Origin of the sequence: Micromonospora sp. NPDC047527, from assembly GCF_040643015.1 — a bacterium.
GTDB lineage: Bacteria > Actinomycetota > Actinomycetes > Mycobacteriales > Micromonosporaceae > Micromonospora.
The window spans coordinates 56,374-113,558 of record NZ_JBEYTK010000004.1 but is presented as its reverse complement, the minus strand read 5'-3'; the positions used below and the strand labels follow the sequence as shown (position 1 = coordinate 113,558).

General features: G+C 72.4%; 51 protein-coding genes (1 of these 51 running past the window's edge). 21 read left to right on the top strand and 30 right to left on the bottom strand.

Annotated elements, in window-relative coordinates:
- A protein-coding gene (locus ABZ808_RS17250; RefSeq protein ID WP_357007072.1) for a M1 family metallopeptidase crosses the window boundary here: on the bottom strand, positions 1-777 show its 5' portion. Its footprint begins 684 nt before the window's first position; the window shows 777 of its 1,461 coding nt (coding positions 1-777); its start codon is at positions 775-777; its stop codon lies beyond the left edge, outside the window.
- 82 nt (positions 778-859) lie between these two features.
- Positions 860-2,281, bottom strand: coding sequence for a M1 family metallopeptidase (locus ABZ808_RS17245; protein WP_357007070.1), 1,422 nt, complete (start codon positions 2,279-2,281; stop codon positions 860-862).
- A gap of 395 nt (positions 2,282-2,676) precedes the next feature.
- Here ABZ808_RS17245 and ABZ808_RS17240 point away from each other — a divergent pair, with 395 nt between their 5' ends.
- Positions 2,677-3,816, top strand: coding sequence for a sugar phosphate isomerase/epimerase (locus tag ABZ808_RS17240; protein ID WP_357007068.1), 1,140 nt, complete (start codon positions 2,677-2,679; stop codon positions 3,814-3,816).
- 216 nt (positions 3,817-4,032) lie between these two features.
- On the top strand, positions 4,033-7,347 hold the full coding sequence (locus tag ABZ808_RS17235; RefSeq protein WP_357007066.1) for a ThuA domain-containing protein: 3,315 nt from the start codon (positions 4,033-4,035) through the stop codon (positions 7,345-7,347).
- A 69-nt stretch (positions 7,348-7,416) separates the two neighbouring features.
- On the opposite strand, the gene ABZ808_RS17230 is transcribed toward ABZ808_RS17235, so the two are convergent.
- The gene (locus ABZ808_RS17230) at positions 7,417-8,535 is read right to left on the bottom strand and encodes a GuaB3 family IMP dehydrogenase-related protein (protein ID WP_357007063.1); all 1,119 of its coding nucleotides are present in this window, start codon (positions 8,533-8,535) and stop codon (positions 7,417-7,419) included.
- A gap of 30 nt (positions 8,536-8,565) precedes the next feature.
- Positions 8,566-10,128, bottom strand: coding sequence for an IMP dehydrogenase (gene guaB, locus ABZ808_RS17225; RefSeq protein ID WP_357007061.1), 1,563 nt, complete (start codon positions 10,126-10,128; stop codon positions 8,566-8,568).
- A gap of 185 nt (positions 10,129-10,313) precedes the next feature.
- Here guaB and ABZ808_RS17220 point away from each other — a divergent pair, with 185 nt between their 5' ends.
- Positions 10,314-10,733, top strand: a complete 420-nt coding sequence (locus tag ABZ808_RS17220; RefSeq protein ID WP_357007059.1) for a DUF5319 domain-containing protein — start codon at positions 10,314-10,316, stop codon at positions 10,731-10,733.
- A gap of 60 nt (positions 10,734-10,793) precedes the next feature.
- Here the strand turns inward: ABZ808_RS17220 and ABZ808_RS17215 are convergent, their stop codons facing one another.
- The gene (locus tag ABZ808_RS17215) at positions 10,794-11,615 is read right to left on the bottom strand and encodes a response regulator transcription factor (RefSeq protein WP_357007056.1); all 822 of its coding nucleotides are present in this window, start codon (positions 11,613-11,615) and stop codon (positions 10,794-10,796) included.
- Positions 11,616-11,870: 255 nt separating this feature from the next.
- On the opposite strand from ABZ808_RS17215, the gene ABZ808_RS17210 reads away from it, so the two are divergent.
- The gene (locus ABZ808_RS17210; RefSeq protein WP_357007054.1) at positions 11,871-12,254 is read left to right on the top strand and encodes a WhiB family transcriptional regulator; all 384 of its coding nucleotides are present in this window, start codon (positions 11,871-11,873) and stop codon (positions 12,252-12,254) included.
- Between the two features lie 129 nt (positions 12,255-12,383).
- Here ABZ808_RS17210 and ABZ808_RS17205 read toward each other — a convergent pair whose 3' ends face one another.
- From ABZ808_RS17205 to groES, 3 genes are all read right to left on the bottom strand, one after another.
- Positions 12,384-13,967, bottom strand: coding sequence for a molybdopterin-dependent oxidoreductase (locus ABZ808_RS17205; RefSeq protein ID WP_357007052.1), 1,584 nt, complete (start codon positions 13,965-13,967; stop codon positions 12,384-12,386).
- Positions 13,968-14,090: 123 nt separating this feature from the next.
- The gene (gene groL / locus ABZ808_RS17200) at positions 14,091-15,731 is read right to left on the bottom strand and encodes a chaperonin GroEL (RefSeq protein WP_357007049.1); all 1,641 of its coding nucleotides are present in this window, start codon (positions 15,729-15,731) and stop codon (positions 14,091-14,093) included.
- Between the two features lie 70 nt (positions 15,732-15,801).
- The gene (groES, locus tag ABZ808_RS17195; RefSeq protein WP_030330046.1) at positions 15,802-16,116 is read right to left on the bottom strand and encodes a co-chaperone GroES; all 315 of its coding nucleotides are present in this window, start codon (positions 16,114-16,116) and stop codon (positions 15,802-15,804) included.
- 258 nt (positions 16,117-16,374) lie between these two features.
- On the opposite strand from groES, the gene ABZ808_RS17190 reads away from it, so the two are divergent.
- The 8 genes from ABZ808_RS17190 to ABZ808_RS17155 all read left to right on the top strand — a co-directional run bounded on the left by ABZ808_RS17190 (position 16,375) and on the right by ABZ808_RS17155 (position 23,926).
- Positions 16,375-17,571, top strand: coding sequence for a methyltransferase domain-containing protein (locus ABZ808_RS17190; protein WP_357007047.1), 1,197 nt, complete (start codon positions 16,375-16,377; stop codon positions 17,569-17,571).
- A gap of 10 nt (positions 17,572-17,581) precedes the next feature.
- Positions 17,582-18,061 (top strand): Cys-tRNA(Pro) deacylase, encoded by a 480-nt coding sequence (gene ybaK / locus ABZ808_RS17185; RefSeq protein ID WP_357007045.1) that lies wholly within the window; start codon positions 17,582-17,584, stop codon positions 18,059-18,061.
- Positions 18,062-18,240: 179 nt separating this feature from the next.
- The gene (locus tag ABZ808_RS17180) at positions 18,241-19,335 is read left to right on the top strand and encodes a substrate-binding domain-containing protein (protein WP_357007043.1); all 1,095 of its coding nucleotides are present in this window, start codon (positions 18,241-18,243) and stop codon (positions 19,333-19,335) included.
- Positions 19,336-19,445: 110 nt separating this feature from the next.
- Entirely contained in the window at positions 19,446-20,270 is an 825-nt protein-coding gene (locus ABZ808_RS17175; RefSeq protein WP_357007040.1) for an ATP-binding cassette domain-containing protein, read from the top strand.
- Positions 20,267-21,529: an ABC transporter permease gene (locus ABZ808_RS17170; RefSeq protein WP_357007037.1), complete on the top strand. Its 1,263-nt coding sequence runs from the start codon at positions 20,267-20,269 to the stop codon at positions 21,527-21,529. The genes ABZ808_RS17175 and ABZ808_RS17170 overlap by 4 nt, the downstream gene beginning before the upstream one ends.
- A gap of 23 nt (positions 21,530-21,552) precedes the next feature.
- On the top strand, positions 21,553-22,734 hold the full coding sequence (locus tag ABZ808_RS17165) for an ROK family protein (protein WP_357007034.1): 1,182 nt from the start codon (positions 21,553-21,555) through the stop codon (positions 22,732-22,734).
- Between the two features lie 19 nt (positions 22,735-22,753).
- Entirely contained in the window at positions 22,754-23,062 is a 309-nt protein-coding gene (locus tag ABZ808_RS17160; protein ID WP_357007031.1) for a DUF1707 domain-containing protein, read from the top strand.
- A 123-nt stretch (positions 23,063-23,185) separates the two neighbouring features.
- Complete coding sequence (locus tag ABZ808_RS17155) at positions 23,186-23,926, top strand: DUF4142 domain-containing protein (protein WP_357007028.1); 741 nt, start codon at positions 23,186-23,188, stop codon at positions 23,924-23,926.
- A gap of 28 nt (positions 23,927-23,954) precedes the next feature.
- Here the strand turns inward: ABZ808_RS17155 and ABZ808_RS17150 are convergent, their stop codons facing one another.
- Genes ABZ808_RS17150 through tsaB form a run of 4 tightly spaced genes read right to left on the bottom strand, consistent with a single transcriptional unit; the run spans position 23,955 to position 26,422 of the window.
- Positions 23,955-24,209 (bottom strand): hypothetical protein, encoded by a 255-nt coding sequence (locus tag ABZ808_RS17150; protein ID WP_053660576.1) that lies wholly within the window; start codon positions 24,207-24,209, stop codon positions 23,955-23,957.
- A gap of 14 nt (positions 24,210-24,223) precedes the next feature.
- Positions 24,224-25,270: a tRNA (adenosine(37)-N6)-threonylcarbamoyltransferase complex transferase subunit TsaD gene (gene tsaD, locus ABZ808_RS17145; RefSeq protein ID WP_357007025.1), complete on the bottom strand. Its 1,047-nt coding sequence runs from the start codon at positions 25,268-25,270 to the stop codon at positions 24,224-24,226.
- Positions 25,263-25,748, bottom strand: coding sequence for a ribosomal protein S18-alanine N-acetyltransferase (rimI, locus tag ABZ808_RS17140; RefSeq protein WP_357007022.1), 486 nt, complete (start codon positions 25,746-25,748; stop codon positions 25,263-25,265). Before rimI ends, tsaD begins: the two co-directional genes overlap by 8 nt.
- Entirely contained in the window at positions 25,745-26,422 is a 678-nt protein-coding gene (gene tsaB / locus ABZ808_RS17135) for a tRNA (adenosine(37)-N6)-threonylcarbamoyltransferase complex dimerization subunit type 1 TsaB (protein ID WP_357008174.1), read from the bottom strand. The genes rimI and tsaB overlap by 4 nt, the downstream gene beginning before the upstream one ends.
- Positions 26,423-26,812: 390 nt before the next feature.
- Here tsaB and ABZ808_RS17130 point away from each other — a divergent pair, with 390 nt between their 5' ends.
- Entirely contained in the window at positions 26,813-27,517 is a 705-nt protein-coding gene (locus ABZ808_RS17130) for a helix-turn-helix transcriptional regulator (protein ID WP_357007019.1), read from the top strand.
- Positions 27,518-27,637: 120 nt separating this feature from the next.
- Here ABZ808_RS17130 and ung read toward each other — a convergent pair whose 3' ends face one another.
- From ung to ABZ808_RS17100, 6 genes are all read right to left on the bottom strand, one after another.
- Positions 27,638-28,339 carry a uracil-DNA glycosylase gene (gene ung, locus ABZ808_RS17125; RefSeq protein ID WP_357007016.1) on the bottom strand — a complete coding sequence of 234 codons (702 nt, stop codon included), beginning with the start codon at positions 28,337-28,339 and terminating at the stop codon, positions 27,638-27,640.
- Between the two features lie 69 nt (positions 28,340-28,408).
- Entirely contained in the window at positions 28,409-28,891 is a 483-nt protein-coding gene (tsaE, locus tag ABZ808_RS17120; protein ID WP_357007013.1) for a tRNA (adenosine(37)-N6)-threonylcarbamoyltransferase complex ATPase subunit type 1 TsaE, read from the bottom strand.
- A complete protein-coding gene (locus tag ABZ808_RS17115; RefSeq protein WP_357007010.1) occupies positions 28,888-29,991 on the bottom strand; it encodes an alpha/beta hydrolase in 1,104 nt (367 codons plus the stop codon). The genes tsaE and ABZ808_RS17115 overlap by 4 nt, the downstream gene beginning before the upstream one ends.
- The gene (alr, locus tag ABZ808_RS17110; RefSeq protein ID WP_357007007.1) at positions 29,988-31,106 is read right to left on the bottom strand and encodes an alanine racemase; all 1,119 of its coding nucleotides are present in this window, start codon (positions 31,104-31,106) and stop codon (positions 29,988-29,990) included. The genes ABZ808_RS17115 and alr overlap by 4 nt, the downstream gene beginning before the upstream one ends.
- Before the next feature lie 84 nt (positions 31,107-31,190).
- Positions 31,191-32,666: an NAD(P)H-hydrate dehydratase gene (locus ABZ808_RS17105; RefSeq protein ID WP_357007002.1), complete on the bottom strand. Its 1,476-nt coding sequence runs from the start codon at positions 32,664-32,666 to the stop codon at positions 31,191-31,193.
- Between the two features lie 55 nt (positions 32,667-32,721).
- Positions 32,722-33,090 (bottom strand): holo-ACP synthase, encoded by a 369-nt coding sequence (locus tag ABZ808_RS17100; protein ID WP_357006999.1) that lies wholly within the window; start codon positions 33,088-33,090, stop codon positions 32,722-32,724.
- A gap of 174 nt (positions 33,091-33,264) precedes the next feature.
- Between ABZ808_RS17100 and ABZ808_RS17095 the strand changes: the two genes are divergently transcribed.
- Entirely contained in the window at positions 33,265-33,561 is a 297-nt protein-coding gene (locus tag ABZ808_RS17095) for a type VII secretion target (protein ID WP_357006996.1), read from the top strand.
- On the top strand, positions 33,558-35,150 hold the full coding sequence (locus ABZ808_RS17090) for an alpha/beta hydrolase (RefSeq protein ID WP_357006992.1): 1,593 nt from the start codon (positions 33,558-33,560) through the stop codon (positions 35,148-35,150). The genes ABZ808_RS17095 and ABZ808_RS17090 overlap by 4 nt, the downstream gene beginning before the upstream one ends.
- A gap of 3 nt (positions 35,151-35,153) precedes the next feature.
- Here the strand turns inward: ABZ808_RS17090 and glmS are convergent, their stop codons facing one another.
- On the bottom strand, positions 35,154-37,067 hold the full coding sequence (glmS, locus tag ABZ808_RS17085) for a glutamine--fructose-6-phosphate transaminase (isomerizing) (RefSeq protein WP_357006989.1): 1,914 nt from the start codon (positions 37,065-37,067) through the stop codon (positions 35,154-35,156).
- 738 nt (positions 37,068-37,805) lie between these two features.
- Here glmS and ABZ808_RS17080 point away from each other — a divergent pair.
- Positions 37,806-39,002: a pyridoxal phosphate-dependent aminotransferase gene (locus ABZ808_RS17080; protein WP_357006986.1), complete on the top strand. Its 1,197-nt coding sequence runs from the start codon at positions 37,806-37,808 to the stop codon at positions 39,000-39,002.
- 150 nt (positions 39,003-39,152) lie between these two features.
- Here ABZ808_RS17080 and glmM read toward each other — a convergent pair whose 3' ends face one another.
- From glmM to ABZ808_RS17045, 7 genes are all read right to left on the bottom strand, one after another.
- Positions 39,153-40,511, bottom strand: coding sequence for a phosphoglucosamine mutase (glmM, locus tag ABZ808_RS17075; RefSeq protein WP_357006983.1), 1,359 nt, complete (start codon positions 40,509-40,511; stop codon positions 39,153-39,155).
- Between the two features lie 116 nt (positions 40,512-40,627).
- Positions 40,628-41,101 (bottom strand): 30S ribosomal protein S9, encoded by a 474-nt coding sequence (gene rpsI, locus ABZ808_RS17070; RefSeq protein ID WP_357006981.1) that lies wholly within the window; start codon positions 41,099-41,101, stop codon positions 40,628-40,630.
- A 20-nt stretch (positions 41,102-41,121) separates the two neighbouring features.
- Complete coding sequence (rplM, locus tag ABZ808_RS17065; RefSeq protein ID WP_007465158.1) at positions 41,122-41,565, bottom strand: 50S ribosomal protein L13; 444 nt, start codon at positions 41,563-41,565, stop codon at positions 41,122-41,124.
- Between the two features lie 209 nt (positions 41,566-41,774).
- The gene (locus ABZ808_RS17060; RefSeq protein WP_357006978.1) at positions 41,775-43,157 is read right to left on the bottom strand and encodes a nitrate/nitrite transporter; all 1,383 of its coding nucleotides are present in this window, start codon (positions 43,155-43,157) and stop codon (positions 41,775-41,777) included.
- A gap of 126 nt (positions 43,158-43,283) precedes the next feature.
- Positions 43,284-43,577, bottom strand: a complete 294-nt coding sequence (locus ABZ808_RS17055) for a hypothetical protein (RefSeq protein WP_151488090.1) — start codon at positions 43,575-43,577, stop codon at positions 43,284-43,286.
- Positions 43,567-43,824, bottom strand: a complete 258-nt coding sequence (locus tag ABZ808_RS17050) for a DUF6364 family protein (protein WP_357006975.1) — start codon at positions 43,822-43,824, stop codon at positions 43,567-43,569. The genes ABZ808_RS17055 and ABZ808_RS17050 overlap by 11 nt, the downstream gene beginning before the upstream one ends.
- A gap of 80 nt (positions 43,825-43,904) precedes the next feature.
- Positions 43,905-44,612, bottom strand: coding sequence for a methyltransferase domain-containing protein (locus ABZ808_RS17045; protein ID WP_357006972.1), 708 nt, complete (start codon positions 44,610-44,612; stop codon positions 43,905-43,907).
- A 236-nt stretch (positions 44,613-44,848) separates the two neighbouring features.
- Between ABZ808_RS17045 and ABZ808_RS17040 the strand changes: the two genes are divergently transcribed.
- Genes ABZ808_RS17040 through ABZ808_RS17020 form a run of 5 tightly spaced genes read left to right on the top strand, consistent with a single transcriptional unit; the run spans position 44,849 to position 52,401 of the window.
- Entirely contained in the window at positions 44,849-47,032 is a 2,184-nt protein-coding gene (locus tag ABZ808_RS17040; protein ID WP_357006968.1) for a molybdopterin oxidoreductase family protein, read from the top strand.
- Positions 47,029-48,468, top strand: coding sequence for an FAD-dependent oxidoreductase (locus ABZ808_RS17035; RefSeq protein WP_357006965.1), 1,440 nt, complete (start codon positions 47,029-47,031; stop codon positions 48,466-48,468). The genes ABZ808_RS17040 and ABZ808_RS17035 overlap by 4 nt, the downstream gene beginning before the upstream one ends.
- Positions 48,465-50,969, top strand: a complete 2,505-nt coding sequence (gene nirB / locus ABZ808_RS17030) for a nitrite reductase large subunit NirB (protein ID WP_357006963.1) — start codon at positions 48,465-48,467, stop codon at positions 50,967-50,969. The genes ABZ808_RS17035 and nirB overlap by 4 nt, the downstream gene beginning before the upstream one ends.
- Entirely contained in the window at positions 50,966-51,313 is a 348-nt protein-coding gene (gene nirD, locus ABZ808_RS17025) for a nitrite reductase small subunit NirD (RefSeq protein ID WP_357006960.1), read from the top strand. The genes nirB and nirD overlap by 4 nt, the downstream gene beginning before the upstream one ends.
- Entirely contained in the window at positions 51,313-52,401 is a 1,089-nt protein-coding gene (locus ABZ808_RS17020; protein ID WP_357006957.1) for a uroporphyrinogen-III synthase, read from the top strand. The genes nirD and ABZ808_RS17020 overlap by 1 nt, the downstream gene beginning before the upstream one ends.
- 41 nt (positions 52,402-52,442) lie before the next feature.
- Here the strand turns inward: ABZ808_RS17020 and ABZ808_RS17015 are convergent, their stop codons facing one another.
- From ABZ808_RS17015 to ABZ808_RS17000, 4 genes are all read right to left on the bottom strand, one after another.
- A complete protein-coding gene (locus tag ABZ808_RS17015) occupies positions 52,443-53,066 on the bottom strand; it encodes an ATP/GTP-binding protein (protein ID WP_357006954.1) in 624 nt (207 codons plus the stop codon).
- Positions 53,047-53,412 (bottom strand): DUF742 domain-containing protein, encoded by a 366-nt coding sequence (locus ABZ808_RS17010; protein ID WP_007465174.1) that lies wholly within the window; start codon positions 53,410-53,412, stop codon positions 53,047-53,049. The genes ABZ808_RS17015 and ABZ808_RS17010 overlap by 20 nt, the downstream gene beginning before the upstream one ends.
- Positions 53,413-53,498: 86 nt before the next feature.
- Positions 53,499-53,906 (bottom strand): roadblock/LC7 domain-containing protein, encoded by a 408-nt coding sequence (locus ABZ808_RS17005; RefSeq protein WP_007465177.1) that lies wholly within the window; start codon positions 53,904-53,906, stop codon positions 53,499-53,501.
- Positions 53,903-57,070: a sensor histidine kinase gene (locus ABZ808_RS17000; protein WP_357006951.1), complete on the bottom strand. Its 3,168-nt coding sequence runs from the start codon at positions 57,068-57,070 to the stop codon at positions 53,903-53,905. Before ABZ808_RS17000 ends, ABZ808_RS17005 begins: the two co-directional genes overlap by 4 nt.
- Positions 57,071-57,185: the final 115 nt, after the last annotated feature.

The window sequence follows — 57,185 nt, the reverse complement described above, 5'->3', positions numbered from 1 at the left end:
CCGCCCCTTGTGGTCGCCGGTGGTGATCCGGAACTTGCCGATCACCACCATGCTCAGGTAGCTGGCCATCGGTGACTTCTCCGACCACTCCCAGGTGGTCCAGCCGTCCGTGGTGGTCGAGCCGCCCGGCACGCCGTTGCTGACCGCGGTGAGGCCCTTCGGGACGGTGATCTCGAAGTCGTAGGCCGCCTTGTCGGACGGGTGGTCGTTGACCGGGAACCAGGTGCTCGCGGATTCGGGCTGGCCCAGCGCGATGGCACCGTCGTCGGTGTGCAGGAACCCGCCGTCGCCGAGCACCTCGTTCTTCAGCGGCTTCGGCACGCCCTCGTACGCGATCTCGGCCACGAACCCGTTGCCCGCGATCAGGCCGGCGGCCGGCTTGATCACCAGTTCGTTCCGGTCCCGCTTGTGGGTGGCCGGGGCGCCGTCCACGGTGACCGTCGTGACGGTGAGACCCGCCAGGTCGAGATTGAAGCTCGACAGGTCGGACGTCGCGGTGGCCTGCACCGTGGCGGTGCCGGTCAGCCGGTCCTTCGCCGGGTCGTAGCGCACCTTGACGGTGTACCGCCCGACGTCGTAGCCACCGTTTCCGTAGCTGGGAAAGTAGGTATCGCCGACACCGGCCGCGCCGGCGGTGAACACCCGCGACGGTGTCGGGGACGCGCTCGGTGGCGGCGTCGCCCGGTCCTGCTCGGTCGAGCCGCAGCCAGACAGCGCGAGCGCCCCGGTCACCGACAACGCGGCAGCCACCCGAAGCCTGCCTGGCGTGTTCCGCATCGCGAACCCTCCCCCGTACGGCGGCGACCGGTGCCCGTACCGATCGCAGGCGGCAGCCTATCGGCCGGGTATCACGGGCCCGTCACGGCAGGGTGGGTGCCGCGCCGCCCACCAACCAGGCGTCCAGGAGCGGCCGTAGCTGCCGGTTCGACACCCGCTCGGCCAGCGCGACGAAGTCCGCGGTGGTGGCGTTTCCGCCCGCCCGCTCGGTGGTCCAGGTACGCAGGATGCGGAAGAACGTGTCGTCACCGACGGTGCGACGCAGCGCGTGCACGGCGAGCGCGCCGCGCTTGTAGACGGCGGTGCCGAACATCCGCTCCCGTCCGGGCTCGACCGACGGCTGTGACCAGTCGGTCATCGCGTACTGCGACTCGAAGTTGCGCTGCGCGGTCCGGCCGCCGTCGTGCTCCTCCCACAGCCACTCGGCGTAGCTGGCGAAGCCCTCGTTGAGCCAGATGTCGCCCCACTTGCTGAGCGAGACGCTGTCGCCGAACCACTGGTGGGCCAACTCGTGCGCCACCACGCCGGGGTTGGGCCGGTCGCCGGTGAAGAAGGCGGGGCCGTAGACCGGTCGGGACTGGGTCTCCAGCGCGTACCCGATCCGGTCGTCCGCGACCACGATGCCACCGTACGAGTCGAACGGGTACGGGCCGAAGCGGCTGGCCAGGAAGTCGGCGATCTCCCCGGTGCGGGCCAGCGAGCCGGCCGCCCCGCCGGTCGCCGGAAGGCTCGCCGAGACGGCGGTGACCATCGGTCGTCCGGCGTGGCTGCCGCTGACCACCCGGTAGTTTCCGATCACGAGGGTGCTCAGGTAGCTGGCCATCGGGGTGCGCTCCGACCAGCGCCAGGTGGTCCAGCCGCCGGCGCTGCTCTTCGGCCCGGGCACCCCGTTGCTCAGTGCGGACAGTCCGTCCGGGACGGTCACGGCGAGGTCGTAGGTGGCCTTGTCCGACGGATGGTCGTTGACCGGAAACCAGGTGGCCGCCGAGTCGGGTTGGCCGAGCGCGATCGCACCGTCGTCGGTGTGCAGGAAGCCGCCGCTGCCCAGCGCACCGTCGGCGACAGGGCTGGGCACACCGCCGTAGTCGATCACCACGGTGAACGGCCGGCCGTGCGGCAGCCGATCGTGCGGGGTCACCACCAGTTCGCCGTCGGCCCGACGGTGCTCGGCCCGCGTCTGGTCGACGGTGACCGCGCCGACGTCCAGGCCGGCGAGGTCCAGATTGAACCGGAACAGCGCCTGGGTGGCGGTGGCCGTGATGGTGGCCCGGCCGGTGAGCCGGTCGGTTGTCGGGTCATACCGGACGTCCAGGGCGTAGTGCGTGACGTCGTAACCGCCGTTGCCGCGTCCGGGCACGTACGGGTCACCGGCGTCGGCGGCGCCGGGCCGGAATCCGGCGCCCTCGTCGCCCGTGCAACCAACGGCGCCGAGCGCGATGGCGCAGGTCAACGCGGTGACGGCGGCCAGCCGGCGGCGGCGCGGCGTCCGTCCGGTCAGGACCATTGCCGTCTCCTTCCGCGCGGTCGCCGGGTCACGACGAGCCTAGCCAGCACCACCGGGTCCGAGGCCGGTATCGACGATCGTCAGTTACTTTCGTTCAAACAAGCAAAAGTTAGCTCGCATCGACACTTTCTTTTGGCTGTTACCGACGTTACTGTCTGACTCCAAGATGTAACACGCTCGGAACATCCGAGTCGGTCACGTCCAGGGACGGGACTCCGTCCCGCACCGACACGCCGTGGCGGCGGCGTGCAGTTGCCCCTTCGATTCACGACACCCGCACCCTCCGGCCCCGCCGGAGACGCGGATCGGGCGCTCGGCGGCGCCCCGCGACGGAACCCCGTCGCGCCTCTTGCTGATCGTTATCGACGGCATCCGCCGTCGCGAAAGGTGGGACCATGCCCGACCACTCCACCCCCGACACCACACCGGCCGGCCGGATCAACCGCCGGTCCCTGCTCGCCGCCTCGGCCGGCGTCGCCGCCGCCCTCGGCGCGGCCGGCCTGCCGGTCCTCGCCACCGGTACCCCCGCGCTCGCCCACCCCAAGGACAAGGGCAAGGACAAGGACAAGGGGAAGAGCAAGCTGCGGGTCGAACCGCTGATCCCGTCGAAGAACCGCGGCATCATCCTCTACAGCGTCCGGGACCGGATCACCGCCGCGCCCGACGACAGCGGTGTGCCGTACGGCTTCGAACGCGTCCTCGCCCGGCTGGCCGAGATCGGCTACAAGGAGATCGAGTTCGCCGGCTACACCCAGCACACCTCGATCCTCGGCCGGCAGATCACCCCGCGCGAGATCCGCAAGATCCTCGACGACAACGGTCTGGTCGCCAACGGCACCCACGCCTCGATCCAGGCGGCCACCTTCCAGCAGCAGCTGGACATCGCCGAAGAACTCGGCATGAAGAACATCGGCACCGGCAGCGACCCGACCAACAGCGCCTACAAGGCCGACTGGGACGCCGCCGCCGACACCTGGAACGAGCTAGGCCGGCAGGCCCGCGCCCGGGGCATGCGGCTCTACACGCACAACCACGACGTCGCGTACAGCTTCCTGCTCGACTCCGGGCCGCTCGACGCGCAGGGCCGCCCCACCCGCTCGTCGGGCATCCGGCGGCTGGAGTACTTCTTCGGCAAGACCGACCCCAAGTACGTCTTCTTCGAGTTCGACATCTACTGGGGCTACGTGGCCCGCTACAAGCACCAGAAGTACGTCGACCCGGCCGGCCGCGAGGTGACCGACCTGTTCGACCCGATCCTCAACGTGGCCGACCGGACCACCCGGTTCCCGCTCTTCCACGCCAAGGACGGCGACCGGGACACCAGCGTGCCCAACGGCCACCAGATGGCCCCCCTCGGCGAGGGCGACATCAACTTCCAGCAGTTCTTCCAGACGATCGGCGAGCGCGACTTCCACCACGCCAACTGGGAGATGGACACCGCCCCCGGCGGGACCGCCAACCGCGGGCAGTCGCTGGACTTCGCGGAGATCAGCTACCGCAACATGTCCGACCTGACGATCTACCTCAAGAAGTAACACCCCGCACGGCCGGCGTCCGCCCGACGCCGGCCGTGCCACACTCCGCCGGCCATCGAGCCGGCGGTCGGTGACGGGCACTGTCGCAGACCGCCCCGATCACCTTCGCGCTCCCGTACGGCGACGGGACGCGCACGGTCCATCCCCCACCGCAGTCGCGCGGCCGGCCCTCACCAGGCCGGGGATGCCGCGCGTTCGCCGAACACCGGAGGAACGATGATCCGACCGACCGGACGACGATGGTTCGCCATCGCCGCTGGGCTCTTCCTGACCATCCCCCTCATCTCCGCCGCTCCCGCCGCTGCGGCGCCGACCAACCCAGCCCCCACCGGGGTGGCCGCCGTGGAGAACGGCCCCGCCGCACTCCGCTCCGACAAGCGCGCCCCGAAGAGCTATCAGGTGCTTGTCTTCACCAAGACCGCAGGTGAGCGGCGCGCGTCCATCAACGACGGCGTCGACACGATCCAGAAGCTGGCCAAGACCAACAAGTTCACCGTGACGGTGAGCCAGGACGCCGCCGTGTTCACCCCCGACCAGCTGGCGAAGTACCGGGCCGTGGTCTTCCTCAACACCAGCGGCGACGTGCTCAACGCCGGCCAGGAAGCGGCCTTCGAGGCGTACGTGAAGGCCGGCGGCGGCTACGTCGGCGTGCACGCGGCGGCGGAGACCGAGCCGGACTGGGCCTTCTACCAGGAACTGGTGGGCGCGAAGGCGGCCAGCGCCTCGTCGGTCGGCACCGGCGTGGTGGACGTGGCCGACGGTGCCCACCCGGCGTCCGAGACGCTTCCCCGCACGCTCACCCTCACCGAGGAGTGGTACAACTTCGACCGCAACGTGCGCGGCACCGCGCACGTGCTGGCCACGGTGGACGAGAAGACCTACACCGGCGGCAGCATGGGGTACGACCACCCGATCACCTGGTGCAAGGACTACCAGGGCGGGCGCTCCTTCTACACCGGCCTCGGGCACAGCGCCGAGACGTACCGCTCGGCGAAGTTCCGCGAGCACCTGCTCGGCGGCATCCGCTGGTCGGCAGGCGTGGTCGAGGGCGACTGCGGCGCCACGGTGCTCGGCAACTACGAGAAGGTCACCCTCAACGGCCAGCCGGGCGAGCCGATGTCGCTGTCCGTGCTCCCCGACGGCCGGGTGCTGCACAACACCCGCAGCGGCGAGGTGCGGCTCTACGACCCCGCCACCGGCGCGAGCCCGGTGATCACCACCATCGACGTGTACCAGCACGACGAGGACGGCCTCCAGTCCGTGGCCATCGACCCCGACTTCGCGAAGAACAAGTGGGTCTACATCTACTACGCGCCGAAGCTGAACACCCCAGTCGACGACCCGGCCACCCCTGGCGTCAACGAGGGCGACGCTCCGGCCACCTCCACCGACCCGACCGTGTGGGACAAGTTCAAGGGCTACAACCAGCTCTCCCGGGTCAAGCTGGTGGAGACCCCCACCCCGCACCTGGACCTGAGCACCGAGCAGCAGATCCTCCGGGTCGACACCGACCGCGGCATCTGCTGCCACGTCGCCGGCGAGATCAAGTTCGACGCCAAGGGCCTGCTCTACCTGGTCACCGGGGACGACACGAACGCCGGCGGTTCCGACGGCTACACCCCGATCAACGAGTCGCCGACCCAGGGCCCCGGCTACGACGCGCAGCGCTCCTCGGGCAACACCAACGACCTGCGCGGCAAGCTGCTGCGGGTCAAGGTCAAGGCGGACGGGTCGTACAGCATCCCGAAGGGCAACCTCTTCGACGAGGCGAAGGACGAGGCCGGCAAGACCCGCCCGGAGATCTTCCTGATGGGTCTGCGCAACCCGTTCCGGTATGACGTGGGCGCCGACGGCACGGTGTACGTCGGTGACTACTCCCCGGACTCCCGCGTGCCAAGCGCCACCCGGGGCCCGGACGGCACCGGCCGCTGGTTCGCCACCAAGAAGGCCGGCAACTACGGCTGGCCGTACTGCTACTCGCCGAGCCTGCCGTACATCGACTACGACTTCGTCACCCGGACCTCCGGCGCGCCGTTCAACTGCGCCGCACCGGTAAACGACTCGCCGCGCAACACCGGCCTGTCGGTGCTGCCGAAGGTCGAGCAGCCGCAGTTCTGGTACACGTTCGACGCGCGTACCCCATGCGCCGGGGCGTACCTGCAGAACCCGGCGGGCACCTGCGACTTCAAGTGGCCGGTGATCGGCACCGGCGGCGTCGGCCCGATGGGCGGCCCGATCTACTCGTACGACCCGAAGTCAACCTCCGAGGTGAAGTTCCCCGAGTACTACCAGAACGCGGTGGTCTTCGGTGAGTTCACCCGGGACAAGATCTTCATGATGCGTACCGACGGCAAGGGCACCCTGACCGGCGTGGAGCAGTTCCTGCCGGGCTTCGTCTTCGACAACCCGATGGACATGGAGTTCGGCCCGGACGGCTCCCTCTACCTGCTGGAGTACGGCGACGGCTTCTTCCGGGCCAACCCGGACGCGCAGCTGTCGGTGATCCGGTACGTCAAGGGCCAGCGGTCGCCGGTGGCGAAGCTCGACGCCACCCCGACCAGCGGCACGGCACCGCTGACCGTCCAGTTCTCCTCGGCCGGCAGCTACGACCCGGACCCGGGCGAGTCCATCTCGTACGCCTGGGACTTCACCAACGACGGCACGGTCGACTCGGCCGACCCCAACCCGTCGTTCACCTACACCGCGAACGGAACGTACAGCGCCAAGCTGACGGTGACCGACTCCAACGGTAGGACCGCCGTACTCACCAAGGAGATCGTGGTCGGCAACACCGCGCCCACGGTGACCGTCAGCTCCCCGGTGGGTGGCAGCTTCTTCAACTGGGGCGACAGCGTGCCGTTCACCATCACGGTGACCGACCCAGAGGACGGGCCGGTGGACTGCTCGCGGGTGACCGTGACGTTCGTCCTCGGCCACGACAGCCACGGGCACCCGGACAGCTCCACCACCGGCTGCACGGGCGTGCTCGCCACCCCGGCCGACGGCGGTGACCACGCCGGCGGCTACCTGTACGGCGGGATCAGCGCCTCGTACACCGACCTCGGTGGCGGCGGTCAGGCCCCGATCACCACGGTCGGCCAGACGATCATCCAGACGCCGCGTCAGCAGGCCGAGAACGCCCAGGTGCAGCAGGGCGTGACAGTCGCCAACACCGGTGACACCGGCGGCGGGCAGCACGTCACCTCGATCGACCCGGGCGACCACATCGCCTTCGACCCGATCAACCTGGGTGGGGTGTCCAGCGTGACGCTGCGGCACTCCGGGGGCTCGGCCGCCACGGCCGGCACCCCCCGCGCGGCGGTGGAGCTTCGGCTCGACTCGCCGACCGGCCCACTCGTCGCCACGGCGACGCTGAACGCGACCACCGGCAACGCGGCCTTCACCAGCACCGCGGTGCCGGTGAACCAGCCGGCCGGGGCGCACCGGCTCTACCTGGTCTACACCGCCGTACCGGGCGGGCCGACCAGTGGCCTGGGCAACCTGAACTGGGTCGAGTTCACCGTGGGCTGACGCCCCCGGTAAGACGGAGGCCGGCCCCGCAGCGTGGCGGGGCCGGCCTTCCGGCGTGTGCGGGACGGGTCAGCGGTCGAGGACCAGGCCCACCTTCTGGAACTCCTTGAGGTCGCGGTAACCGCACTTGGCCATCGCCCGGCGCAACCCGCCGAACAGGTTGAGCTGGCCGTCGGCCTCGTCGGCCGGGCCGAAGAGCAACTGCTCCATCGACCCGATCGGGTCGCCGGAAACCTCGAACGCGCCCCGGGGCAGCGACGGGTGGCTCGCCGCCGAGTGCCACCAGGCACCACCGGCGGGCGCCTCCTCGCAGAGCGACAGCGGCTCGCCGAGCATCACCGCGTCCGCGCCGCAGCCGAGCGCCTTGGCGATGTCGCCCGAGGTCTGGATGTCGCCGTCGGCGATCAGGTGCACGTACCGGCCGCCGGTCTCGTCGAGGTAGTCCCGGCGGGCCGCCGCGGCGTCGGCGATCGCGGTGGCCATCGGCACCCGGATGCCCAGCACCGACTCGGTGGTCGACCACTCGTCGCCGCCGATGCCCACGATCACACCGGCCGCGCCGGTACGCATCAGGTGCAGCGCCGTCTTGTAGTCGGTGCAGCCGCCGACGATCACCGGCAGGTCGAGGTCGGCGATGAACTCCTTGAGGTTCAGCGGCTCGTCGGTCGTCGACACGTGCTCGGCCGAGACGATGGTGCCCTGGATGACCAGGATGTCCACCCCGGCGTCCAGGATCACCGGCGCCAGCGCCAGGGTGTGCTGCGGGGACACCCGCACCGCCACCGTGCCGCCACCGGCCCGCAGTTCACGGACCCGCTCGGCGATCAGGTCCGGGCGGATCGGCTCGGCGTACACCTCCTGGAGCCGCTTGGTGGCGCGGGCGTCCTCGTCGAGGCCGGCCAACTCCTCCAGCACCTTGGTCGGGTTCTCGTAGCGGGTCCACAGCCCCTCGACGTTGAGCACGCCGAGGCCGCCGAGCTGACCGAGCCGCACCGCCGACGACGGGCTCATCGTGGCGTCGGAGGGGTGCCCGACGCAGGGGATGCCGAACGGGTACGCGTCGAGCTGCCAGGCGGTGGAGACGTCGTCGACGTCCCGGGTCCGGCGGCTCGGCACGATGGCGATGTCGTCCAGGTGGTAGCCGCGCTGCGCGGTCTTGCCCAGCCCGATCTCGACCACGTCACGCATGGGGGACTCCAGGTGGTTGGGGGTGGTGGGTCAGCGAGTGTGGTAGTTGGGCGCCTCGACGGTCATCTGGATGTCGTGCGGGTGGCTCTCCTTGAGCCCGGCCGCGGTGATCCGGATGAGCTGGCCCCGGTGGTGCAGATCGGGGATGTTCTCCGCACCGGCGTACCCCATCGCCAGCCGCAGCCCGCCGACCAGCTGGTGGGCCACCCGGGAGAGCGGCCCCCGGTACGGCACCTGACCCTCGACGCCCTCGGGGACCAGCTTGTCGTCGCTGAGCACGTCCTGCTGGAAGTAGCGGTCCTTCGAGTACGACTTGGCCTGGCCACGGGACTGCATCGCGCCGAGCGAGCCCATCCCCCGGTACGTCTTGAACTGCTTGCCGTTGACGAAAATCAGCTCGCCGGGGCTCTCCTCGCAGCCGGCCAGCAGGCTGCCGAGCATCACCGTGTCGGCACCGGCGACCAGCGCCTTGGCGATGTCGCCCGAATACTGGATGCCGCCGTCACCGATCACCGGCACGCCGGCCGGGCGGGCGGCCCGGGCGGCCTCCATGATCGCGGTGATCTGCGGGACGCCGACCCCGGCGACGATCCGGGTGGTGCAGATCGCACCGGGGCCGACACCGACCTTGACGCCGTCGGCGCCGGCGTCGACCAGCGCCTTCGCGCCGGCGTACGTGGCCACGTTGCCGCCCACGACCTCGACGGCGACGTCCTTCTTGAGCCGGCGGACCATGTCCAGCACGGCCCGCTGGTGGCCGTGCGCGGTGTCCACGATCAGCACGTCCACGCCCGCGTCGACCAGGGTGCGCGCCCGCTTGTAGGAATCCTCGCCGACGCCGATCGCGGCGGCCACCCGGAGCCGGCCCGCGCCGTCCTTGGTGGCCTCCGGGTACTGCTCGCTCTTGGTGAAGTCCTTGACGGTGATCAGCCCGCGCAGCCGACCCGAGTCGTCCACGATCGGCAGCTTCTCGACCTTGTGCCGGCGCAGCAGATCCAGCGCGTCGTCCTTGCTCACCCCGACCTGGGCGGTGATCAGCGGGGTCCGGGTCATGATCTCGTGGACCGGGGTGTCCGGCTCAGAGACGAAGCGCATGTCACGGTTGGTGACGATGCCCACCAGTTGGCCGTCGCCGTCCACCACCGGCACGCCGGAGATCCGGTACCGGCCGCACAGCTCGTCGACCTCGCGCAGGGTGTCGTTGGGGCTGGCCGTCACCGGGTTGGTGATCATGCCGGACTCCGAGCGCTTGACCAGGTCGACCTGGAGCGCCTGGTCGTCCACGGAGAGGTTGCGGTGCAGCACGCCGATGCCGCCCTGGCGGGCCATCGCGATCGCCATCCGCGCCTCGGTGACGGTGTCCATGGCGCTGGACAGCAGCGGAATGGTCAGCTCGATGTTGCGGGTGAGCCTCGTACGGGTGTTGACCCGGCTGGGCACCACGTCCGACTCGCCCGGCTGCAACAGCACGTCGTCGAAGGTGAGCCCGAGCGGAACGACCCGCGCCGAGCCAGCCGGCAACTCGGGCAGGTGGCCGCCCAGGTCGGCGTGCTCGACGCCGGCCGGCAGATCGGTGCTGGGCGAATTTTCCACGATTGCTCCCCTGAGCTGCTCGGATGGGCTTCAGCGAGGTGGCGCGGACGGGCACATTGACACGCCACGGAGCCGGCACATCGTCTCATCGTACCCAGTGAGCTGGGCGACCTCCGGCGGTGGCGGTAGTCCCGGCGCGGTGCGGGGGGCGGACGTTCGACCCGCGTTGGGTCTACGGTGAGGGGGTGCACGACGAGCCCATCGACCCGTTCAACGGCGACCCGGCCGACCCGACCGCGGGGCTGGACGATCCGGCCGACGACGCGACGCCGGATCCGCTGACCGACGTCGAGCGACAGGATGTGCTCGAAGACCTCGCCGACCTGGAGATCTACCAGGCTCTGCTGGCACCGATCGGGGTGCGCGGGCTGGTGATCGAATGCGAGGACTGTCGCGAGCCTCACTACTTCGACTGGGACCTGCTGCGGGGCAACCTGCGGCACCTGCTCAACTCGGGGCGCCCCCGCGTCCACGAGCCGGCGTACGACCCCGACCCGGACCACTACGTGACCTGGGACTACGCCCGTGGGTACGCCGACGGGGTGCACGACACCCTGACCGAGGGCACCGAGGACGAGCCGGACGCCTCCACCACCGCGGATTAGCCCATTGCCGGCCTCCCGGTTCGGAGAGGCCGGCACATCCCGGGCCGAGCGTATGTGGGGTCAGGCGACGAGGCCGGCGCGGAAGCCGGCCGCCACGGCGTGCGCCCGGTCCCGGGCGCCGAGCTTGCGGAACAGCCGCCGGGCGTGCGTCTTGACGGTGTCCTCGGACACGAACAGCTCCCGGCCGATCTCCGCGTTGCTCTTGCCCTCGGCCATGCCCAGCAGGACCTGCAACTCCCGTTCGGTGAGCCCGATCGACGCCCGGGTGGGACGGGCGTTCGGGGCGGGCCGGGCCGGGTCGTTCTGGCTTGTCGACGGCTCGTCGGCGGCCGGTTCGGCCTCGTCCTCGCCCCGCTGCACCGGCACCGAGGGCACGCCAGCCGAACCCTCGCCCGCCACGTTGGCGGCCCAGCCCGGCTCGGCGGACCCGCGCAGGGAGGGCGCCGAGCGGCCCGGACCGCCGACCGCCGCGGTGTCCCGGGCCGGGTCGGTGACCCGCTGCCGGGACGCCCGACCGTTCGCGGTGAGCAGCAGCAGAGCCTTGGCCACCGCGCTGGTCAGGTCATGGTCGACGTTCTGGATCAGGCCCCGGGCACCGGCGCTGATGGTGGCCGCCGCCGCCTCGGACTCCTCGGTGCCGAGCAGCAGCACGGCGGCCTGCGGCGCGCGGGCCAGCACCCGGCGGACGAAACCCGCGCTGTCCGGCCGGGTGAGGGCCGTGTCGGCCAACACCACGTCGGCCGGCCGCTCGGCCAGCCGAAGCATCACCTCGGGATCGGAGACGGCGGTACGGACGATCGCGGACAACCCCAGCCGCGCGGCAGCGGACGTCAGGTGCTGGGCCGCGAGTGGTGTCCGAACGCACACAAGAACAGTACGCACTGTGGTGGTCTCCTCTCCGCACACGAGCAGACCATGACGACGTCGGCTGAGGAGGGGGTTCCGGGCAATCATTTGAACTTTTCCGACAACTAGGGCAAAAGGCGCAAGTTGCCGAGCGTTTTCGATCACAGGTGTGTGAGTCGGCGACGGCGTGGGTACCGGATGGTCCAGGCCGGGAACGGTGCGCCTGCGCGGCCCGCCGCCCGGAAGCCGGCCACAAGGATCTCGCGGTGCCGCGCGGGAGGAGGGGTGCTGATGTCGAACGTACGTAGACTGCCCGGACCCATCGTCGACCTTTGGGACTGGCAGCGGCTCGGTGCCTGCCGAGGCCGGGACAGCGCCCAGTTCTTCCACCCCGACGGCGAGCGGGGCTCCTCCCGGCTGCGTCGGGAGTCGTCCGCCAAGGCGGTCTGCCGCGCCTGCCCGGTCCGCGCCGAATGCGCCGCGCACGCGCTGTCGGTCCGTGAGCCGTACGGCGTGTGGGGTGGCTTCAGCGAGTCGGAGCGGCTGCGGCTGCTCGCCGTCGGCTGGGAGGACCTGGCCGACCGCCGGCACGCTCGGGTCGACGTCGCCCGCCTGGAGGCCCGCCTGGGCCGCGCGCACAAGTCGACCGTCCCGGCCCAACGCAACGTCGCCTGACCCGCCCCCGACATCCGCGCGAACCGCGCCCCCGCCACGGGGGGCGCGGTTCGCACGTAATCGCCCGCAGATCTTGGACAGTTTCCGTTCGCGGAACGGTAACTGTCCAAGATCTGTGTGGGTGGGTGCTCAGCGGACCAGGACGGGGACCGTGTGCCAGCCGGTCGCGCCGTCGGGGACGACGCCCTGCGTACGCTCGGTCTGGGTCTCGCCGGTCGCGTCGGTCGCCCGGACCTGGAGCTGGTGCTCGCCCGGGGTGGCGTCCCAGCGCCACGACCACTGCACCCAGGTGTCCACCGACACCGTGGGGGCCAACTCCGCCTCCTGCCAGGGGCCGCCGTCGACACGTACCTCGACCCGGCGGATGCCCCGCTGCTGCGCCCAGGCGACCCCGGCCACCGTCACCGGGCCGGTGGTCAGCCGGTTGCGCCGCCGGGGCGCGTCGATCCGCGACTGAGTCTTGATCGGGCCCTCGCGGGACCAGCCGCGCGGCACCCAGTACGCGTCGAAGTCGGAGAAGCGGGTCAACTCCAACTCGGTCACCCACTTGCAGGCCGACACGTAGCCGTAGAGGCCGGGCACCACCATCCGGGCCGGGAAGCCGTGCTCGACCGGCAAGGGTTCACCGTTCATGCCGATCGCCAGCAGCGCGTCCCGCCCGTCGCGCAGGGCCGCGGTGGGGGTGCCGCACGTCCAGCCGTCGACCGACCGACCGACGACCTGGTCGGCGTCGTCGTCCGGCTCGACCTCGTCGAGCAGCTCCCGCAGGGGTACGCCCAGCCAGCGGGCGTTGCCGATCAGGTCCCCGCCCACCTCGTTGGACACGCAGGCCAATGTGACGTACCGCTCGACCAGCGGCCGGGCCAGCAGGTCGGCGAGGCTGTAGGTGCGTTCGGTGCCGACCCGCCCGTGGATGCGCAGCCGCCACGTGTCCGGGTCCACCTGCGGCACGACCAATGCGGTGTCGATCCGGTAGAACCCGAAGTTCGGGGTGACGTACGACGCGAGCTGGGCCACCGGGAGATCCGCGCCCGCCGGCACCGCCGCCGCGGGTGCCACCGGCGCGGGCAGCCGGATCGCGTCCCGGGCGGCCGACACCCCGCGCCGCCCGGCCAGCCAGCGCCCGCCCAGACCGGCCACCGCAGCCGTACCGAGCAGCACCCCGGTACCGGTGAGGAACCGCCGGCGCGACTCCGGGTCGACCCCCTCAGGCCGGTCCGGTGCCGGGCCGCCCGTGGCCGGCGCGGGTGGGGTGGGTGGTGACCAGGGCCAGGGGTCCAGTTCGAGCGGGCCCGCGATGAACAGCCAGAGCACCAGGGCGCCCAGCCCGCCGCCGACCAGCGACGGTAGGGCGTCGGCGAGGTCCGCGCCGGGGCGGGTCAACGCGGCGGCCACCCCGACGGCGCCCAACGCCGCGATGCCGGCCAGGCCGAGGGCCAGGCGGCGGACCGCCAGCACTCCGATCAGCGCGGCGAACCCACCCAGCAGCAGGGCGGTGCCGACCAGCAGGGCGATCTTGTCGGCGGTGCCGAAGACGTCGATGGCGAACTGCTTCAGCGGCTCGGGGGCAGCGTCGACGACCGCCCCGCCGACCGCGACCAGCGGCGCCGACCGGGGGCCGGTCAGCACGGCCACCGGCTCGGCGATCCCGATCGTGGCGGCGGCGGCGGTGACTCCGGCCAGCGCGGCGTACCGGCGCGACGTGGTGGTCATCGGCCCAGTGTGCGCGGTCCTCTCGCCGGGTCGCCAACGGCGTCAACGCTCAGTGATCACCTTGAAGACGAACCGGGGCACACCGCCATGGACGGTGTGCCCCGGAAACGGTGGTGCTACGGGTCAGAAGCCCGGGCCGTGCTGGTGGCCGTGACCGTGGCCGTGGCCGCCCGAGCCGGCCGGCTCGGCCTGCGCCGGCTTCTCCACCACGAGGCTCTCCGTGGTGAGCAGCAGGCCGGCGATCGAGGCGGCGTTGGTGACCGCGTTGCGGGTCACCTTCACCGGGTCGATGATGCCGGCCTTGACCAGGTCGCCGTACTCGCCGGTGGCGGCGTCGAGGCCGTTGCCCCACGCCATGTCGGCGACCTTCTGGGTCACGACGTAGCCGTCGTGGCCGGCGTTCTGCGCGATCCAGCGCAGCGGCTCGACCAGCGACTTGCGCACGATCGAGACGCCGACCTTCTCGTCACCGGTGAAGCCCAGGTCGTCGTCGAGCACGGGAAGGATCTGCACCAGGGCGGCGCCGCCGCCGGGCACGGTGCCCTCCTCGACCGCAGCCTTGGTCGCCGCGATGGCGTCCTCGATGCGGTGCTTGCGCTCCTTCATCTCGACCTCGGTCGCCGCACCCACCTTGATCACGGCGATGCCACCGGAGAGCTTCGCCAGCCGCTCGGCCAGCTTCTCCTTGTCCCAGTCGGAGTCGGAGGCCTCGATCTCCTTGCGGATCTGGGAGACCCGGTCGTCGACGTCGGCCTTCTGGCCGCCGCCGTCGACGATCGTGGTGTTCTCCTTGTCGACCACGACGCGCCGGGCGGTGCCCAGCACCTCCAGGCCGACCTGGTCGATCTTGTAGCCCAGCTCCGGGGCGACCAGTTCGGCGCCGGTGGAGATGGCGATGTCCTGGAGCATCGCCTTGCGTCGGTCGCCGAAGCCCGGGGCCTTGACCGCGCAGACCTTGAGAGTCTTGCGCAGCGAGTTGACCACGAGGGTCGAGAGCGCCTGGCCCTCCACGTCCTCGGCGATGATCAGCAGCGGCTTGCTGTTCTGCAGGACCTTCTCCAGCAGCGGCAGCAGCTCCTCGATCGCGGAGATCTTCTGCGTGGTGACCAGGATGTACGCGTCCTCGAGGACGGACTCCTGGCCCTCCAGGTCGGTGACGAAGTTGGGCGAGATGAAGCCCTTGTCGAACTGGAGACCCTCGGTCACCTCCAGCTCGGTGGTGAGCATCGAGCCCTCCTCGACGGTGATGACACCGTCGCGGCCGACCCGCTCCATCGCCTCGGCGATCAGTTCGCCGATGGTGGCGTCCTGCGCGGAGATCGTCGCCACGTTCGCGATCGACTTCTTGTCGGCGACCTCGACGGCCCGACCGAGCAGCGCCTCGGAGATCTTGGCGGCCGCCGCGTCGATGCCCCGCTTGAGGCCGGCCGGGTTGGTCCCGGCGGTGACGTTGCGCAGGCCCTCACGGACCATCGCCTGCGCCAGCACGGTCGCGGTGGTGGTCCCGTCGCCGGCGACGTCGTTGGTCTTGGTCGCCACCTCCTTGACCAGCTGCGCGCCGAGGTTCTCGTAGGGGTTGGTGAGCTCGATCTCCTTGGCGATGGTCACACCATCGTTGGTGATCGTCGGCGCACCGAATTTCTTGTCCAGGACGACGTTGCGCCCGCGCGGGCCGAGGGTGACCTTGACCGCGTCAGCGAGGGCGTTGACACCGTGCTCCAGCAGGTGCCGGGCGTCGTCCGAGAAGCTGAGGATCTTCGCCATAAATGTCCCTTCGAAGCGACGTCGCCCCGGCCCGGCGAGCCGGACCGGGGCAACGACACTGATCGGTTGCTTACTTCTCGATGACCGCGAGGACGTCGCGGGCGGAGAGCACCAGGTACTCCTCGCCGGCGTACTTGACCTCGGTGCCGCCGTACTTCGAGTAGAGGACGGTGTCGCCGACCTGAACGTCAACCGGAACCCGGTTGCCGTTGTCGTCGACGCGCCCCGGGCCCACAGCGAGGACAGTGCCCTCCTGCGGCTTCTCCTTGGCGGTGTCGGGGATCACGATGCCCGACGCCGTGGTGGTCTCAGCCTCGTTCGCCTGGACCACGATGCGGTCCTCGAGCGGCTTGATCGCAACCTTGGTCGCGGTAGTCACGGGCATACCCTCCTGGGGTACTGGTTTCGTTACCGGCCGGCGCGGCCGGCCAGCGTCAATCTGCCTCATGCCACCGGGCGGGGCCGTCGTCGCGGGTGCCGGTCCGCCTGGCGTTGCGCACCCGGGCCGAGACCCGGGAGCTGGCACCCTCGGGGTGAGAGTGCTAATCGCAGGTTATTCCGTGGCTAGCACTCCGTCAAGGAGAGTGCCAGCGAGTCGCGCCCCGCCAGCCTGGATTTCCGGATCCACCCGGACAATGACCGGGTGGATCTCGACCAACTGGCCGCGCTGCGTACCCCCGAGGGGTCGGCCGCGCTCACGGCGGCGGCCAGGCTGGCCGGCGGCGACCCGCTGGCCGCGGCGTCGGCGCTGCGCGCGACCGGGGTGCCGCCCGCGCTGGCCGCGGCGGCGCTCACCCAGGCCGAACTGCGCCACCGGGCGGTCGGCAAGTTCGGCCCGGCCGCCGCTGGGATGTTCCTCACCCGCGCCGGACTGGAGCAGGCCACCCGCCGGGTCGTCGCGGACCGCCGCGCCGAACGGCTGCGGGCGGCCGGCGTGCACACCCTGGCCGACCTCGGTTGCGGCCTGGGCGCCGACGCGCTCGCCGCCGCCCGCGCCGGCATCCGGGTGTACGGGGTGGAGGCCGACCCCGTGACCGCCGCGATGGCCGCCGCCAACGCCGCCGCGGCAGGGCTGGCGGAGCGGTTCACGGTCGAGTGCGGCGACGCCACCTCCTTCGACGTGTCCCGGGTCGACGGCGTCTTCTGCGACCCGGCCCGACGCCGGGCCGGCACCGGCCGGCGGATCTTCGACCCGCGCTCCTACTCGCCGCCGTGGGACTTCGTGACCGGGCTGGCCGAGCGGGTGCCACGCACGGTGGTGAAGGTGGCGCCGGGGCTGGACCACGCGCTCATCCCACCCGGCGCGGAGGCGGAATGGGTAAGCGTCGACGGCGACCTCGTCGAGGCTGCGCTCTGGTGCGGCGAGCTGGCCCAGGCGACCCGCCGCGCCACCCTCTACCGGCAGGAGGGCGCCGAGATCCGCCGCCACCAGCTCACCGGCTCGGGTGCCGCCGAGGCCCCGGTCGGGCCACCGCGCCGCTACCTGTACGACCCGGACGCGGCGGTGGTCCGCGCACACCTCGTCGCCGAGCTGGCCGAGGAGTTGGACGCCACCCTCGGTGACCCGAGCATCGCCTACCTCTACGCCGACCAGCCGACCCGCACCCCGTACGCGCGCTGCCTGGAGATCACCGACGTGCTGCCGTTCTCGCTCAAGCGCCTGCGGGCACTGCTGCGGGACCGCCGGGTGGGGCGGGTCGAGATCCTCAAGCGAGGTTCGGCGCTCACCCCGGAGCAGTTGCGGCGGGACCTGCGGCTGGCTGGCGACCAGGCGGCGAGTCTGGTGCTCACCCGGGTCGCCGGGGCACCGACCGTGTTGGTCTGCCGGCCGGTCGACTAGGTTCTCAGCTGTGGCGGGACAGGGCACTCCGGCGACGGCACTGCTGGTCAGGCGCGGGGTCGCGCACCGCACGCACCCGTACCGGGTGTCGCCGGACGTGCCCAACTACGGCGCGCTGGTGGCGGAGGCGCTCGGCGTGGCACCGGAGCGGGTGTTCAAGTCACTTGTGACAGAGGTCGACGGCGCGCTCACCGTGGCCGTCGTCCCGGTCACCGGCGAGCTGGACCTCAAGGCGCTCGCTGCGGCGGTCGGTGGCAAGCGGGCGGCCCTTGCCGATCGGGCGGTCGCCGAGCGGGCCACCGGCTACGTGCGCGGCGGCATCAGCCCGCTCGGGCAGCGTCGGCGGCTGCCCACCGTGCTGGACGAATCCGCATTGGACCTGCCGACGATCTACGTCTCCGCTGGCCGGCGGGGTCTGCAACTCGAACTCGCGGCGGCCGATCTGGTGGCGCTGACCGAGGCCCGCACCGCGGTGTTGCAGAGCCACTGAGGACCGTCATGACGGTCGACGTCTGGCGGATGGCCGGGGCGTAACAGCCGCGTTGCTGAATTGTTATCGCTATCAACAAACTCGGCACCTACGCGGTCTTGTGGACTCGGCGCGTGGCGAAATACGTTGCCGGGCACAACAAAACTACACCTCCCCCACCTTCCGAAAGGACCCTGCACATGCGTAAGGGGATCCTCACCATCGCCGCCGTGGGCCTGCTCGCGACCGGCGGCATGACCGCCTGCGGCAACGACTCCGGCGACGACCAGGCCAGCACCGCCAAGACTCCCAAGATCGGCGTGATCCTCCCGGACAGCAAGTCGTCCGTCCGCTGGGAGACCGCGGACCGCAAGTTCCTCAAGGAAGCGTTCGAGGCCGCCGGCGTCCAGTACGACATCCAGAACGCGCAGAACGACAAGTCCGCCTTCCAGACCATCGCCGACCAGATGATCACCAGTGGCGTCACCGTCCTGATGATCGTCAACCTCGACTCCGGCACCGGTAAGGCAGTCCTCGACAAGGCCAAGTCGCAGGGCGTCGCCACCATCGACTACGACCGGCTCACCCTCGGCGGCTCGGCCCAGTACTACGTCAGCTTCGACAACGAGACCGTCGGCAAGCTCCAGGGCGAGGGCCTGGCGAAGTGCCTGACCGCCCAGGGCGTCAAGAACCCGGTCGTGTCGTACCTGAACGGCTCCCCCACCGACAACAACGCCACCCTCTTCAAGAACGGCTACGACTCGGTGCTCAAGCCGAAGTTCGACGCCAAGGAATACGTCAAGGGCCCCGAGGACGCCGTACCGGCCTGGGACAACGCGCAGGCCACGACGATCTTCGAGCAGCAGCTCACCAAGGCCAACGGCAAGATCGACGGCGTGCTCGCCGCCAACGACGGCCTCGGCAACGCGGCCATCTCCGTGCTGAAGAAGAACAAGCTCAACGGCAAGGTCCCGGTCACCGGGCAGGACGCCAGCACCGAGGGCCTGCAGAACATCCTCAACGGTGACCAGTGCATGACCGTCTACAAGGCCGTCCGGGAAGAGGCCAAGGCCGCCTCCGACCTGGCCATCGCGCTGGCCAAGGGCGAGAAGAAGGACACCGGCCAGACGGTGAAGGACCCCGAGGGCGGCCGCGACGTCCCCTCGGTGCTGCTCACCCCGAAGGCCATCTACAAGGAGAACGTCAAGGACGTCATCGCCGACGGGTACGTGACCAAGGAAGAGGTCTGCGCCGGGACGTACGCCAAGCTCTGCGCCGACGCCGGCATCAGCTGACCGACGACGCAGTACCCGCCGGGACGACACCCGCCGCCCGGCACGGGAGCACCCTCCCGTGCCGGGCGGCGTCCGCCGGGCGGGCCCCCACACTCCCCTAAGGAGACCTCGTGACCGCGACCCCCCTGCTGGAACTACGTGGGATCGACAAGAGCTTCGGTCCCGTCCAGGTGCTCCGTGACGTCGCCTTGACCGTCCACCCCGGCGAAGTCACCGCGCTGGTCGGCGACAACGGCGCCGGCAAGTCGACCCTGGTCAAGTGCATCAGCGGCATCCACCCCACCGATGCCGGTGAGGTCCTGTTCAACGGCGAACAGGTCCACATCAGCAGCCCCCGCGACGCCGCCGCGCTCGGCATCGAGGTCGTCTACCAGGACCTCGCGCTCTGCGACAACCTCGACATCGTGCAGAACATGTTCCTCGGCCGGGAGAAGCGCAGCGGCATCGTCCTCGACGAACCGACCATGGAGCAGCTCGCCGCCGAGACACTCGCCGGGCTCTCCGTGCGCACCGTCACCTCGCTGCGCCAGCACGTCTCCAGCCTCTCCGGCGGCCAGCGACAGACCGTGGCCATCGCCAAGGCGGTGCTGTGGAACAGCAAGCTGGTCATCCTGGACGAGCCGACCGCCGCCCTCGGCGTCGCGCAGACCGCCCAGGTGCTCGAACTGGTCCGCCGGCTCGCCGACAACGGCCTTGCCGTGGTGCTCATCTCGCACAACATGAACGACGTCTTCGCCGTCTCCGACCGCATCGCCGCGCTGTACCTCGGCCAGATGGTCGCCCAGGTGAAGACCACCGACATCACCCATTCCCAGGTGGTCGAGCTGATCACCGCAGGGCGCTCGGGCGGGCTCGGCCTCGCCACCGACCCGGGTACGGGCGGCAACGGCAACGGCAACCAGCTGGCCGACTCGACCTCAGGAGGCGACCGATGACCACCACCGCCGTGCGGAAGGACGGCCCAGCGGCCGTCACACCGCCGCCGACCGTCGGGAGCCATGCCCGCACCTACCTGAGTCGGGTACGCGGCGGCGACGTCGGTGCGCTGCCCGCGGTGCTGGGCCTGATCGTGCTCTGCACCGTCTTCGCGGTCATGCGGCCGTCGTCGTTCCTGTCGGCCGGCAACTTCGCCAACCTCTTCACCCAGGGCGCGGCGGTCACGCTCATCGCGATGGGCCTGGTCTTCGTGCTGCTGCTCGGCGAGATCGACCTGTCCGCCGGCTTCGCCAGCGGCGTCTGCGCCGCCGTACTCGCCAATGTGGTCACCGTGCTCGGCTACCCCTGGTGGGTGGCCGTGCTCGCCGCCGTCGCCACCGGCGTGGTCATCGGCACCACCCTCGGCCTGCTGGTCGCGAAGATCGGCATTCCGTCCTTCGTGGTCACCCTCGCCGGGTTCCTCGCCTTCCAGGGCATCGTGCTGATGCTCATGAAGGAGGGCACCAACATCTCCGTCCGCGACGACGTGCTTGTCGCCATCGCCAACCGCAACCTCGGCCCCATCCTGGGCTGGGTGCTCGCCATCGTGGCGGTCGCCGGTTACGCGGCCGTGCAACTGCTGAGGCACCGCAACCGGATCGCCCGGGGCCTGATCACCGATCCGCTGGCCGTCGTGGCCGCCCGGATCGTCGGGCTCGCCGTCCTGCTCGGCACGGCGGTCTTCATCCTCAACCTGGAGCGCAGCCGCAACGTGCTGGTCGTCTCCCTCAAGGGTGTGCCGATCGTGGTGCCGGTCATCGCGGTACTGCTGATCGTCTGGACCTTCGTGCTCCAGCGCACCAGCTACGGCCGACACATCTACGCCGTCGGCGGCAACCGGGAGGCGGCCCGTCGCGCCGGCATCGAGGTGGACCGGATCCGGATCTCCGTCTTCGTGATCTGCTCCTCGATGGCCGCCGTCGGGGGCATCGTGGCCGCGAGCCGGGCCAACTCTGTGGACCCCAACACCGGGGGCAGTAACGTACTGCTCTACGCCGTCGGCGCGGCGGTGATCGGCGGCACCAGCCTCTTCGGTGGCAAGGGCCGGGTCTTCGACGCCGTGCTCGGCGGAGCGGTGGTCGCGGTCATCGACAACGGAATGGGCCTGATGGGTTACAGCGCGGGAGTCAAGTACGTGGTCACCGGCGTGGTGCTCATGCTCGCCGCCAGCGTCGACGCCTTCTCCCGCCGCCGGGCAGCCGCCACCGGCACCCGCTGACCACGCGGGGGAGGTGACACCACATGCGCCCGGCACCAAGCCAGGACGAGGTCCGGCGGCAGAACCTCGGGGCTCTGCTGCGACACGTCCACGTCCACGGGGCGACCACGCGGGCCGAACTGACCACCACCCTGAGGCTGAACCGCAGCACCATCGGCGCGCTCACCGCCGACCTGACCGCGGTGGGGCTGGTCAGCGAGGGCACTCCGAAGGAGACCGGCCGGGCCGGACGTCCGTCGCTGGTCGTCCGGCCCGAATCGGACCGGGTGTACGCATACGCGTACTCCGTTGAGGTGGACCGACTGCGCGCCGCCCGCGTCGGTCTGGGCGGCGCGGTGCTGGACCGCCGGGACCTGGACCGACCGCGCGGCCTGCTGGCCGCAGAGGCCGCGCCGCTGCTGGCCGGCGCGGTCAAGGACATGCAGCAGGCGATACCCGCCGACGCGATCTGTGTCGGCGCCGGCGTGGCCGTCTGCGGCATGGTCCGCCGGGACGACGGCCTGGTCCGGCTCGGCCCCGCCACCGGCTGGGTGGACGAGCCGATCGGCGCGGCGCTCGGCGCCGAACTGGGCATCGACGTTCCAGTCACGGTCGGCAACGTGGCCGACGTGGCGGCGTTCGCCGAACACGCGCGGGGCGTCGCAGCCGGCTGCGACAACGTCATCTACCTGTACGGCGACGTCGGCGTGGGCGCCGGCATCATCGCCGGAGGACGCCGGCTGACCGGGCACGGCGGGTACGGCGGCGAGGTGGGCCACATGAAGGTGGTCCGCGACGGCAGGCCCTGCGAGTGCGGGTCCCGGGGCTGCTGGGAGACCGAGATCGGCGAGCACGGCCTGCTCCGCGCCGCCGGACGCTCCGACGCCCGCGGCCGTGAGGCGCTGCTGGCCGTCTTCGACGCCGCCGACCGCGGTGACGCCCGAGCCCAGTCGGCGGTACGCCAGGCCGGCGACTGGCTCGGCTTCGGAGTGGCCAACCTGGTGAACGTCTTCAACCCGGAGATGGTCATCTTCGGCGGCACCATGCGGGACCTCTACCTCGCCGCGGCGGCCCAGGTCCGCAGCCGGCTCAACTCCAACGCGCTCGGCGCGTGCCTGGAGCACGTCCGGCTGCGCACCCCGCAACTGGGCGAGGACGCACCGTTGATCGGCGCCGCCGAACTGGCCTTCGAACGGCTCCTCGCGGACCCCCTCGACGTGGGCTGATCCGCGTACCCTGTCCGGCGTGGATGTCGAGCTGCGTGCCTCCGACGACGACCGCCACCGGGTGGTCGCCGAGCTGCACCGGCACACCACGGCGGGCCGGCTGACGCTGGACGAGTTCTCCGACCGGGCCGCTGCGGTGTGGACAGCGCGCACCCTCGGTGACCTGGCGGTGCTGACCCGTGACCTGCCGGCCCTGCCCGGCTCCGGCGCCGAAACCTCCGGCAGCGGCGACCCCGTCGGGCATGGCCGCCGGGAGTTGCTGGTGCTCTTCGCCGTCGCCGCGCTCACCCTGCTGCTGCTCGGTGGTTTCCTCGCCATCACCCGCTGATCCGCGCCCCGACCGATGAACTGATCGAGCGGTCAGTCCGTACCAGTGGACGGACGGGCAGCCGGCAGACAGCGGCTGCCCGGTCCAGACGCGTTCGGTCCGGACCGAGGAGGCACCCCAGACATGGCACCGCTCAGATCCGCCCGTCGCCAGCCGGGCCACCGGACCCACCGGGCGGCGATGCTGCTCATCGCGATCGTCGCGGGGATCGGTGTGCTGCCCGGCGTGGCCGTCGCCGCTCCCGCCGGGGGCCAGCAGCTCAACGCCGCCGACATGACGCTGCTCAACGGGGTGCGGCTGGCCGGGCTGTGGGAGATGCCCGCCGGTCAGATGGCGGCCGAGAAGGGGCAGTCGGCCAAGGTCCGGGAGATCGGCGCGGGCATCGCCAACGAGCACCAGCAGCTCGACCAGCTCGTCGTGGACGCCGCCAACAAGCTCGGGGCGACGATTCCCAGCGAGCCGACCGCCGAGCAGAAGGGCTGGCTGGCGGAGATGCAGAAGGCCTCCGGCGCCCGGTTCGACCAGATCTTCGTCACCCGGCTCCGGGTGGCCCACGGCAAGATCTTCCCGGTGATCGGCGCGGTGCGGGCCAGCACCCGCGACGCGACCGTCCGCAAGCTCTGCGACGACGCCAACGGCTTCGTCATGCACCACATGCAGATGCTGGAGAGCACCGGGCTGGTCCGCTGGCCGGAGCTGCCGCCGGCCGCGCTGCCCGCTCCCGGCAGTGACGGGCTGCTGGCCGCCGCCGCGGCCAACACCGGTCCACAGGTCGGGGTCAGCAGCACCGTCGTCTGGCTGGTCTTCCTCGCCGCTCTGGGCACCGGCGGAATCGCCACCTACCGGATGCTGCGCCGCAACTGATCGGCGGCGGCGGCGCTGGTGGCCCCCGTCAGCGGTCGACCTGGGTGAAATCCCAGGAGTGCGGGGCGCGGGCCACCAACAGGGCGGGCGGATCGGGCAGCGGACGCGGGTTGCTGCGCCATTTGGAGATGACCACCACCCGGTGGTCGGTGGAGGAGAAGACCTCGCTGGACACGTGCAGCGGGTCGTGCTCCAACTCGGGCAGGGCGGTGTCGCACACCCACGTGATCAGGTCGGCGACACCGTACGCCTCGGCACGCGCCTCCCACATCCGCACGATCATCTCCGGTGCCCCCGTCACACGCTGACCGTGGTCAGCGGCAGCGCCGAGTCGGCCGGCAGGTCCAGCCGGCTCGGCGCGACCCCGGCGGCGACCAGGTGCGAACCGAGCGCGGCCACCATCGCCCCGTTGTCGGTGCACAGCTTCGGCCGGGGCACCCGGACCCGGATGCCGTACTTCTCGGCCCGCTGCTCGGCCAGCGCCCGCAGCCGCGAGTTCGCCGCAACTCCCCCGCCGATCACCAGCGTGTCGATCCCGTTCGCCCGGCAGGCGGCGAGCGCCTTGCTGGTCAGCACGTCACAGACCGCCTCCTGGAAGGACGCGGACACGTCCGCCACCGGCACCGGCTCGCCGGCGCGCTGCCGCGCCTCGACCCAACGGGCCACCGCCGTCTTCAGCCCCGAGAACGAGAAGTCGTACCGGTGGGCGGCGAGGTCCTTCGCGGCGGTCAGGCCGCGCGGGAAGGCGATCGAGGCGGCGTCGCCGGCCCGGGCCTCCCGGTCGATGGGCGGCCCGCCCGGGAACGGCAACCCGAGCAGTCGGGCGACCTTGTCGAACGCCTCACCGGCCGCGTCGTCGATGGTGGCCCCGAGCGGGGTGACTCCCCTCGCCAGGTCGTCGACGAGCAGCAGGGACGAGTGCCCGCCGGAGACGAGCAACGCGATGGCGGGTTCCGGCAGCGGCCCGTGCTCCAGGGTGTCCACCGCGACGTGGGCGGCGAGGTGGTTGACGCCGTACACCGGCTTCTCGGCGGCCAGCGCGTACCCCTTGGCGGCGGCCACGCCGACCAGCAGGGCGCCGGCGAGCCCCGGCCCGGAGGTGACCGCGATGGCGTCGATGTCGGCGAGGGTGACCCCGGCCTCCGTCAGGGCCCGCTGCATGGTCGGCACGATGGCCTCCAGGTGGGCCCGGCTGGCCACCTCGGGCACCACGCCACCGAAGCGGGCGTGCTCCTCGACGCTTGACGCGAGCGCGTCGGCCAGCAGGGTGTGCCCCCGCACGATGCCGACGCCGGTCTCGTCGCAGGAGGTCTCGATGCCCAGGATCAGCGGTTCGTCAGCCATCGTCGTGTGGTCCATCTCCGGTCGGCTCGGCGACGCGCTGCATGACCAGCGCGTCGGTGTTGCTCGGTTGGTAGTAGCCGCGCCGCACCCCGATCGGCTCGAACCCGTACATCGCGTAGAGCCGCTGCGCGGCGGCGTTGTCCACGGCGACCTCCAGCAGGGTGTTGCGGGCGCCTCGCCGGGCGGCCTCGGCGAGAAGGTCCTCCAGCAGGGCACGTCCCACGCCGCGCCTCTGGACGTCCCGTCGGACGGCGATGTTCTGCACCCACACCTCGTCCGGCGGGGCTCCGGCGAGCCCGGCGTAGCCGAGGACGGTCCCGTCGGTGTCGGCGGCGACCCGGTAGTAGTGCCCGTTGGCCAGCTCGTTCCAGAACATGGCGGGCGACCACTGTTCGGCGCCGAACAGGTCCGCCTCGATCGGCATCGCCTGCTCGACGTGCCACCAGCGGAACGGGTCCAGCCGGACGGTCGTGCTCACGGAAGGACCGGTTTGCGCCCGGTCGCTGCCACGGCGTCCGGACGGCGCAGATAGAGCGGGGTGAGTCGCTCACCGGGGGCGCCGGCCCGGATCCGCTCGGCGGCGAGCCGCGCCAGCACGGTGGCATCCGGGTAGCGGGGCTCGACCCGGACCGGCAGCTCCAGGACCTCGGCGTACCGGTGCGCACCGTCGCCCACCGCGACCGTCGCACCCAACTCCCGGGCGTGCGCGGCGGCCACCACCGGCGTGGACACCTCGGGGCCGAGGATGCGCTGGCCGGCGCCGTCGTAGACGGCCCAGTACAGTTCCCGGCGGCGCGCGTCGCTGGCAGCCAGCACCGGCTCGCCGGCGGCTGCCGGGTGGCCGATCCCGTCCAGGGAACAGACGCCGTACGTGGGGATGCCGAGCACCTGACCCATCGTGGCGGCGGTGACCAGGCCGACCCGCAGCCCGGTGAACGGCCCCGGGCCGAGCCCGGCGACGATGGCGGTCAGGTCACGCGGGCGCGCGTCGACGTCGGCGAGGACCGCGTCGATCTGGGGCGCGAGCAGTTCACCGTGCGCGCGGGCGTCGACCGTGCACCGGTACGCACGGGACGTCAGGCCGGCAGCCGAGATCTCCACCAACGCTGCGGTCACCGCGGGGGTTGAGCTGTCCACCACGAGTACGAGCACGGTAAGCCAGCCTAGCCGCCCCACCGCCACCACCCGGTCACGCCCCGCCCCGGTCAAGCTCCCGCCCACGCCCACAGCCTCGCCACCCGCCGCATAGGCGTCGCTCCGGCCCTACCGGTTGCCACCGCGAGCGGCCGCCGTTCCGGCCCACCCCTCGCGGCCACCGTCTGCGGCCTGGTCAGCCACTCGACGGTGACGGGAGGCGCATCCCTCAACGAGCGTGATGTCTGTGAGACATTTTGATGTCTCACAGACATCACGCTCATCGGGACAGGGCCCCCCGCCCGCCCACAGGTCATCGGCCGGAGCAGCCCTCGGCCGGAGCGACGCCGAGTCGTCAATACGCCGTACTGGTTTCGCGGGCATCTCGGCCTGGTCCACCATGCCGGGATGTCTTCCACTCGCCTTGTCTCCCTCCTCGGCGCCGCAGTGCGGCAACAACGACAACTGCGCGAGTTGAGCCAGCGTCAGTTGGCCGCGCTGGCTGGGGTCAGCCAGGGGGCGGTGGCCCACATCGAACGCGGCGAGCGCACGCCGAGCATCCCGCTGCTGGAGCGATTGCTCGCCGCGATGGACGTGCAGTTGGTCGTGGGGGTTGAGCCTCTCGACGCGCACCTCGACGCCCGGATCGACGACCTGGCCGCCCGACCGATCGCCGAGCGGATCGATGAGCTGGGTCTGGATCGGTTGCTCGACCGGCTCCCCGGTCTCCCGCAGGTGATCACCGGAAGCACCGCGGCGCTGTTGCAGGGCGCGCCGGTGCCGGTCGACGCGCTGGAGATCGCGCTGCGATGGCAGGACTCGAAACAGTTCACCCGCTGGCTGGAGGCGAACTACGGCCAGCGGTGGAACGCCCGCTGGGGCGAGTTCGGCGGGGTGTGGTTGGACCCCGAGGAGCAGGGCGAGCACCGCTGGTCGACCCGCTACGGCGAAATCAAGGCCACGATGTGCGATGAACTGCCCGAAACGATCGAGGTACGCCACGACGGGCGGGGTTACCAGGTGGTGCCACTGGTCGAGCTGGAATTGACCGAACTGCGGGCCGCCGAGCTGCTGCGCCGCTATCGGGCCCGGCAGCTGGCCAGCGAGGCTTGACCCACCGGCCGGCAGCGGAGGCCGCACCGGCACGACCGGCCAGACGAGCGGCGCGCCACGCCCAGCGTACCGGCGCGGTCAGCAGACAGCCGGCGCGCAGTCGGCAGACAGCCGGCGCGGTCAGCCGGTGGTGCGTTCCCAGTCGATGGTGGGCAGGCCAGCGTCGGCGAGGGCCTTGTTGGCCGCGCTGAACGGACGGCTCCCGAGAAAGCCGCGCGGGTTCATCGGGCTGGGGTGACCGGCCTCCAGCACCACGTGCTGCGGGTTGGTGACCAGGGCGGCCTTCTTACGGGCGTAGCCGCCCCAGAGCAGGAAGACCACCCGGTCCGGCGACGCGTCCAGCGCCCGGATGGTGGCGTCGGTGAACTCTTCCCAGCCGGCGTTGGCGTGCGAGCCCGGCGTGGCCTGGCGCACGGTCAGCACCGCGTTGAGCAGCAGCACGCCCTGGGCGGCCCAGCCGGCGAGGTTGCCGTTGGGCGGCTTGGGCACGCCCAGGTCCTCGCCCAACTCCTTGAAGACGTTGCGCAGCGACGGCGGCACCGCCACCCCGTCCCGGACGCTGAAGCTCAGCCCGTGGGCCTGCCCGGCCCGGTGGTAGGGATCCTGCCCGAGGATCAACACGCGGGTGCCCTGCGGCGGGCAGAGCTGATATGCCGAGAACAGGTCCGCCAGCGGCGGGAAGACGGTGTGTGTCGCGTACTCCCGGGCGACGAACTCGGCCAGCGCGGCCGTGCGGGCCGGGTCCAGGTGTGGGGTGAGCACGGCACGCCACTGCTCCGGCAACAGGGCCAACAGATCCAGGGCGGGGGCGTCGTCGGGCATCAGGAACCTCTCACAGCGCGGGTCGGTCCCCCGCACTCTAGGCATCGCGTACGACAGTGGCCCGCCGGCCTAACCCAGATCGGCCAGCCGCCGGGCCCAGTCACCACCCACCGGGTCCAGCTCGATGATCCGGGTGTCGTCGTCGCGGCGGTCGATGCGGACGCGAAGGTGCGCGTCGACCAACTGCTCCACCAGGCCCTCGCCCCACTCCACCACGGTCACCGACTCGTCCACCGAGGCGTCCAGGTCCAGGTCGTCGATCTCGGCACGCGGATCGCTGGCGTCGCCCAGCCGGTACGCGTCGGCGTGCACCAACGACACCCGGCCGCCCCGTGCCGGATCGGGCCGGTGCACCCGGGCGATCACGAACGTCGGAGAGGTGATGTCCCCGAGTACGCCGAGCCCCGCACCGACGCCCTGGGTGAGCGCGGTCTTGCCGGCACCCAGCGGGCCGGTCAACAGCACCAGGTCACCGGCCCGCAGCAGCCCGGCCAGCCGACGGCCGAACTCCCGGGTGTCCTCGACTGTCGGCAGTTTGACGACGTGACTCACCGGTCCTCCACGCTCTCCAGTGACCCGAGAAACCGCTCCAGGGCGGCGTTGACCTCGTCGGCGTGCTCCAGCATCACCACGTGCCCGCTGTCCTCGATCTTGACGAACTCGGCGTGCGGCAACCGCCGGACGATCTCCTCGGAGTGGGTCACCGGAGTGATCATGTCCTTGTCGCCGACGACCACCAGCACCGGGGCGTTCGCCAGCGCGGCCAGCGCCGGGAATCGCGAGTGCGTGGCGATGGTCCGCAGGTAACGGGTCACCGTGTCGGCCGACGTCCGTGAGTTCATCGTCTCCACGTAGGACACCAGCGCCGGGCTGGGCTTGCGCGTGCCGAAGCCGTACCTGCGCGTGAGCAGCCAGGCCACGTTCGAGGTGGACCTGCGTGCCTTGTCGATGACCTGGCCGCCGTACCGGGTGGCGTTGCTGGCCATGTACAGCACCGGGGCGCCGACCCTGCCGAGCAGCGCCGGTGCGACAAGCTTGGTCTCCGCGATCAGGCCGCCCGAGGTGGCCATCAGCACGGTGCCCACCACCCGGTCACCGAACAGCTCCGGGAACAGCTCGGCGAACGCCATGATGGTCATGCCGCCCATCGAGTGGCCCACCAGCACCAGCGGCCCGTCCGGGGTGGTCCGGTCGATCACCTCGCGCAGCGTCCGACCCAGCACCGCGAGGTCGTACTCGCCGGTCTCCAATCGGCCGGACCGGCCGTGACCGGGCTGGTCGTACGCGACGATCCGGTAGTCGCCGCGCGCGGCGAGCATCTGGCGCTGGAAGTGGAACGTGCCCATGTCCAGGCAGAAGCCGTGCACCAGCACCACCGTGGGGTGCCCGGCCACCGGGCGGGTCGGCTCGACCACCTCGACGTGGATGTCGGTGCCGTCCGGCAACTCCAGCCGGAACGCCTCGTCACACGGCTGCTCGTCGAACGTCTCGTGCGCGTAGCGGTCGGTCGGGTCGGCCTTGAGCCGGCGCACCAGGGTGCGTTCGGTCGCGACGCCGGCGGCCAGGCCGGCCGCGGCCACCCCCACCGCGGCGCCCAGCAGGCCGGCGACCCGGCCGGCCGCCGTCCGAGGACGCGGAATCCGATAACTCATGGTCGTTCGCCGTCATACAGCCGGGGTACGCGCGTACTGCCGAACCGGGTGACGATCTCGTAGTTGATCGTGCCGACCGCCTCGGCCCAGTCGTCGGCGGTCGGTGCGCCGTCGGTGCCGTCACCGAACAGCGTCGCCACGTCGCCGTCGACCACCGGGTCGTCCCCGCAGTCGATCACGAACTGGTCCATGCAGACCCGCCCGGAGATGGTCCGCCGCGCGCCGGCGAGCTGCACGGGCCCGGTGTTGGACGCGTGCCGGGGCACGCCGTCGGCGTACCCGAGGGGCACCACGGCCAGGTTCGCGTCCGCCGCCGTGGTGTAGGTGTGCCCGTAGGAGACGCCGGTGCCGGCGGGCACCCGCTTGGTGAGCATCACCCGGGCCCGTGCGGTCATCGCCGGCCGCAGCCCGTACGTGTCGCCGGCCACCGGGGAGAGACCGTAGACGGCCAGCCCCGGGCGGACCAGGTCGAAGTGGGTGTCGGGGCGGGTCAGGGTGGCCGCCGAGTTGGCCAGGTGCCGCCAGCGCGGCCGCAGGCCGGCCCGCTCGACCATGGCCAGGCCCTCGTGGAAGACGGCGAGCTGCCGATCGGTGGTCGGGTGGCCGGGCATGTCCGCGTACACGAAGTGGCTCCACACACCGACCACCTCGACGAGGCCGTCGGCCTGCGCCTTGGCGGCGGCGTCCAGCAGCGCCGGCCAGTCGGCGACTGTCGCGCCACCCCGGGACAACCCCGTGTCGATCTTCAGGTGCAGTCGGGCCGGACGCTCGGCACGCCGGCTCGCCTCAACCATCTCGTCCAACTGGGACAGGCTGGCCGCGCCGAGGTCCACACCGGCACTGACCCCCTCGTGCAGCGGCAACCCGGGTGCGAGCAGCCAGGCCAGCACCGGCGCGGTGATCCCGGCTCGACGCAGCGTGAGCGCCTCGTCGAGGGTGCAGACGCCGAGCCAGTCGGCTCCCGCGTCGAGGGCCGCGCGGGCGACCGGGAGCATGCCGTGGCCGTACCCGTCGCCCTTGACCACCGCCATCACCTCGGCGGTGGTGCCGGAGCGGAGCCGGCTCACGTTCTCGCGGATCGCGTCGAGATCAACGCGTACCTCGGCCTGCCACATGCACCCAGCCTACTTTCCGCCCTGATCACTGCGGGCGGCGACGCACGGCCCGACCCGCCGATCCGACCAGCTGACCCGAAACCGTCACGATCCGCCCAGCCGGGCGATGACCGGACGCAGCGCGGCCGCCACGTCGGGCGCCGTCACCGGGCCGCCCCGGGCCGCCTCCCGACCGGCCAGCCCGTGCAGGTACGCGGCAGCGGCGGCGGCGCGGTCCGCCGGCACCCCGGCGGCCAGGAACGAGCCGAGCAGCCCGGCCAGCACGTCACCCGTGCCGCCGGTGGCCAACGCCGGAGTGCCGGTCGGGTTGACGTACGCCCGGCCGTCCGGCGTGCCGATGACCGTGCGGTCCCCCTTGAGCAGCACCACCGCGTTCATCCAGGCGGCCAGCCGCAGTGCGGCCCCGACCCGGTCGGCGCCGGGCTCCTCCCCGCAGAGCCGGGTGAACTCCCGGTCGTGCGGGGTGACCACGATCGGCGCGTCCCGGCCGCGCAGCCGGTCGGCGAGGGAGCCGTCCACCAGCAGGGTCAGCGCGTCGGCGTCGAGCACCACGGGCACCGGGGCGGCCAGGACGGCTCGCAGTTCGGCCGCCGCGTCGTCGCCGGTGCCCAACCCGGAGCCGCACACCCAGGCCTGCACCCGGCCGGCCTCGGCGACCCGATCGGTGGCGATCACCGAGGGGTGCTGGTGCAGCACCTCGACCCGGGCACCGCCGGCGTAGCGGACCAGCCCGGTCGGCCCCGCGAGGGCCCCGCCGACGGAGAGCACCGCCGCACCCGGGTACGTCGCCGAGCCGGTCGCCACCCCGACCACGCCCCGGGTGTACTTCTCCGACGCCGCGCCCAGCTCCGGCCACCACTGCACGACGTCGGACCACTCGGTGACCCGCAGCGCGGGTGTGCCCCGCAGCCACGGCCGCAGCCCGATGTCGACAAGTTCCACCTGCCCGGCCAGCGCGGCTGCCGGCCCGACCACCAGGGCGGGCTTCAGCGCGCCGAACGTCACCGTCACGTCGGCGCGTACCGCGGTGGGCCGGCCGGACGCGGCCAGCGGGACGTGCCCGGTGTCCACCGCAACCCCGCTCGGCACGTCGACGGCCAGCACGGTGGCCCGGTCGCCGTCCCGGCCGCGCAGCGCGTCGAGGCGCTGGACCATCTCGTCGGCGCTCGCCCGCAGCCCGCCCGTGCCACCGATGCCGACGATGCCGTCGAGGACCAGGTCGACCGGGCCGTCCGGGCGGTCGACCAGTCGGCCACCGGCGGCCCGCAGCGCGGCCAGGCCCGAGGCGTGCGCCCGTCCGGGGGTGATCAGCAGGGCGGACACCTCGACGCCCCGGCGGGCCAGCCGTTCCCCGGCGTAGAGCGCGTCGCCGCCGTTGTCACCGGAGCCGACCAGCAGCAGCACCCGACCGCCGTACACCCCGCCCCGCTCGGCGAGCAGAAGCGCGGCCCGGCGGGCCAGCCCGGCGGCGGCGCGCTGCATCAGCGTGCCCTCCGGCAGCGTGCCCATCAGCCCCGCCTCGGCCGCCCGTACGTCGGCCACCCGCCACACCGGTCTCATGTCACCGTGTCCCATCCGGTTCGCGGGCGGGCCGGCCGGGCCCACCCAATCGACGTCACCGTTCCGCGACCACCATGGCCGACGCGATCCCGCCGTCGTGCGACAGCGAGAGATGCCAGTTGTTGATCCCCCGCGCGACGGCCGCCGCCGCGACGGTGCCGGAGACCGTCAGCCAGGGACGGCCGTCCGGGTCGGGCACGATCTCGCAGTCGTGCCAGCTCAGCCCGGCCGGGGCGCCGAGCGCCTTGGCGACGGCCTCCTTCGCGGCGAAGCGGGCGGCGAGCGACTCAGGCGAGCGCGGGCTGCCGGATCGGGTGGCGCGCTCGGCGTGGGTGAAGAGCCGGTCGGCGAGCAGCGGCGTCCGCGCCAGGGACCGCGCGAACCGGTCCACCAGCACGACGTCGATGCCGACAGCGACGATCACCAGACCACCCTACCGGCGGCGCGGGCCGCAGATTAGCCGTCGGGCACGCCGTGGGCAACGCCTGTGGACACCACGGGGTACGGCGCTGAGCGGCTGTCCACAGGGCACCGCGGGAGCGCCCCAGGCCCGTCTAGCGTCAGCGCGTCGATGCCGATCGTCCACGGGGGTGGGGTCATGACCGAGGAGCCGTTCACCGTCCGGCCGCAGGAGTTGCGCGCTGTGGCCGGCGCGCTCGACGACGAGGCGTACGGGTTGGCGCTGGGCCTGGCCAGGGTGCCCGGCCTGCTGGTGCCGGCGGCCGGTTGGCGGGCTGCCGCGGCTCTGGCCGGGCTGGAGGCGGCCGGGCACGCCTGGTTCCGCCGGCTGGGTGCCCGGGTGGCGGCGGCCGCCGGTGGAGTGCGGGCGTCGGCCGAGGCGTACGAGACGGTGGACGACCGGGCCGCCGGCCGGTTCACCTCCCTGCCCCGGTGACCGGCGTCGGCTACCGGCAGCTCTGGGAGGCCGACCCCGGCGGGTGGCGGGCCGCCGGCGCGGCCTGGGCCGGGCTGACCGGGCCGGTGCAGGGGCGCGTCGACGGGTTGGGCGGTGCTGCCGGGCGGTTGCGGGGCGGTTGGTCCGGTGCGGCGGCCACGGCGGCCGACGCCCGGCTCGGCGGTCTGCGCGACGAGCTGGTGTCGGTGACGCCCGCGCTGATCGAGGCCGACCAGGTGCTGGCCGATCTGGCCGGACGGCTGGTGGCGGCGAAGGCCCGGCTTGGCGAGGCGGTCGCCCTGGCCGATGCGGCCGGTCTGGCGGTGGACCGGGCGGGCGGGGTGCACGTCGATCCGGCCCGAGTGCGGCCCACCGAGCGGACCGGCCTGGCGGCGGCACGGGTGGCGGCGGCGCTGCGGGACGCGCTCGACCGGGCCGGGGCGGCGGACCGGGCAGCCGCCGCCCGGTTGGACGAGCTGGCCCGCGCCGCCGCGTCCGGCTGGGCTTCCCCGCCGCCGCCCGGTCGACCCGATTCCGGGGCCTCGCCGGCCCTGGTGCGCGCCTGGTGGTCCGGGTTGACCCCAGCCCAGCGGCGATGGCTGGTCCTGCGCGAGCCGGCCCTGGTCGGCCGCCTGGACGGGGTGCCGGTGGCCGCCCGTGACCAGGCCAACCGGCTGCTGCTCGGGTCCCGGCGTGCGGAGTTGCTCGCCGAGCGGCGACGGTTGCTGGCACGGGTTCCTCCGGGGCCGGTCGCCTCGGTTCGGCTGCGGGCGGTGGCGGCGCGGCTGGCCGGCCTGGACGCGCTGGCCGAGCGCCTGACGGTGGCCGGGGAACCGCGGGCGTACCTGCTGGGGCTGGATCCCGCAGGCGAGGGCCGGGTGGTGGTGGCGCTCGGCGACCCGGACCAGGCCGACCGGGTGTTGACGTACGTGCCGGGGACGGGCTCCGGTCTGGACGACGCCCCCGGCGAGCTGGGTCGGGCGGCGCGGGTCCTGGACCGGTGCGCTGCGCTCGCCCCGGGTGAGCGCAGCGCGGCGGTGCTCTGGCTGGACTACGACGCGCCGGATTTCCTCCACGAGGCGGCGTCGGCCGGCCAGGCCCGGGATGCGGGCCCGGCGCTGCACCGCTTCCAGGAAGGGCTGCGCGCCAGCCACGAGGGACCTCCTGCGCGGCAGACCGTGCTCGGGCACAGCTACGGGTCGCTCGTGGTGGGTGTGGCCGCCCGGGAGCACGGGTTGGCCGCCGACGCGCTGGTGTTCGTCGGCTCACCCGGGGTCGGTGCGGCACACGCCGGCGAGTTGGGCGTGCCACCGGCGCAAGTCTGGGCCAGCCAGGCCCCCGACGACGTGATCCGCCTGGCCCAGCCGGTGGACGAGCTGGGCCGGCGGGCCCTGCTCGGCACGGCGCCACTCGCCGCCGTGCTGGGCTGGCCCGACCGCACCGGCCACGAGCTGTGGTTCGGTCACGATCCATCCGATCCCGGGTTCGGCGGTCGGGTCTTCCGCAGTGGCCCGGGCGGGCACTCCGGTTACTGGGACCCGGGCAACCCCGCACTGGACGGGATGGCCCGGGTCGTGCTGGGCCGCTGAGGGCTACTCGACGGTGACCGACTTGGCCAGGTTGCGGGGCTGGTCCACGTCGTGCCCCCGGGCGGCGGCGATCTCGGCGGCGAGCACCTGGAGCGGCACCGTGGTGACCAGGGGCGCCAGCAGGGTCGGCGTACGCGGCACGTAGATCAGGTGGTCGGCGTACCGGACGACAGCCTCGTCGCCCTCTTCGGCGATCACGATGGTGCGGGCGCCGCGCGCCCGTACCTCCTGGATGTTGGAGACGACCTTGTCGTGCAGCATCCCCCGGCCGACCGGCGACGGCACCACGCAGATCACCGGGGTGCCCTTGTCGATCAGAGCGATCGGGCCGTGCTTCAGCTCGCCGGCCGCGAAGCCCTCGGCGTGCATGTACGCCAGTTCCTTGAGCTTGAGTGCGCCTTCCAGCGCGACCGGGTAGCCGACGTGCCGGCCGATGAACAGGATGGTGGGCTCGGACTTCAGCTCGCGGGCCAGCTCGCGGACGGGCTCGATCCGGTCCAGCAGCTCACGCAGCTTGCCCGGCATCTCCTGCAACTGGGCGACGACCGCGCCTACCTCGTCGGCGAACTTGATGCCGCGTACCTGGGCCAGGTGCAGCCCGATCAGATAGCAGGCGACGAGCTGGGTGAGGAACGCCTTTGTGGAGGCGACGGCGATCTCCGGCCCGCCGTGGGTGTAGAGCACGGCGTCGGACTCGCGGGGAATCGTCGAGCCGTTGGTGTTGCAGATGGCCAGCACCCGGGCCTTCTGCTCCTTGGCGTGCCGCAGCGCCATCAGGGTGTCCATCGTCTCGCCGGACTGCGAGATCACCACGATCAGCGTGGACCGGTCGAGCACCGGGTCGCGGTAGCGGAACTCGCTGGCCAGCTCCACCTCGCAGGGGATCCGGGTCCAGTGCTCGATGGCGTACTTGGCGACCATGCCGGAGTGGTACGCCGTGCCGCAGGCCACGATGAAGATCTTGTCGACGTCGCGCAGATCCTGGTCGCTGAGGCGGACCTCGTCCAGGGCGATCTCACCGGTCTCGGTGAGCCGGCCGAGCAGTGTGTCGGCGATGGCCTGCGGCTGCTCCTCGATCTCCTTGAGCATGAACCAGTCGTAGCCACCCTTCTCGGCAGCCGACGAGTCCCAGTCGATGTGGAAGTCCTTGCCGGCGGCGGGCTGGCCGTCGAAGTCGGTGATCTCGATGCTGTCGCCGGTGATCAGGACGATCTGGTCCTGGCCCAGCTCCACCGCGTCCCGGGTGTGCTCGATGAACGCGGCCACGTCGCTGGCCAGGTAGTTCTCCCCGTCGCCCCGGCCGACCACCAACGGCGAGCTACGCCGGGCACCGACGACCGCGCCGGGCACCGCGGCGTCGACCGCGAGCAGGGTGAACGCGCCCTCCAGCCGCTGGCAGACCACCCGCATGGCGGCGGCGAGCAGCTGCGGGCTGTCCGGCTGGCCAGCGGCACGCAGGTCGGCCAGCGCGGCGGAGAGCAGGTGCGCGGCGCACTCGGTGTCGGTGTCGCTGGTGAACTGGACGCCGTCGGCCTCCAGCTCGGCGCGGAGCTTGGCGAAATTCTCGATGATGCCGTTGTGGATGACCGCGACCCGGCCGTCAGGGGCGGTGTGCGGGTGGGCGTTGCGGTCGGTCGGGCCGCCGTGGGTGGCCCAGCGGGTGTGCCCGATGCCGGTCATGCCGTCACCGATGCCGATCGGGCTGGCCGCGCAGGAGGTCGGGTCGTCGGCGGCCCGCTCGGAGAGCACCTTCTCCAGGTTGGCGAGCTTGCCGGCCTTCTTCTCGGTCAGCAGTTGGTCGTCGCAGACGATCGCGACGCCCGCCGAGTCGTAGCCGCGGTATTCCAGCCGCCGCAGCCCGTCGAGCACGATGCCCAGTGCGGGGCGCGCGCCCGCGTATCCCACGATTCCACACATGGCCCGCAGCCTAACCCAGTTTCGCTCATCGCGGTTGCTCGAAAGCCGGGTTATCAATCACCGAATCTGAGCGATGAGTGGTTGAGTGTCCAGACCAGGACAAGCCGACCGCCGAAACAGAGCCGGCCCACAGCCTCGACGCGCCATACCCGTTCCCACCCCACCCAGCCGCGTTACCCCACCCTCGCCCGCAGCCCCGCCCACACAGCACCACCCCGCCCCACCTGTACGCCCACCCCACCCCCGCCCCACCTGCCCTGCTCGCCCGCCCCGCCCCGCCCTCTGCCCCGCCCTGCCGTGCCGCGCCCGTCCTGCCCCGACCTGCCCCGACCTAGCCGACTCAGCCCCGACCGACCCGACCCGGCGATCTTGCAGTTTCCGTCGCCCTCATGCGTGGAATGCCCCTTATGCCAAGGCAGAGAGTGCAAGATCGCCAAGACGGAGCGCGGGAGGCGCCTGGTCACACGGGCTCCCGCCGTCGATCATCGAGCTGTGGTGCCCGATTAGTGATTCATTGACCGCCTTGTCCCCCACCACAACTCCATGATCGACGGGCGGAAGCGGGAGCGGGCTCGAGCCGGACCAGGGCCGGGCGAACCAGGGCCGGGCGCGACCGGCCGGGGCCGGGCGCGACCGGCCGGGGCCGGGCGCGACGGGCTGGGGCGGGCTGGTTGGGTTCGGTCGACGACGCGTCCGCCCTTGTACCCGTGAGGCTGGGGTGGACGTAGGCTGGCGCAGGTGACGACGAGCACCGATGTCGACCCGCTGGTGGCCCGGATGCGGCCGTTCGGCACGACGATCTTCGCCGAGATGTCCGCCCTCGCCGTGCGTACCGGCGCGGTCAACCTGGGCCAGGGCTTCCCGGACACCGACGGCCCACCGGAGATGCTGGCCGCCGCGGCCGAGGCGCTGCGCGGCGGGCAGAACCAGTACCCGCCCGGTCCGGGGATTCCCGCCCTGCGCGCGGCGGTCGCGGCCCACCAGCGGCGGTTCTACGAACTGGAGTACGACCCCGACGGCGAGATCGTGATCACGGCGGGCGCGACCGAGGCGGTGGCGGCGAGCATCCTCGCTCTCTGCGAGCCGGGCGACGAGGTGGTCTGCTTCGAGCCGTACTACGACTCGTACGCCGCCTCGATCGCACTGGCCGGCGCGGTCCGGCGGCCGGTCACGTTGCGTCCCGCCGACGACGGTCGGTACGCCTTCGACCCGGCGGCACTGCGCGCGGCGTTCGGCCCGCACACCCGGCTGGTGCTGCTCAACTCGCCGCACAACCCGACCGGCAAGGTCTTCACGCCGGCCGAGCTGGCGCTGGTCGCGGAGCTGTGCCAGGAGTACGACGCGTACGCGGTCACCGACGAGGTGTACGAGCACCTGGTATTCACCGACGCGTCGAACCCGCACGTGCCGTTGGCCACCCTGCCCGGGATGCGGGAGCGGACGTTGCGGATCTCGTCGGCCGGCAAGACCTTCTCGTGTACGGGCTGGAAGGTTGGCTGGGCGAGTGGGCCGGCCGCCCTGGTGTCAGCTGTGCTGCGGGTGAAGCAGTTCCTCACCTTCGTGAACGCCGCCCCGCTGCAACCGGCGGTCGCTGTGGCGCTGGCCCTGCCGGACGACTACTTCACCGGCTTCCGCGACGGGCTCCAGCGGGGGCGCGACCAGCTCGTGGGCGGGCTCACCGACGCCGGGTTCGAGGTGCTGGTGCCGGAGGGGACGTACTTCGTCACCGCCGACATCACCCCGCTCGGCGGCTCGGACGGGGTGGAGTTCTGCCGGTCACTGCCGGAGCGCTGCGGCGTGGTGGCGGTGCCGACGCAGGTCTTCTACGACGACGCCGACGCTGGCCGGCGGCTGGTCCGCTTCGCCTTCTGCAAGCGCCCGGAGGTGCTGACCGAGGCGGTCACCCGGCTGCGCGCGCTGGCCCCCGGCCGCTGACGCGGCCGGGCCACCGTGTGATCGTTGTGGAGCCGATGTCGTAAACGGTTCAGCTCCAAAGGACGTGCCCAGCGTGGGGCGCACCCGGCCCGGGACGCAACGACCCAGGGCGCACCCGGCCCAGGGCGCAACGGCCCAGGGCGCGGCCTGCTACTGGACGGCGGGGCTGGCGGTGCGGACCAGGGCGGCGATCCGCTCGGCGACCTCGCGTGCGGTCGCCTCGGTGGCCGCCTCGACCATGACGCGGACCAGCGGCTCGGTGCCCGACGGGCGCAGCAGCACCCGGCCGGTCTCGCCCAGCTCCGCCTCGGCGCGCTCGACCTCGGCGCGGACTGCCGGCGCGTTGGCGCCGACGGTCCGGTCGCCGACCGGGACGTTGATGAGCACCTGCGGCAGCTTGGTGACCACCGACGCCAACTCGGCGAGGGACTGACCGGTGGCGGCCATCCGGGCCATCAGGTGCAGGCCGGTCAGCACCCCGTCGCCGGTGGTGGCGTGCGCGGGCATGACGATGTGGCCGCTCTGCTCGCCACCGAGCGCCAGGTTCGAGGCGCGCAGTTCCTCCAGGACGTACCGGTCACCGACCTTGGTTTCGATCAGCCGGATGCCCTGCGCGGACATCGCGAGCCGCAGGCCGAGGTTGCTCATCACGGTGGCCACCAGGGTGTCCTGGGTGAGCGTGCCAGCGTCCCGCATGGCCAGGGCGAGGATGGCCATCACCTGGTCGCCGTCGACCTCGTCGCCGTCGGCGGTGACCGCCAGGCAGCGGTCGGCGTCGCCGTCGTGGGCGATGCCCAGGTGGGCGCCGTGCTCGACCACGGCCTCGCGCAGCGCCTCGATGTGGTTGGAGCCGCAGTCGTCGTTGATGTTGAGCCCGTCGGGCTGGGCGTGGATCGCGATGACCTCCGCGCCGGCCTCCCGGTAGGCGACCGGGGCGACGTCGGCGGCCGCGCCGTTGGCGCAGTCGACCACGACCTTGATCCCGTCGAGCCGGTGCGACACGGTGCCGACCAGGTGCTGGACGTAGTGGTCCGCGCCGTCGAGCAGGTCGTGCACGCGGCCGACGCCCGCGCCGGTCGGCCGGTCCCAGGCGGTGGTGGCGTTCGTCTCGATCGCCGCCTCGATCCGCATTTCGATCTCGTCGGGCAGCTTGTGCCCGCCGGCGGCGAAGAGCTTGATGCCGTTGTCCGGCATCGGGTTGTGCGAGGCGGAGAGCATCACCCCGAGGTCGGCCTTGGCCTCCGCGGTGAGGAACGCCACGGCGGGGGTGGGCAGCACGCCCACCCGCACCACGTTCGCGCCGGCGCTGGTCAGCCCGGCCACCACGGCCGCCTCCAGCATCTCGCCACTGGCCCGGGTGTCCCGGCCGACCACGGCGAGCGGCGGATGGCTGCGATCTGTCTCGGCAAGCGTGTGCGCCGCGGCCACGGCGAGCGCGAGCGCCAACTCGGGGGTGAGATCCGCGTTCGCCCGCCCGCGTACGCCGTCCGTGCCGAACAACCGACCCATACCCGCCAACCTCCGATGAGCACTGCAGATGAGGAGAAAGCGGAACGGTCGGTCCGCCTCCCCGGATGAGGGAGGCGGACCGACCGTTCGTCAGAAGTACAACGCGCTGGTGAAGATCAGCGCTTCGAGTACTGGGGAGCCTTACGGGCCTTCTTGAGGCCGTACTTCTTGCTCTCCTTGACCCGGGCGTCCCGGGTGAGGAAGCCGGCCTTCTTGAGGGCCGGGCGGTCGTCCGGCTCGCTGACGATCAGCGCACGGGCGATGCCCAGCCGCAGCGCACCGGCCTGGCCGGTGGTGCCGCCGCCACGCAGGTTGGCGATGACGTCGAACTGCTCGAGCTTCTCGGCGGTGACCAGCGGGTCCTTGATGAGCTGCTGGTGCACCTTGCTCGGGAAGTAGGCCTCGAGCTCCTGGCCATTGCAGGTGATCTTGCCGGTGCCCGGGACGATACGAACCCGGACGATGGCCTGCTTGCGGCGGCCCACGGTCTGGATCGGCCGGTCACCACGAGGCGCGCGGGCGACGGGCGCAGGCGCCTCGGTGGCCTCAGGGGCTTCCGGGGCAACCTCGGTCTCGGTGATGTCGGTCATGCTGCTTCCTTCGCCCGCGCTCACTGCGCGATCTGCTTGATCTCGAACGGCACCGGCTGCTGCGCGAGGTGCGGGTGCTCGGCACCGGCGTAGACCTTCAGCTTCTTGATCAGCTGACGGCCGAGCTTGTTGTGCGGGAGCATCCCCTTCACGGCCAGCTCGATGGCCCGCTCGGGGCGCTTGGTCAGCAGCTCGTCGTAGCCAACCTGCTTCAGACCACCCGGGTAACCGGAGTGGCGGTAAGCGACCTTGGTCTGGCGCTTGTTGCCGGTCAACGCAACCTTGCCCGCGTTCACGATGACGACAAAGTCGCCCGTGTCGACGTGCGGCGCGAAAGTCGGCTTGTGCTTACCACGCAGCAACGTGGCGGCGTGGGTGGCCAGGCGGCCCAGCACGACATCAGAGGCGTCGATGACGTGCCACTGACGCTCGATCTCACCCGGCTTCGGGCTGTACGTACGCACAGGTCTACCTTGTCTCGTCGTCGGTCTGGGGTCGCGCGCCGAGGTGACCAGATCTAGCAGGCCGGACCAGCGCGCACGAACGACCAAGCGTACCTGATAGGGCACGCCTCTGGATGTCGTACAACAGCAGGCAACGATACCCGGCGCCCTGTCCGCAGGTCAAAACGGGGGTGCGGTCTCGCGCGCCGACGCGCCGACCGTGTCTCAGCTCACACTCCAGCGAGCCGTTCGGCTCTCGGACGACGATAGACGACCCAGGTGACCGCGAAGCACAGCGCGTACCAGCCGATGAAGACCAGGTAGGCGGCGTCGGCGTTGCCGGAGGCGAGAAACGACTGGCGGAACGAGATGTTGACCAGCACCCCACCGAAGGCGCCGATCGCACCCGCGATGCCGATCAACGAGCCGGTCATCCGGCGCGCCCACCGGGTCGCGGCCTCCGGGTCGCGCCGGCCGGCGGCCACCGCGTCCGCCGCCCGGGCCCGGAAGATGGCCGGGATCATCTTGTACGTCGAGCCGTTGCCGATGCCGGAGAAGACGAAGAGTGCGAGGAAACCGGCCAGGTAGAGCCCGAACGAGCGCTCCCGGGCCGCGTACAGCACGGTGCCGGCGCCGGCCGCCATCGCCACGAAGTTCCAGAAGGTCACCCGGGCGCCCCCCAGCCGGTCGGCGAGGTGCCCGCCCAGCGGCCGGATCAGCGAACCCACCAGCGGGCCGAGGAAGGTCAGCCAGGCGGCGTCGACGGGGGTGGGGAACCGCTCGGCGAACTGGAGTTGCAGCACCTGGCCGAAGGCGAAGCCGAACCCGATGAACGAGCCGAAAGTGCCGACGTACAGCAGCGACATGACCCAGGTGTGCGGGTCGCGGGCGGCCTCGCGCAGCGCGCCCGGCTCGTTGCGCGCCCCGGGCACGGTGTCCAACCAGCGTGCCGCCGCCAGCGCGGCCAGCACGATCAGCGGCAGGTAGACCGCCGGCACCAGCCGGGGGTACGCGGCACCGACGGTGGCGAGCACCGCCAGCCCGACCAACTGCACGGCGGGTACGCCCAGGTTGCCGCCGCCCGCGTTGAGCCCGAGGGCCCGGCCCTTGAGCCGCTGCGGATAGAACAGGTTGATGTTCGCCATCGAGGAGGCGAAGTTGCCACCGCCGACGCCGGTGAGGCAGGCGAGCACCATCAGCGTGGAGTAGGACACACCGGGTTCCAGCAGCACCGTCATCGGCACCGCCGGGACGAGCAGCAGCAGCGCGCTGATGATCGTCCAGCGCCGCCCGCCGAAGCGGGCCACCGCCAGGGTGTACGGCAGCCTCAGCACCGCGCCCAGCGCGGCGGGCACGGCGGTGAGCAGGAACTTACCGGCCGGGTCGATGCCGTACTCGGGACCGAGGAAGAGCACGGTCACCGACCAGAGGCTCCACACGGAGAAGCCGACGTGCTCGGCGAAGATCGAGACCCAGAGGTTGCGGCGAGCGATCGGCGCGCCCGTCGTACGCCAGAAGTCGGGGTCCTCGGGTCTCCAGTCGTCGAGCCGGCGCCGGGTCGCGGTGGCGGCCGGTGGCCCGGCGGTGACTGCGGTGCTGGTGAGCGTGCTCACGGCGGCTCCTCCTCGTCAATGTGACGAGGGGAAACGCTAGGAACACCCGATTACCTGGCGGTGCCCGTCGCGGGTCGGCCGGGATACGGGGACCGCACCACGGGCCGCCGACGATGGTGAGCGCGGTCAGAGCTGCTGGAGGATGCGCAGCGCGCGGCCGACCCGCAGCATCGTGTCGGTGTCGGCGACGTCCACGCAGTCGGTGAACCACTTCTTCATCGGTGAGGAGATCCGGTCGGGCATCACCACGTAACGGCCCATCGACACGGCGAGCGGAGAATCCCGCAGCAACGACTCCTCCACCACCTCGACGACGATCACGATGGGCACGTCGGTGGAGTTGTAGACGTCCGAGCTGATCACCAGGCCGAGGCGTTCCCGGGCGCCCTCGATGCGCCAGACCTCACCCCTACGCAGCACGCGGCCGTCCGTCGCCGAGGAGATCGTTGACCATGCCCACCTCGCGGGCGTCGGCGAGGGCGGCGGACTCCAGGTCGAGGCTGGCGCGGCCCACGGCGGCGGCATGCGCGGTGAAGACCTCGCGCAGCGCCTTCTCCCGGGCGGCCTGGTCCATCCAGGCCGAGAGCGAGAGCCCTTCACGCTTGGCGAAGCGTCGGGCCTCCTCGATCGTCTCGTCCGTGAACGACAACGTCACCTTGGCAGTCATGCGGATGAGACTACCCAGCGGTATGACTATCAGTCATCCGCACGCCGACCGGCTTGCCGCCGGTGACCGAAAGGCGCATTTCACCGGGCCTGCTCGCCGGCCCGACCGCCGAACACCGCGAAACGCCACTCCTTGAAGAAGCAGTCGACGTCGACCAGCCCCGCCTCGGCCAGCCATCGGCACTGGTCGGCGACGGTGGCCGGCCGGTCGTGTCGCATCCGCTCCCGGGCGGCGGCGATCTCGTCGGGTGGTGAGCCCAACTCGGTGATCCGCGCCGTCCACACCTCGTCGTAGCGCCGATCCAGCGCCGGGGTCGGCCCGGCCACCTGCTCGGCGTTGACGAACACCCCACCGGGCGCCAGCGCGGCGGCGGCCCGCCGGTAGAGCGCCCGCTTGCCGGCATCGTCCAGGTGGTGGATCGCCAGCGCGCTGACCACGGCGTCGTACCGGCCGTCCGGCAGCGCGTCGGCCAGGTCGGCCTGGACGGTCCGGTGCGGCACGGCGCGGGCGCGCAACTGGTCGGCGGCGCGGGACAGCATGGCCGGCGCGGCGTCCACCAGGGTCAACCGCACCCCCGGCACCGCGGCGGCCAGCAGCAGCGAGAGCAGGCCGGTGCCCGCGCCCAGATCCAACACCTCCGGGGTACGACCGGTCGCCAGCGCGGCGCGAAGCGGGGGCGCGGCCACCTGGACGGCGGTGCCGTAGAAGGCGTCGAAGCAGGGCACCAGCCGCCGGCGCGCCTCGTCGTAGCTGCCGGCCACCGCGTCGAAGGCGTCTGCCACGCTCATCGCATCTCCCATAAGTTGAGACGAGTTTCCCAAATAATAGACCTCCTGCGCGGGGCCGGCCCACCACCGACCGCACCGTGGGACACCGGCCTCGCCGGCCGGGGATGGTGGCCGGCAGGTCGGCGGACCGACCCAACCGTCACGTCCGATGCCACCGTGCGGTGTGAGCCCTACTTGACAGGACCGAAACAGAAGAGACGCTGACCGGAAACCGCCCGGCGGCACGCTTTCCCGACATGACAGACGGTGCATGGCCGGCAACTCGACCGGGGCGGGCGCCCCGGGAGGTGGCGACCCACTGCCCGTACTGCGCACTCCAGTGCGGGATGACGCTGCGTGCGGACGACGACGGGGTGACCGTGCTCCCCCGCCAGTTCCTCACCAACCGGGGCGGCCTCTGCCAGAAGGGCTGGACGGCCGCCGACCTGCTCGACCACCCGGAGCGTTTGACCAGCCCGCTGGTGCGTGACCCGGCCACCGGCGAGTTGCGACCGGCGAGCTGGGACGCCGCACTGGAGCGGATCGTCACCGGCATCCACGCCATCCAGGACAGCGCCGGCCGGGACGCGGTCGCCGTCTTCGGCGGCGGAGGGCTGACCAACGAGAAGGCGTACGCGCTGGGGAAGTTCGCCCGGGTCGCGTTGCGCACCCGGCACATCGACTACAACGGACGGTTCTGCATGTCCTCGGCGGCAGCCGCCGGGCTGCGCGCGTTCGGTGTCGACCGGGGGCTGCCGTTCCCGCTGGCCGACCTCGGGCGGGCCGACACCCTGCTGCTGGTCGGCGCGAACCCGGCGGAGACCATGCCGCCGCTGGTGCGCTGGCTGACCGAGCAACGGCGCGGCGGCGGCCAGCTGATCGTCGTCGACCCCCGGGTCACCGCCACCGCCCGCCAGGCCGACCTGCACCTGCAACCGCTGCCCGGCACCGACCTCGCGGTGGCCAACGCGCTGCTGCACATCGCGCTCACCGAGGGCTGGGTCGACCAGGCGTACGTGGCCGACCGTACGACCGGCTTCGACGCGGTCCGCCGCGGTGTCGCCGGCTGGTGGCCGGCCCGCGCCGAGCAGCTCTCCGGGGTGCCGGTGGCCGACCTGGAGGCGACCGCCCGCGCGTTGGGCACCGGCCGACGGGTGATCATCCTGACCGCCCGCGGCGCCGAGCAGCACGCCAAGGGCGTCGACACGGTCACCGCGTACGTCAATCTGGCCCTCGCCCTCGGTCTGCCCGGCCGGGAAGGCTCGGGGTACGGCTGCCTCACCGGCCAGGGCAACGGCCAGGGCGGGCGGGAGCACGGGCAGAAGGCCGACCAGCTCCCCGGCTACCGGCGCATCGACGACCCGGCGGCCCGGGAGCACGTGGCCGGTGTCTGGGGCGTGCCGGCCGACGACCTGCCCGGCCCGGGCGTGCCGGCCTACCAACTGCTCGACTCGCTCGGCACTCCCGGCGGCCCCCGGGCACTGCTGGTGTTCGGCTCGAACCCGGTGGTCTCCGCTCCCCGCGCGACCCGGATCGAGCGCCGGCTGCGCGATCTTGACCTGCTGGTCGTCGCCGACCTGCTGCTCTCCGAGACGGCGGCGCTGGCCGACGTGGTGCTGCCCACCGCGCAGTGGGCCGAGGAGGACGGCACGATGACCAACCTGGAGGGTCGGGTGCTGCGCCGACGCGCGCTGCGCCCACCTCCGCCGGGTGTCCGAACCGACCTGGCGATCATCTCCGACCTGGCCGCGAGGCTGGCCGCCACCGAAACGGCCGGCACCGAACCGTCCGCCGGTCGGTCCGCCGCCGAAACGGCCGTCGCACGGGCGGACGGCGCGGTGGCGCGGTTCCCCACCGACCCGGCCGCCGTCTTCGCCGAGCTGCGTCGCGCCTCTGCCGGAGGCACCGCCGACTACGCCGGCATCAGTTGGGCCCGCATCGACGCCGCCGACGGTGTCTTCTGGCCCTGCCCGACCGAGGACGGGCCGGACACCCCACGGCTCTTCGCCGACCGGTTCGGCACCCCGGACGGGCGCGCCCGGTTCCACCCGGTGGACCACCGGCCGGCGGCCGAGGAGGTCTGCGAGGCGTACCCGCTGCACTTCACGACCGGCCGGGTGCTGGCCCAGTACCAGTCCGGCACCCAGACCCGACGGGTGGCCGCGCTACGTCGCGCCGCCGGTGAGGCGTTCGTCGAGCTGCACCCCGATCTGGCCGCCCGGCTCGGCATCGACGACGGCGACCCGGTGCGGGTCACGTCCCGCCGGGGTGAGCTGTGCGCCCCGGCCCGGCTCAGCCCGGGGATCCGACCGGACACGATCTTCGCCCCGTTCCACTGGCCCGGGGCGGCCCGGGCCAACTCGGTCACCAACGACGCGGTGGACCCGATCTCCGGGATGCCCGAGTTCAAGATCTGCGCGGTCCGGGCGGAGAAGGCATGACCACCCGCGTGGTGATCGTCGGCAACGGCATGGCCGGCGCCCGTCTCGCGAGCGAACTGCACACCCGCGAGGGCGACCGGAAGGTCACCGTGCTCGGGGCGGAGCCCCACCGCGCGTACAACCGGATCATGCTCTCCACCCTGCTGACGGGCCGGATCGACGAGCCGGACGTGGAGCTGACCGAGGCCGCCGGGCACGGCATCGACCTGCGGACGGGCGTGCCGGTGACCACTGTGGATCGCCAGGCCCGCGAGGTCCACACCGCCGACGGTGAACGCATCTCCTACGACCACCTGGTGCTGGCCACCGGCAGCGAAGCGGTGGTGCCGCCGCTACCCGGCCTCGACCTGGCCCAACTGCCGGAACGGGTCGTCCCCTTCCGGACCCTTGACGACTGCCGCCGGATCCTCGCCCTGGCCGACGGCGCCCGCAGCGCGCTCGTGCTCGGCGGCGGCCTGCTCGGCCTGGAGGCAGCCCGAGGGCTTGCCGCCCGAGGCCTGGCCAGCACCGTGGTGCACCCGCGCGGGCACCTGATGGAACGGCAGCTCGACCCGGCGGCCGGCGCGGTGCTCGCCGGCACGCTCGCAGGCCTCGGCGTCACCATCGAGCTCGCGGTCGGAGCGACCGGGGTCGTCGCGGACGCCGACGGTGTCCGCCTCGACCTGGCCGACGGTCGGTCGCTCACCGCCGACCTGCTGGTGCTCTGCTGCGGGGTACGCCCCGACACCGCCCTCGCGACGGCCGCCGGGCTGACCGTGCGGCGCGGGGTGGTGGTGGACGACCGGCTGCGCACCAACGACCGGCGCGTCTCGGCGATCGGCGACTGCGCCGAACACGACGGCGTGCTCACCGGGCTTGTCGCACCCGCCTGGGCCCAGGCCCGGGTGCTCGCCGACGTGCTGACCGGGACGGACCCGCTGGCCCGGTACCGGCCCCGACCGGTGGTGACCCGACTCAAGGCGGCCGGGATCGACCTGGCCGCGATGGGCGACCCGGCGGGCGGCGGGCCGGGCGAGGAGCTGACCTTCACCGACCCGACCCGGGGCACGTACGCCCGGCTGCGGATCCACGACGAGCGGCTGACCGGCGCGATCCTGCTCGGTGACAACCCGGCCGTCGGCACGGTGATCCAGCTCTTCGACCGTGGTCACCCGGTGCCGGCCGACCGGCGGACGCTGCTGCTGGGCCGGGCCCTGGGCGGTGCCGCGGTGGCTCCGGCCGCGTCACCGGCGCTGATGCCGGACGCGGCCACCGTCTGCCAGTGCAACACGGTGACCAAGGGCGCGCTGGTGCGCTGTTGGCGCTCCGGCGCCCGGACGGTCGACGCGGTGGTGGTGGCGACCCGGGCCGGCACCGGATGCGGCGGATGCCGGGACGCCGTCGGCGGCATCGTCGACTGGCTGTCCCAAGCGGAATCGGTGGAGGTGACGCGATGAGCGGCGGTGACCTGGTCGTCATCGGCAACGGCATGGTGGGGCAGCGCTTCGTCGACGCGCTGCGGGCCCGCGACCCCGAGGGGCGCTGGCGGGTGACCGTGCTGGCCGAGGAGCGACGTCCGGCGTACGACCGGGTGCGGCTGTCGGCGTTCTTCGACGGGGTGAGCGAGGACGAACTCAACGTGCACACCCCGCACGACGGGGTGCGGCTGCGCCTCGGTGAGCCGGCCACCGCCATCGACCGTGGTCGGCGGGTGGTAACCACCGCCGCAGGCGAATACCCCTACGACGCGCTGGTGCTGGCCACCGGGTCGTACCCGTTCGTGCCGCCGGTGCCCGGCGCCGACCTGCCCGGAGTCTTCGTCTACCGGACCCTGGACGACCTGGCGGCGATCCGGGCGTACGCGGAGGGCCGGCGGGTCGGCGCGGTGATCGGCGGTGGGTTGCTCGGGCTGGAGGCCGCGAACGCGCTGCGGCTGCTGGGTCTGAGCACCGACGTGGTCGAGTTCGCGCCCCGCCTGATGCCGGTGCAGGTCGACCAGGCCGGCGGGGCGATGCTCCGCCGCTACGTCGAGGAGTTGGGTGTGCGTACCCACCTCGGGGTGGCCACCACGGCGATCCGGGCCGGCGCGGACGGCGCGGTCGAGGCTCTGGAACTCTCCGACGGCCGCAGCGTCGACGCCGACCTGGTGGTGGTGGCCGCCGGTATCCGGCCCCGGGACGAGCTGGCTCGGGCCGCCGGCCTGCCGCTTGGTCCGCGCGGCGGGGTGCTTGTCGACGCGACCTGCCGCAGCGCCGACGAGCGCATCTGGGCGGTCGGTGAGTGCGCGGCGGTCGACGGCACCTGCCACGGCCTGGTCGCCCCGGGGTACGCGACGGCCGAGGTGGTGGCCGACCGGCTGGTGGGCGGCGCGGCGACCTTCCCGGGCGCGGACACCGCCACCAAGCTGAAGCTGCTCGGCGTCGACGTGGCCTCGTTCGGCGACGCGCACGGCACCACCGAGGGCTGCCTGGACGTCACGTTCACCGACCCGGCCACCCGGGTCTACGCGAAGCTGGTCCTCTCCGACGACGCGCACACCCTGCTCGGCGGGGTGCTGGTGGGCGACGCCAGCGCGTACCCGACATTGCGGGCCAGTGTGGGCGGCCCGCTGCCGGCCGCGCCGCTGGCGTTGCTCGCGCCGGACGGCGGCGGCGCGGACGCCGGCGCGCTGCCCGCCGCCGCACAGGTCTGCTCCTGCAATGCGGTGACCCGCGGCGACGTGGACGCGGCCATCGCCGATGGTTGCGCGGACGTGGCGGCGCTGAAGGCGTGCACCCGGGCCGGCACGAGCTGCGGCTCCTGCGTGCCGATGCTCAAGCAACTGCTGGACGCGGCCGGGGTGGCGCAGTCCACCGCGCTGTGCGAGCACTTCGATGTCGGCCGGCGGGAGCTGTTCGAGATCGTCCAGGTGCGCGGCATCCGCACGTTCTCGCGACTGGTCGCCGAGCACGGTCGGGGGCGGGGCTGCGACATCTGCAAGCCGGTGGTGGCCTCGATCCTCGCGTCGCTGGGCAGCGGGCACGTGCTCGACGGCGAGCAGGCCTCGTTGCAGGACACCAACGACCACTTCCTGGCCAACCTGCAACGCGACGGCAGCTACTCGGTGGTGCCCCGGATCCCCGGCGGCGAGATCACCCCGGAGAAGCTGATCGTGATCGGCGAGGTCGCCCGGGACTTCCAGCTCTACACGAAGATCACCGGCGGCCAGCGGATCGACCTGTTCGGGGCACGGGTGGAGCAGTTGCCGCAGATCTGGCAGCGACTGGTGGACGCCGGCTTCGAGTCCGGCCACGCGTACGGCAAGGCGCTGCGCACGGTGAAGTCGTGTGTGGGCGAAACGTGGTGCCGGTACGGCGTACAGGACTCGGTGGGGCTGGCCGTGGCACTGGAGTTGCGCTACCGCGGGCTGCGCGCCCCGCACAAGCTCAAGTCGGCGGTCTCCGGTTGTGCCCGGGAGTGCGCCGAGGCCCGCAGCAAGGACTTCGGCATCATCGCCACCGAGACCGGCTGGAACCTCTACGTCGGCGGCAACGGCGGTTTCCGGCCCCGGCACGCCGACCTGTTCGCCACCGACCTGAGCACGTCGGAACTGATCACCCTGATCGACCGGTTCCTCATCTACTACATCCGCACCGCCGACCGCCTGCAACGCACGGCCGGCTGGATCGAGTCGATGGACGGCGGCCTGGACCACCTGCGCGCGGTGATCGTCGACGACTCGCTGGGGCTCTGCGCCGACCTCGACGCGGCGATGGCCCGGCACGTGGCCTCGTACTCCGACGAGTGGCGCGACGTGCTGGACGATCCGGACCGGCTGCGCCGCTACACGTCCTTCGTCAACGCCCCCGACGTGCCCGACCCGTCGATCACCTTCACCCAGGAACGCGGCCAACCGGTGCCGGCGCACGGTCACCGCCGGCAGCCGGTGGCGCTGGGCCTACCGGAGGTACGGCGATGAGCCAGCACAGCACACTGGACTGGACTGCGGTCTGCCCCCTCGACCGGCTGGAGCCCGACCGTGGTGTCGCCGCCCTGGTCGACGGGGTGCAGGTCGCCCTCTTCCGCACCGCCGACGGGCTGTTCGCGCTCGACAACCGCGATCCGGTCGCCGGGGCGTACGTGCTGTCCCGGGGCATCGTGGGCAGCCGCGCCGGGGTGCCGACGGTCGCGTCGCCGCTGCACAAGCAGGTGTACGACCTGCGCACCGGCGCCTGCCTCGACCTGCCCGGGGTAACCGTGGCCCGGCACGACGCGCGCTGCCGTGACGGGCTGGTCGAGGTGCGGCTGCGACGGGAGGGCTGATGCGGGAGGAACTGGCCGGCTTCACCATCGGGGTGACCGCCGACCGGCGGCGCGACGAGTTGGCCGCGCTGCTCGAACGTAGGGGCGCTCGTGTGGTGCTCGCCCCGGCGCTGCGGATCGTGCCGCTGTCCGACGACACCGAGTTGCGCGAGGCGACGCGCGCCTGCCTGGACCAGCCGCCGGACATCCTGATGGCCAACACCGGCATCGGCATGCGCGGGTGGTTGGAGGCGGCCGAGGGCTGGGGGTTGGCCGAGCCGCTGCGCTCGGTGCTGGCCAGCACGTACGTGGTGGCCCGGGGCCCGAAGGCGCGGGGCGCGATCCGTGCGGCCGGGCTGCACGACCAGTGGTCGCCGGCCTCGGAGAGCTGCGAGGAGGTGGTCGACCACCTGCGCCGGCGCGGTGTGGCCGGGCAGGTGATCGCCATGCAGCTGCACGGTGAGCGGCAGCCGGAGTGCACGCTCGCGTTGGAGGCGGCCGGTGCCAAGGTGATCGAGGTGCCGGTCTACCGCTGGGCGCCGCCGACCGATCTGGCACCGCTGCACCGGCTGATCGACCTGATCGCCGGCCGGCTGGTGGACGCGGTGACGTTCACCTCGGCACCGGCGACCGAGGCGCTGCTCCGCGCGGCCGGAGACCGTACCGATGCGGTGGTGTCCGCGTTCCGCAGCGACGTGCTGGCCAGCTGCGTCGGCGCGGTGACCGCCGAGCCCCTGCTGCGGCACGGGGTGCCGGTCAGCGCACCGGGCCGGGCACGGCTGGGCGCGCTGGTGCGGACCATCGTCGACGAGTTACCCCGTCGGACCATGACGTTCAAGGCCGGCGGGCACCTGCTCACCCTGCGCGGGCACGCCGCGGTGATCGACGGCGAGCTGCGCCCGCTGGCTCCCGCCCCGATGGCGGTGCTGCGGGCGCTGGCCCAGTCCCCCGGCCGGGTGCTGTCGCGTACGGCGCTGCTGCGCACGCTGCCCCGGGGCGCGGACGAGCACGCTGTCGAGATGGCGGTGGCCCGCCTGCGGGCCGGCCTCCGGGCGCCGCGCGTGGTGCAGACCGTGGTCAAGCGCGGCTACCGGCTCCGGGTCGACTGAGCTGTCACGGCCGGCCGGTGTACGCCGGCCGGCCGTGGCGGTCAGCCGACCGGCGTCGGGAACCCTCGACCCTGCTCGGCCTGCAGCCGGAGCATGGCGTGCTCGACCACCGTCACCAGCACCTGCTTGACCGAGTCCCGGTGCCGGGCGTCGGTCATCACCAGCGGCACCTGCGGCGAGATGGCCAACGCCTCGCGGACCTCGTCCAGCTCGTACTGGGGAGCGCCGTCGAACCGGTTCAGCGCCACCACGTACGGCAGGTTGCGGTTCTCGAAGTAGTCGAGCGGGGCGAACGCGTCGGTGATCCGACGGGTGTCCACCAGCACGGCGGCACCCACCGCACCCCGGATGATCTCGTCCCACATGAACCAGAAGCGGGTCTGACCCGGTGTACCGAAGAGGTACAGGATCAGGTCCTGGGCCATGGTGATCCGGCCGAAGTCCATGGCGACCGTGGTGGTCTCCTTGCCCGGCACCTTGGACGGGTCGTCGATGCCGACGCCGGCCGCGGTCATCAACGCCTCTGTCGTCAGCGGTGTGATCTCGGAGATCGAACCGACCAGGGTCGTCTTACCGACGCCGAACCCGCCCGCGACGACGATCTTCGCGGAGACGATTCCCCGGCCCGGCCGCCCCCCAGCGGGGTCATAGCCTGCGAAGTCCACTTAGCACCCTTCCAAGCAGTTCCATCCGCTCCTCGAACCCCTCGGCGGGAGCAGCAGTGTGTAACGTCAGCAGGCTCTCGGCCACCATGTCGGCGACCAGCACCCGGGCGACGCCTAGCGGCATCCGGGTGTACGCGGCGATCTCCGCCAGCGACTGTGCCCGGCCCTCGCAGACCGTGGCGATGCGGTGCTTGTCGTGCCCCGCGAAGCGGGACTCGGCAACCTGGGTGGGAGAGGCCGTGAGGACCGCCTCGAGGGCGATGTCCTGCCGTGGCTCGGTACGACCGCGGGTGACCGCGTACGGACGCACCAGAGCGCCGCGCGGGTCAGCGCGTCGTTGGTCCATCCTCGATCACCTCCTCGTCCCTGCGGAGCCGGCTCACACCGCCTCCCATCCCTGTTCCGGCGCGTGGTCCGCGCCGGGTCTCGGCGCTACGAGCGCACCGCGTCACGCGGCAGCGGCACCAGCGCGGCACCCACCCGCTCCACCAGCAGCGCCATCTCGTAGCCCACCTGGCCCACGTCGCAGCTTCGCGCCGCGAGCACGGCCATCGACGAGCCGTCGCTGATCGACATGAGGAACAGGTAGCCGCTGTCCATCTCGATGACGGTCTGCAACACCCCACCCGCGCTGAACATGCGGGCCGCGCCCTCGGTCAGGCTCACCACGCCGGAGGTGATGGCGGCGAGCTGATCCGCCCGGTCCCCCGGCAGGTCCCGGGAGGAGGCGAGCAGCAGTCCGTCGGCGGACACCGCCACCACGTGGGCGATCCCCGCCACGCTGTCGGCGAAGTTGGTGAGCAGCCAACCCATGTCCTGCATGGCAGCTGGCCTGTTCATCGGCTCTCCTTGGTCGAGGTGCTGTTCAGATCCGTCCCGGCCGTCCGGCCGCGCTGCACGCCGCGGTGGTAGGCCGACAACAGGCCGCGTACTTCATCGGGAGTCCGCCGGCTGCGGTCCCGGCCAGCCTTGGGCTCGATGCCGCCCGGCACGAGCTGCGCCTGCGGCACCCGCTTGGGCAGACCCGAGCGGGTGGTGCCCGCGGGGGCCGGCTCGGCGGCACGGCTGGCCCGGGACCAGCCCTCGTCCGCCGCGGTCCGCCAGGCGTCCGGGTCGACTGCGGGCGGTGGGGGCGCGCTCGGGGCGGTGGCCGCGGCCGGCACCGGCCGGGCGGCCGGCGGCGGCGGCGAGTACGACGGTGGCGCCGAGGGCGTCGCGGCCTCGCGACCGCCGTTGCTTCCGCTGCTGAACCCGTCCATGCTTCCCCCGCCTGCCAAACCGGTGCCGTCGCCGGAGCTACCCGGGGTGCGCGTCGGCAGCGGCGGTCGGGCCGGTGTCACGGTCGGCGCGGGCGCGGCGGCCGGTTGACCGCCATTGCCCGGCCGCACGGTGCTGGCCAGGCCGGCGTCGGCGGGTGCCGGCGGCTCGTCGAACTGCGGTCGGGTGAAGATCGCGGTGGCGTCGTCCCCGTGGGACCGGAACCAGACCGCCTCCATCTCCCGGAAGATCGGCGCCTCGGCCGGGAAATCGGGCCGGGTGCTGACCGGAGCGGCCGGCACCGGCGGCGCGACCGGCGGTGCGGCGGGCGGCGCGACCGCGCCGGGGCCGGCGACCGGCCCGACCGGCAGCACCGGCGCGGTCCGACCGTCGGTGGTGTCGGCCGTCGAGCCGCGCCGGGGCAGCGGGTCGATGGTCGGGTACGCCACCGTCGGGCCGCCCAGCGAGGCGCCCGCGCCGTTGCTGTACGCGGGCCGGGACGGCGGAACCGGGACGGCGGGCGCCGCGGCCGGTGGCACCGTCGGGCGTGCTCCGGAGAAGCCGCCGGCCTGCACGGCGGGGGTGGTGTCCCGCGTGTCGAGCGGCGACTGCCACTGCGTCGGCGTCGGGGCGTTGGTCCGCCACTGGTCGGGCAGCGTCGCCGCCGCGGTGGTCGCTCCGGCGTACGACTCGGCGTGACCAACCGGGGTGAGTGGCGCCTGCTCGACGGCCATCGGCTGGCGCGGCCGGGTGAGCGCCTGGTCGCGGCCCCGGTTGACGGGCAGCACCACGGTGGCGGCGGGAAGCGTCACCTGGGCGACGGTGCCGCCCTCCACGTTGCGGCGCAGCTCCACCCGGATGCCGTAGCGGGCGGCGAGCCGGCTCACCACGGCCAGACCCATCAGCCGGAACGCGGCGACGTCCACGCTGGGCGGCGCGGCCAGCCGCCGGTTGAGCGAGTCGAGCTGCTCGTCGCTGAGGCCGAGCCCGCGGTCCTCGATCTGGATCAGCACGTAGTCGCGGATGCGGCGACCGTCGGCGACCACCGTGGTGTTCGGCGGCGAGAACCGGGTGGCGTTGTCGAGCAGTTCGGCGACGAGCCGCACCACGTCGTTGACGGCGTGCGCGGCCACCGAGATGTCGGTGTCGACGGTGCCGAACTCGATGCGGTTGTAGAGCTCCACCTCGGACTGGGCGGCGCGCAGCACGTCCACGACCAACGCGTCGTCGCGGCGCGGTACGGCGGAGTCGGCGCCGGCCAGGACCAGCAGGTTCTCGTCGTTGCGGCGCATTCGGGTGGCCAGGTGGTCCAGCTCGAAGAGCTGCGCCAGCCTCTTCGGGTCCTCCTCGCCGCGCTCGATCGCGTCCAGCTCGCCGATCATCCGGTCGACCAGGGTCTGACTGCGGCGGGCCAGGTTGAGGAACATCGCCGAGACGCTGGTACGCAGTGCGGCCTGCTCGGCCGCGACGCGTACCGCCTCCCGGTGGACGACGTTGAAGGCCAACGCCACCTGGCCGACCTCGTCGCGGTTGTTGAGCTGGATCGGGTCCCGGACCTGCCGGACGATCTCCTCCACGCCGCCGTCGCCGACGCTGCCCATGTTCTGCAGTCGCTTCACGGCGTCGGGGAGGTCGTGGTTGGCCACCGACAGCGCACCCTCGCGAAGACGACGCAGCGAGTGGTTGAGCGAACGGGCCAGCACCACGGCCAGCGAGATGGCGATGATCAGGGTGAGCAGCACCAGGATCGACTCGACCACGGCCTGCTGGATGACGTCGGAGCGCGCCTCGTCGGCCTGGGCGAGCAGCCGGTCCTGTAGTTGGATCTCCGCCCAGCGCATCAGGTCGTTGACCGCGCCGATGGCGGCGGTGGCGTCCTGCGCGCTGACCAGCGGGCGCTGCCCGACCGAGCGGGTGATGTCGGCGGCCACCCGGTCGGCCAGGCCGACCGCGTCACCGGAGACGGTGTTGTTGACCAGGGCACGCTGCCCGGGGTCGGCGGCGAGCGCGAAGGCGACCAGGGCCTCCTGCTGGCTCGTCAGCGTGGCCACGAAGGAGGAGAACTGCTCCGGGTCGAGCTGGCCGGCGGTCAGCGCCGTGAAGGCGACCGCCTGCTCCTCCGCGACGGACGACTTGGCGCGTGCGAACGCGGCGACCGCCCGACGGCTGTCCGACAGGCCCTCCTCGCCGGGGAGCTGGGCCAGCCCGTCGCCGTAGGCGACCAGGTCGGTGAGGATGACGCCGTAGCGCAGCACCGCCTCGGCCACCGCCATCTGCCGGCGGTCCAGCACCTCCTGGCGCGTGCCGTCCAGCGTGGACAGGTGCTCGTCGATGGCCGCGAGCCGGCCCCGCAGGACCGCCGGCACCTCGCCGATCCGGGCCCGCTCGGCGCGGTACTCGTCGACCCGCTGCTGCGTCTGGCGCACCCGCAGGTTGTAGGTGTCGGCCGGCTGCTGCGGGGCGGCCAGGTAGGCGGCCGCGGCCATCCGCTCGGACTGAAGGTCCTGGGTCAGCGCGCTGACGTCGATGGAGAGCGCGGTGAGCGACCGCGCCCGGGTGGCGTCGAAGGCGCCCTCGCCCACCGAGATGAGTCGGACGGTGGCCAGCGCGATCACCGCGGCCACCGGAACGACCAGGATCAGCGCCAGCTTGGACCGGATCCGGGCGTCCCGCAGTCTCGGCAGCCGTCGACGCGTACGCCCAGCGGCGTCGCCGGGTGCGGGCAGGGTCGTCGGTCCGGTGCTCACGACATCGCCTCCGTCGTTTCTTCCCCGCCTGACCCACCGAACCATGCCGAAAGCGGAGGGGACCACGCGCGGCACGGCCGCGATTTCATCAGAGAAGATCCTGTTTGGGAAGCCG

Bases quoted from the DNA above. Each gene is read 5' to 3' on its own strand.
- alr (WP_357007007.1), bottom strand. From the start codon at position 31,106: ATGTGGCAGGCCGAGGTACGCGTTGATCTCGACGCGATCCGCGAGAAC.
- ABZ808_RS17230 (WP_357007063.1), bottom strand. From the start codon at position 8,535: ATGCGTGACGTGGTCGAGATCGGGCTGGGCAAGACCGCGCAGCGCGGC.
- groL (WP_357007049.1), bottom strand. From the start codon at position 15,731: ATGGCGAAGATCCTCAGCTTCTCGGACGACGCCCGGCACCTGCTGGAG.
- ABZ808_RS17010 (WP_007465174.1), bottom strand. From the start codon at position 53,412: ATGGACCAACGACGCGCTGACCCGCGCGGCGCTCTGGTGCGTCCGTAC.
- ABZ808_RS17035 (WP_357006965.1), top strand. From the start codon at position 47,029: ATGACCACCCGCGTGGTGATCGTCGGCAACGGCATGGCCGGCGCCCGT.
- ABZ808_RS17105 (WP_357007002.1), bottom strand. From the start codon at position 32,666: ATGAGACCGGTGTGGCGGGTGGCCGACGTACGGGCGGCCGAGGCGGGG.
- ABZ808_RS17170 (WP_357007037.1), top strand. From the start codon at position 20,267: ATGACCACCACCGCCGTGCGGAAGGACGGCCCAGCGGCCGTCACACCG.
- ABZ808_RS17040 (WP_357006968.1), top strand. From the start codon at position 44,849: ATGACAGACGGTGCATGGCCGGCAACTCGACCGGGGCGGGCGCCCCGG.
- nirD (WP_357006960.1), top strand. From the start codon at position 50,966: ATGAGCCAGCACAGCACACTGGACTGGACTGCGGTCTGCCCCCTCGAC.
- ABZ808_RS17205 (WP_357007052.1), bottom strand. From the start codon at position 13,967: ATGACCACCACGTCGCGCCGGTACGCCGCGCTGGCCGGAGTCACCGCC.
- ABZ808_RS17130 (WP_357007019.1), top strand. From the start codon at position 26,813: ATGTCTTCCACTCGCCTTGTCTCCCTCCTCGGCGCCGCAGTGCGGCAA.
- ABZ808_RS17115 (WP_357007010.1), bottom strand. From the start codon at position 29,991: ATGAGTTATCGGATTCCGCGTCCTCGGACGGCGGCCGGCCGGGTCGCC.
- ABZ808_RS17235 (WP_357007066.1), top strand. From the start codon at position 4,033: ATGATCCGACCGACCGGACGACGATGGTTCGCCATCGCCGCTGGGCTC.
- ABZ808_RS17240 (WP_357007068.1), top strand. From the start codon at position 2,677: ATGCCCGACCACTCCACCCCCGACACCACACCGGCCGGCCGGATCAAC.
- glmS (WP_357006989.1), bottom strand. From the start codon at position 37,067: ATGTGTGGAATCGTGGGATACGCGGGCGCGCGCCCCGCACTGGGCATC.
- ABZ808_RS17020 (WP_357006957.1), top strand. From the start codon at position 51,313: ATGCGGGAGGAACTGGCCGGCTTCACCATCGGGGTGACCGCCGACCGG.
- ABZ808_RS17045 (WP_357006972.1), bottom strand. From the start codon at position 44,612: ATGAGCGTGGCAGACGCCTTCGACGCGGTGGCCGGCAGCTACGACGAG.
- ABZ808_RS17150 (WP_053660576.1), bottom strand. From the start codon at position 24,209: ATGATCGTGCGGATGTGGGAGGCGCGTGCCGAGGCGTACGGTGTCGCC.
- ABZ808_RS17155 (WP_357007028.1), top strand. From the start codon at position 23,186: ATGGCACCGCTCAGATCCGCCCGTCGCCAGCCGGGCCACCGGACCCAC.
- ABZ808_RS17245 (WP_357007070.1), bottom strand. From the start codon at position 2,281: ATGGTCCTGACCGGACGGACGCCGCGCCGCCGCCGGCTGGCCGCCGTC.
- groES (WP_030330046.1), bottom strand. From the start codon at position 16,116: ATGCCCGTGACTACCGCGACCAAGGTTGCGATCAAGCCGCTCGAGGAC.
- ABZ808_RS17050 (WP_357006975.1), bottom strand. From the start codon at position 43,824: ATGACTGCCAAGGTGACGTTGTCGTTCACGGACGAGACGATCGAGGAG.
- rpsI (WP_357006981.1), bottom strand. From the start codon at position 41,101: ATGACCGACATCACCGAGACCGAGGTTGCCCCGGAAGCCCCTGAGGCC.
- ABZ808_RS17210 (WP_357007054.1), top strand. From the start codon at position 11,871: ATGTCGAACGTACGTAGACTGCCCGGACCCATCGTCGACCTTTGGGAC.
- nirB (WP_357006963.1), top strand. From the start codon at position 48,465: ATGAGCGGCGGTGACCTGGTCGTCATCGGCAACGGCATGGTGGGGCAG.
- ung (WP_357007016.1), bottom strand. From the start codon at position 28,339: ATGCCCGACGACGCCCCCGCCCTGGATCTGTTGGCCCTGTTGCCGGAG.
- glmM (WP_357006983.1), bottom strand. From the start codon at position 40,511: ATGGGTCGGTTGTTCGGCACGGACGGCGTACGCGGGCGGGCGAACGCG.
- ABZ808_RS17005 (WP_007465177.1), bottom strand. From the start codon at position 53,906: ATGAACAGGCCAGCTGCCATGCAGGACATGGGTTGGCTGCTCACCAAC.
- ABZ808_RS17165 (WP_357007034.1), top strand. From the start codon at position 21,553: ATGCGCCCGGCACCAAGCCAGGACGAGGTCCGGCGGCAGAACCTCGGG.
- ABZ808_RS17095 (WP_357006996.1), top strand. From the start codon at position 33,265: ATGACCGAGGAGCCGTTCACCGTCCGGCCGCAGGAGTTGCGCGCTGTG.
- ABZ808_RS17180 (WP_357007043.1), top strand. From the start codon at position 18,241: ATGCGTAAGGGGATCCTCACCATCGCCGCCGTGGGCCTGCTCGCGACC.
- tsaD (WP_357007025.1), bottom strand. From the start codon at position 25,270: ATGGCTGACGAACCGCTGATCCTGGGCATCGAGACCTCCTGCGACGAG.